Genomic DNA, 43,153 nt, shown 5'->3' on the forward strand with positions numbered 1-43,153 from the left:
CCGATGGTCTGGCCGGCCTGCGAACCCGGGCACTTGTCGTCGCAGTTGTTGACGCCGTCGCCGTCGTCGTCCAGGTCCGCGCAGCTCGGGACCGGAGCCGGCGCCGGAGCGACCGGAGCGGACGGCTCCGGACCCAGCGGGATCACCACGCCGACCGAGGCGAGGATGTCGCCGAACCAGTCTTCACCGTCGTTGTTCTCCGGGAACGGGTCGTCGTTGACCAGCTGGGCGCGGGTACCGTCGATGCCGACCGCACGGTAGGCCAGCTCGGCACGCATCTTCACGCGGCCCATGTCGCCCTGGATACCGCCGCCGAGCTTGATCGCCGCCGCACCCTCTTCCTCTTCATACGGAGAGTTCGGGTTCGGGAAGTTGTCGGTCTCGATCTCCTCGCGCTGGTAGCCCAGACCCATCAGCAGGTACGGGTTCCAGTCGCGGCCTTCCTGGATGAAGTGGCGGCGGGCGTCGAACGAGATGCCGTACTGGCTCCAGTTCAGATTCTGGTTCGCGTCCCAGTTCGGGTTCTGGTAGTTCAGCTCGCCGTCGATCGACCAGTTCGGCGTGATGAACTTGCCCAGGCCCAGGCTGACGAACGGCGCATTGCGCGTCTCGCGGTCGCTGTCCTGGAGGTTGAAACCGGCGGCACCGGTGATGTACCAGCGGTCATCGAAGTCCTGCGCATTGGCCGCCTGGGCAAGTCCCAGACCACCCAGCAGGGCGGCGCAGAGGAGTTTCTTATTCATCTGTTGCTCCTTGGTTCTAAATAAATAGTGGAAACACGCGTCTGCGAGGATCCATACCGTCTGGACGGTCACCCATGTTCGGACGCCATCGGAGCGCAGGGTAGGCGCGTCATCGTGAAAGCGATGTTAACGCGTATCTAACATTGGCAAGCTCGAAAGCCCGAAACTTAACAGGGGTTCAGACAGCTCTGGCGGCGTGCTCCGGAATCGAGTGGAAGCACCCAAAAGTCATCTCGTGACGCCCGTTCGACATCTTCTGTGCCGTCGTCCGTAGCGCCCACCATTGCATGGCTGGAACAGCACGATGCCGGCATGACGCTTGGTCGCGCCCGACCGCGGCCGCAAGCTTGCGGCATGAACAGTCATCGCCCCGCTCCGCCGTCGCCGCCCACCCGGCCGCTGCCCACGTTGTTCCTGTCGCACGGTTCGCCGTTGCTGGCGGTGCAGGACTCGCCCGCCGGCCGCTTCCTCGATGGCCTGGCCGACACCTTGCCGCGGCCGTCGGCGATCGTGGTCGCGTCGGCGCACTTCATGTCGATGCAGCCGCTGGTCGGCGGCGATCCGCGACCGCGCACCGTGCACGACTTCAACGGCTTCCCCGAGCCGCTGTACGCGATCGACTACCCCGCCCGCGGCGAGCCGGCGCTGGCCGAGCGGATCACCGGTCTGATCGCCGGTGCCGGATTGCCGGCGCGCCTGCGACCCGCGCATGGACTCGATCATGGCGTCTGGGTGCCGCTGCGGCGGATGTTTCCCGATGCCGACATTCCGGTGATACCGCTGTCGGTGATGCCGCATGCCGGCGCCGCCACCCACCTGGCGCTGGGTCGAGCGCTGGCCCCGCTGCGCGAGGAGGGCGTGCTGACGATCGGCTCCGGCGGCTTCATCCACAATCTCGGCGACCTGGATTTCGCCCGCGTCGATGCGCCGTCGCCGGGGTGGGCGCGTGAGTTCGGCGACTGGATGCGCGAGCGGCTGCGGGCACGCGACTGGCCGGCGCTGCTGGACTGGCAGTCGCGAGCGCCGCATGCGCAGCGTGCGCATCCGACCGTCGAACATCTGATGCCGTTGTTCGTCGCCCTCGGTGCCGCCGGCCCGTCGCCGACGCCACAGCCCCTGCACGCCTCGCAGGAGTACGGCTCGCTGGCGCTGGACGCCTACGCGTTTACCTGACCGTCGGCGCAGACCGGCTCGCGCTCCCACGGCGGCTCGCGACCGAGGCGTTCGAGCAGGAAGTCGACGAAGGCACGGACCCGCGGCGGCACCAACCGCCGCTGCGGCATCACTGCATGGATGCCGCCGTCGTCGTTGCCGAACTGCGGCATCACCCGGACCAGGCGGCCGGCACACAGGTCCTCATGCACGTGCCAGGTCGAATGCAGGGCGATGCCGAGACCGGCGACCGCGGCGTCGCGCAGGGCCTCGCCGAAATTGGATTCGAAGCGGCCGCGGACCCGCACCGCGATCTCGTCGCCGCCCGCGTCCCTCAGCCGCCAGACGTCCTGGCGTCCCTGGCGGCCGACCAGCAGCAGGCAATCGTGCCCGGCCAGCTCGGCCGGCGTGCGCGGTGTGCCGCGTCGGCGCAGATACTCCGGCGACGCGCACAGCAGGCGGATATTGTCGGTCAGCCTGCGCGCGACCAGCCGCGAGTCCTCGAGCTGGCCGATCCGGATCGCGAGGTCGAAGCCGGCGCTGACCAGGTCGACGACCTCGTCGGTCAGGTTCAGGCTCAGCGTCACCCGCGGGTGCAGGGCCATGAACTCGGCCAGCAACGGCGACAGGTACTGGCGCCCGAACGAGGCCGATGCGGTCACCCGCAGCATGCCGGCGACCTCGGTGCCGCCCTGGCGCAGGCCGCTGGTCAACGCCTCCAGATCCTCGACCAGGGCGCGCCCGCGCTCGGCAAGCTCCTGCCCCTCCGGGGTCGGATGCAGGCGGCGGGTGGTGCGATGGAGCAGCCGCACGCCGAGTTCGCGCTCCAACCGCTTCAGGCGTTGGCTGGCGACGGCGACCGACAGGTCCAGGCTGCGCGCGGCGGCGCTGATCGACCCCAGATCGAGCACCCGCAGGAACAGCTGGATGTCATCGACACGGTCCATTATCAACCAATGCTTGAAAGTAATTATCGATAATGGCCATTTCAGAATAATATGCAACTCCCTAGGCTGGCGACTCCTTTCCGGATCCGCCGCCATGCCGACCGCCGCCCCCACCGCCCCTTCCCGCCGCGAACGCATGCCGATCGCGTTGTACGCGCTGACCGCCGGTTCGTTCGGCATCGGCTGCGCCGAATTCGTGATCATGGGCCTGCTGCTGCAGGTCGCCGCCGACCTGCAGGTCTCGATCGCCGCCGCCGGCCTGCTGGTGTCGGGGTATGCGCTGGGCGTGTTCGTCGGCGCACCGCTGCTGACCCTGGCCACCCGGCGGATGCCGCGCAAGGCGGTGCTGCTGTCGCTGATGGTGATCTACACCGTCGGCAATGCCGCCTGCGCGCTGGCGCCGGACTACGCCAGCCTGATGGCGGCGCGGGTGCTGACCTCGCTGACCCACGGCACCTTCTTCGGAGTCGGCGCGGTGGTCGCGACCGGACTGGTACCGGCCGAGCGGCGCGCCTCGGCGATATCGATCATGTTCGCCGGGCTGACCCTGGCGACCCTGCTGGGAATGCCGGCGGGCGCCTGGCTGGGCCTGCAACTGGGCTGGCGCGCGACGTTCTGGGCGATGGTCGCGGTCGGTCTGGTCTCGCTGCTGGTGATCGCACTGTGGGTACCGCGAAGCCGCGGCGAGTCCGCCACGGTGCCGCTGCGCGAGGAGCTGGCGACGATGGCGCGTCCGCAGGTGTTGATCGGACTGGCAATGACCATGCTCGGCTTCGCCGGGGTGTTCACGGTGATCACCTACATCCAACCGATGCTGACCCGGCTGACCGGCATGCCGGAGGCGGCGGTGTCGCCGGTGCTGCTGGTGTTCGGCGGCGGCATGGTCGTCGGCAACCTGCTCGGCGGACGCTGGGCCGACCGCCGACCGACCCCGGCCCTGCTCGGCAGCCTGCTGGCCTTGGCGCTGGTGCTGGGTGCGATGAGCTTCGCGCTGCGCTCGCCGACCGCGATGACCGTCTTCGTCGGCCTGCTCGGAGTCGCCGCGTTCGCGACGGTGTCGCCGCTGCAACTGCGGGTGTTGCGCTTCGCCGAGGGCGCCGGCCAGAACCTCGCCTCAAGCTTCAACATCGCCGCGTTCAATCTCGGCAACGCCACCGGCGCCTGGCTCGGCGGCGCGGTGATCGAACACGGTCCGGGACTGGCTTCGGTGACCTGGGTCGCCGCCCTGGTGACCCTGGCCGGACTGGCGATGGCGGGCTGGAGCGTGCGCCTGGAAAGCACCGCGCGCAGCCGCGCCGCGCTCCCCGCCGATTGCGTGCCGGGACGGGCCTGACAGCGCTTCCCACCACGCCGCCACGAAACCGCCGCGCACCTTCCCTCGAACGGAGATCGACTCGACATGTCCAGCCCCACCCCCACCTGGCGCCTGCGCCTGGCCGCTCCCGTCGCCGCCCTGCTGCTGGCGATCGCCCTGCCGTTGCAGGCAGCCACGCCGGCAACACCGAGCTGGACCGCGACCTGGACCGCCAGTCCACAACCGCGCTGGGACGGCGAGTTCGCACTGCCGACGAACCTGCCGTTCCAGTTCTGGAACCAGACCGTGCGCCAGGTCGCGCGGGTCAGCATCGGCGGCGAACGCGTGCGCGTGCAGGTGTCGAACCGCTACGGCGACCGTCCGCTGCGGATCGGCGCCGCGCATCTGGCCCTGGCCGGCGAAGACGGCGCGATCGTCGCCGGCAGCGACCGCGTGCTGAGCTTCGGCGGCGAGCGCGAGGTGGTCATCCCGCCCGGCGCGCCGATGCTCAGCGACCCGGTCGACCTCGACGTCGCCGCGCTGTCGCAGGTCGCGGTCAGCCTGTACCTGCCCGAGCCCACGCCGCCGTCGACCTTCCATTGGGACGCGCGCCAGACCGCTCATGTCGGGGCCGGCGACCAGACCGGTGCGATCTCGATGGAAGCCGATGCGACCCTCACCACGCGGGTGTTCCTGTCCGCGATCGAGGTCGAGGCCGCTTCCGGCACGCGCAGCGTGGTCGCGTTCGGCGACTCGATCACCGACGGCAACATGGCCAGCATCGACGCCAACGCACGCTGGCCGGACGCGCTCGCCGAGCGTCTGGCCGGTGACGGCATCGCCGTGCTCAACGCCGGCATTTCCGGCGCGCGCGTGCTCAGCGACCGCATGGGCCAGAACGCGCTGGCACGCTTCGAGCACGACGTGCTCGCCCAGCCCGGCGTCGCCAGCGTGATCGTGCTGATGGGCATCAACGACATCGGCTGGGATGGCACGCCGCTGGCGGTCGACGACGCCCCCACCGCCGCACCCGCGCTGATCGCAGGCTATCGCCAGCTGATCGCCCGCGCCCGCGCGCGCGGCGTGCGCATCGTCGGCGCGACCCTGACCCCGTTTGCCGGCGCACTGGATGCGACGCCGATGCGCGGCTATTACAACGTCGACAAGGAGCGCATCCGTCAACAGGTCAACGCCTGGATCCGCGACAGCGGCGAGTTCGACGCGGTCGTCGACTTCGACGCCATCGTCCGCGACCCGGCGCAACCCTCGCGGATGCGCCCCGCCTACGACTCCGGCGACCACCTGCACCCGGGCGACACCGGCTACCGTGCGATGGCCGATGCGATCGACCTGCAGGCCCTGCTCGGCGACCGCTGACCCGCCGGCACGCCCCCCAACCGACACTCCCTATCGCCAGTCCGCCGCGATTCATGCATTCCGCTCGCGGACTGCCGCCGCCACCGAAGGAACCACCCATATGAAAGCCATCGCCCTGACCCGCTACCTGCCGATCGACGACCCTCAGTCATTGCAGGATGTCGACCTGCCCGCGCCGCCGGCGCCGAGCGGCCACGACATCCTGGTGCGGGTGGCCGCGGTGTCGGTCAATCCGGTCGACACCAAGGTCCGTTCGCCGAAGGCCACCGTCGAAGCCAACCCGCGCGTGCTCGGCTACGACGCCTGCGGCATCGTCGAGGCGGTCGGCGACGCGGTCTCGCGCTTCAAGCCCGGCGACCGCGTCTACTACGCCGGCGACATCGGCCGTCCCGGCAGCAACGCCGAACTGCAGCTGGTCGACTCGCGCGTGGTCGGCCATGCCCCGCGCTCGCTCGACGACGGCCAGGCGGCGGCGCTGCCGCTGGTCGCGATCACCGCCTGGGAGCTGCTGTTCCATCGCATGCCCTACGACAGCGAGAAGGGTGGCGAGGGCAAGACCCTGCTGGTGATCGCCGGCGCCGGCGGCGTCGGTTCGATCGCGATCCAGCTCGCGCGCCGCGCCGGCTTCACCGTGATCGCCACCGCCTCGCGCGAGGACACCGTCGCCTGGTGCGAGGCGATGGGCGCGCATCACGTGATCAACCATCGCCAACCGCTGGCGCCGCAGCTCAAGGCACTGGGCCTGGAGAGCGTCGACGCGGCGATCAACCTGGCCGACACCGTCGCCTACTGGGAGGTGCTCGGCGAGCTGCTGGCGCCGCAGGGCCACGTCGGCCTGATCGTCGAGCCCGACGCGCCGCTGAAGATCGGCGACCCCTACAAGCTCAAGTGCATCGGCATCCACTGGGAGATGATGTTCGCGCGGCCGCTGCTGAAGACCGCGGACATGGACGAGCAGGGCAAGCTGCTCGACCGCGTCGCCGCCCTGATCGACGCGGGCGAGCTCAAGAGCGTCCAGCGCGACACGCTGTCGCCGATCAATGCCGCCAACCTGCGCGAAGCGCACCGCCGGCTCGAATCGGGCGCGACGATCGGCAAGCTGGTCGTGGCCGGTTGGTAGGCCAGTCGTCGCGATGCCGTCGTCGTGATGCCGAGCCCGGGGGCGGACGCACTGCTACATTCCAACCTCCGGGTACGGCAGCGGGAGACCACGCGGTGAACGTCAAGGAGTTTTCCAGTCGGGTGGGCATCAGTCCGCACACCGTCCGCTACTACGAAAAGATCGGGTTGTTGCGCGATGTCCATCGCCTTGCCAACGGTCACCGCGATTTCTCCGAGAAAGACATCTCCTGGATCGGCTTCGTGCAGAGGCTGAAGGACACCGGGATGCCACTGGAGCAGATCCATCGCTACGCCGACCTCAGGGCCGAAGGCGCATCGACCCTGAGGGAGCGGCACGACCTGCTCGAACGACATGCCTCTGCGCTGGAGCAAAGCCTCGCCGAACAGCAGCGCCACCTGGACCGGCTCCGCGAGAAGATCGCGCTCTATCGGGCGGCGATGGACGGGCGCGAAACGCGCTTGACTTAGAGCCGACTCGAACCCGCAAGCTCCCGTCGAACACACCGGCAGGAGCATGGACACGTGAAGGAACCGGGCACACCCCCCGACTCTCGGGACAGGCGGCGCTTGCTGCGCACGGCAGGACTGCTGGGCGCGGTGGCCTGCGGTCAATACGCACCCGCCGGCCGCACTTCAATCCATCGGGAGACAGACATGGGCATCAACAGCGTGGGCATCGACAACGACGAGCGCTTCGAGCGAGGCTGGGAGAAGCTACGGGAAATCGACGGCGAAGCGGGCGAGCGGGTCATCGAGTCCCTGAAACACATCGCCCCCGACCTTGGCCGCTACACCATCGAATTTCCATTCGGGGACGTCTACAGCCGCCCCGGGCTGGACCTGAGGTCGCGGGAGATCGCCACCGTTGCCGCGCTGACCGCACTGGGCAACGCAGCGCCGCAACTGAAGGTGCACATCCATGGTGCGCTCAACGTGGGATGCACATCGCAGGAGATCGTCGAGGTCATCATCCAGATGGCGGTCTACGCGGGTTTCCCGGCCGCCTTGAACGGCGCGACCGCTGCCCGGGAAGTCTTCGCCGAACGCGGACTCATCGAAGCATAGGCATCCGCTGCGGCGGGAATGTCGGTCCCGGTATCGGCGCAAGTGTCGACCGGCCCCCGGTGCGGCAGGTTTCGTGCCCGGCCCGGAGATCCGTGCAATCGCCCCCGGCAGGTCCCGGGCGACTCGCGACACAGCCCCTGATCGCCCATGAGCGGATGCCATGCCCACACCGCCCGCGCCCCTGGCGTGGGCGGTGTCGCCTGAACAGGCGGTGCCGGGCCGGAAAAGTTGAAGCCGGCACGCTTTCACGGCATCGTGCGGGCTTCCGTACGCCAGCGTATCGCCATGCCAGCCAATCACCCCGCCGCGGACAGCGCACCGCACCCGCTCTACCCGCACCTGTTCGAACCGCTGGACCTGGGCTTCTGCACCCTGTCCAACCGCGTGCTGATGGGATCGATGCACACCGGCCTGGAAGACAAGAGCGCCGACTTCCCCAAGCTGGCCCGCTACTTCGGCGAACGCGCCGCCGGCGGCGTCGGCCTGATCGTGACCGGCGGCTTCTCGCCGAACCTGGTCGGCTGGCTCAAACCGTTCGGCGGCACCCTGCGCTGGCCATGGGAAGTCGGCAAACACCGCCAGGTCACCCGCGCCGTGCACGAGCACGGCAGCCGGGTCTGCCTGCAGATCCTGCACGCGGGGCGCTACGGCTATCACCCGTTGCAGGTGGCGCCATCGAAGATCAAGGCGCCGATCAATCCGTTCACCCCGCGCGCGTTGTCGGCGCGCGGCGTCGAACGCCAGATCGCGGCGTTCGTGCGCACCGCCCAGCTCGCCCGCGACGGCGGCTACGACGGCGTCGAGGTGATGGGCTCGGAAGGTTATCTGCTGAACCAGTTCACCGCGCCGCGCACCAACAAGCGCGACGACAGCTGGGGCGGCGACGCCGCTCGCCGCATGCGTTTCGCGGTCGAGATCGTGCGCCGGATCCGCGAAGCCTGCGGACCGGATTTCATCATCGTCTACCGGCTGTCGCTCCTGGACCTGGTCGACGACGGCCTGGCCTGGGACGAGGTGGTGCAGCAGGCGCAGGCGATCGAAGCCGCCGGCGCGACCCTGATCAACACCGGCATCGGCTGGCACGAGGCGCGCATCCCGACCATCGCCACCTCGGTGCCGCGCGCGGCCTTCACCGGTATCACCGCGCGCCTGAAGCCGCACGTATCGGTGCCGCTGATCACCACCAACCGCATCAACATGCCCGACGTCGCCGAAGCCGTGCTCGCCCGCGGCGACGCCGACATGGTGTCGATGGCGCGGCCGCTGCTGGCCGATCCGGCCTGGGTGAACAAGGCGCGCGCCGGACACGCGGACGACATCAACACCTGCATCGCCTGCAACCAGGCCTGCCTGGACCACGTGTTCGAGAACAAGCGCGCCAGCTGCCTGGTCAATCCGCGCGCCTGCGCCGAAACCGAGCTGAACTACACCGCCACCCGCGCGCCGCGGCGCATCGCGGTGGTCGGCGCCGGCCCGGCCGGACTGGCCTGCGCGACGGTCGCCGCCGAACGCGGCCACGCGGTGACCCTGTTCGACGGCGGCGACGAGATCGGCGGCCAGTTCAACCTCGCCAAGCGCATCCCCGGCAAGGAGGAGTTCCACGAAACGCTGCGCTACTTCCGCCGCCGCATCGAGCAGACCGGGGTCGACCTGCGTCTGCGCAACCGCGCCGACGCCGACGCACTGGCCGACTTCGATGCGGTGGTGCTGGCGACCGGTATCAAACCGCGCTTGGTCGACTTCCCCGGTGCCGACCACGCCAAGGTCGTCGGCTACCTGGACGTGCTGAGCGGCCGAGTCGAGGCCGGACCGCGGGTCGCCATCGTCGGTGCTGGCGGCATCGGCTTCGATGTCGCCGAATTCCTCGTCCACCACGGCCACTCGCCAAGCCTCGACGCCCAGGCCTGGCGCACCGAATGGGGCGTGGACATCGGCTACGAGGGCAACCGCGGCGGCCTCGCCAACGCGCGTCCGCAGCCGCCCGCGCGCGAGGTCTGGCTGTTGCAACGCAGCCCCGGCAAGCCCGGCAGGCGATTGGGCAAGACCACCGGCTGGATCCACCGCGCGACGCTGAAATCGCGCCGGGTGCAGATGCTCGGCGGGGTCGAATACCTCGGCGTAGACGACCGCGGTCTGCGCATCCGTGTCGATGGCGGCGACGAGCAGTTGCTGCCGGTGGACCAGGTGGTGGTCTGCGCCGGCCAGGAGCCGTACAAGCCGCTGGCCGCCGAGCTGGAGGGCCGCGGCATCGCGACCCACGTGATCGGTGGTGCCGACGTCGCCGCCGAACTCGACGCCAAGCGCGCGATCGCCCAGGGCAGCCGGCTGGCCGCCTCGCTGTAGGCGCAGCCGGCGACTCCCGGGCTACGCCCGGGAATCCCCAAAGTTTGCTCCGCAAACCTTGGGCCCCGCCGTTGCGCTTCCACACCCCCATTCGCGCTACGCGCGAATCGCCCCCTGACTCAGGGGGCTGGGCCACGTGCCTTCATACCGTAGGAGCGGCGTAAGCCGCGATGGGCGTTCATGGGAAAGCTTCATCGCGGCTTACGCCGCTCCTACGGGGCCCTGCCGTGATGCTGTGGATTCGCAGCCCCCCTCCCGGCGCTCCTGAGGACGCTTCGGCAACCGACTCCCTGCGCTTCGAGGCTCGCCTCCTGAACGCTCAGTCAGCAATCCCTACGTGCTCGCCGACCACATGAAACCAAATAAAAACATATAGATAGACGACAGAAGATCGACTTCCAGCCCGACTCCAACGGCTCCGTCAAGCCTCCCTTGTTCACGCAGCGTTTATCAAAGCGCCGCTACCTTGCGCCAACTTTTGCTGCCGCCCCTCTTGCGGCCACCCACACCGACCCGCGTTCTGCGGCCCGGTGTCCGGGGGCAAAGCGCGCCACAGAGCCGCCGCCCTTAGTAATGCGATTTCCGCACCCTGCCCGGTTGTCCCATCGCCGCGCTCGGAAACAACGCCATGTCGTTCAGTACCAGGAGTCAACGCCCCGCAGGGGGTGGACGCCCGAGTGCGGTCGACGCAACGAAGTTGGAGTTCACATGAAACTGGCATGGATCCTCTGGCTGGCATCGGTATTGCCGCCAAACGCCGCCGACTCGCTCTGCCTGAGCACCACGCTGTACCTGGAAGCCCGCGACCAGTCCGTGCGCGGCCAGCAGGCGGTCGCCGAGGTCGCCCTGCGCCGTCGCGACAGCGGCCTGTGGGGCGACAGCGTCTGCGAGGTCGTGACCGCCCGCAAGCAGTTCGCGCCGACCATCGTTTCGCCGAACACCCGCCTCAGCAATGTCGAGGCCTGGGGCGAAGCGGTCACCGTCGCCCTGGAGGCCGAGCGCAACTGGGCGCTGCCGGCCGGCGAGCGCCAGGAGGTCGTGCCCGGCGCGAGCCACTTCCTCGCCCACAAGATCGCCAGCCCGAGCTGGCGCAACGCCTACCAGGTCGCGCAGATCGGCGACCATACCTTCCTCAAGGTGCAGACGCTGAAGCCGCGCGGACCGAAGTCGTAAGCGCCGCGGGCGCGACGCAACGTTCCGCCGCGGGCATTGAGCGGCAATCGACGGGTCGGCGATAGTAGCCGGCCCGTTCTCGTTTCCGCCGCGGAGCGCCCGATGAAGCTTTATACCAAGCCTGGTGCCTGTTCGACCGCCGGCCACATCGCCCTGCACTGGACCGGGCAGCCGTTCGAGGTCGAGATCCTCGACAAGAACACGATGAAGGCGCCGGCCTTTCTCGCGATCAATCCGGCCGGCGCGGTACCCGCGATCGTCGACGGCGATTTCGTGCTGACCCAGAACGCCGCGATCATGGGCTATATCGCCGACACCCACCCCGAGGCCGGCCTTGCCGGCGACGGCAGCGCGCGCCAACGCGCCGAGGCCGCCCGCTGGCTGGCCTTCGTCAACTCCGACCTGCATCCGGCATTCAAGCCGCTGTTCGCGCCCGCGCAGTTCAGCGTCGATGCCGACGGCCACGACGCGGTGCGCCAGGCCGCCCACAAGCGTCTGCGCGGGCTGTTCGAGAGCGCCGACCGGCAGTTGCGGGACCGCGACTGGCTGGCCGGCTTCCGCAGCTTCGCCGACCCCTACTTCTACATCACCCTGCGCTGGGCCGGCGGCCTGAAGGTCGACCTGTCCGGGCTCGAAAACCTGTCCGCCTTCAAGCAGCGGATGGACGCCGATCCCGGGGTGCGCGCGGCACTGGAGGCCGAAGGCCTGTCCTGAGCCGTCCACGCGCCGCTGGCCGCGCACCGGGGCGAATCCGCAGCCGGCGCGCCCTCAGCGGTCGCGGTCCTTCCAGTACTGGGTCATCTCCAGATAGGTGAACGAGGCCGACCAGGTGATCAGCATCAGGCCGACCAGGGCCTCGGTACCGGTCAGCAGCCGGATCGGCCCCACCGGCACCATGTCGCCGAAGCCGACGGTGGTGTAGACCATCGCCGAGAAGTACACGGTGTCGAACAGGTTGTCGTGATGCATGCCATGGACCTCGCCGACCCCGGCGAGGTTCAGCAGCAGGTAGTAGGCCAGGCCGAACACCCAGATCTCGACCACGTGCAGCAACAGCAGCCACAGGTATACCGCGACCAGGCGACGACGGCCGGCCCCCTCGGCGTGGCGCCGGTTGTGGGCGACGATCCGGCTCAGCATCTCGTAGTGCAGCAGGATCACGATCCCGACCACGGCGATCGTGGTGCAGGCGATGATCAGGTTGGTCGGCCAGTCCTCGTACATCCCATCGCTCCGCGAGTCGAATAGCGTCAAACGAGAAAGGGCCCGGCATGCCGGGCCCCCGTCACCGTCCGTGCGCGCTCAGCGCTTGTCGATCGCCACGTACTCGCGATCCTCCGGACCGGTGTAGTTCGCACTCGGCCGGATGATCTTGCCATCCTCGCGCTGTTCGATCACGTGCGCGCTCCAGCCGGTGGTGCGGGCGATCACGAACAGCGGGGTGAACATCGGCGTCGGGATGCCCATCATGTGATAGGCGGACGCGCTGTACCAGTCGAGGTTCGGGAACATCTTCTTGGTGTCCATCATCAGGTTCTCGATGCGCTCGGACACGTCGAACAGGGTCTGGTTGCCACCGTCCTCGCACAGCTTGCGGCTGATCTCCTTGATGATCGGATTGCGCGGATCGCCGATCGTGTAGACCGGGTGGCCGAAGCCGATGATGATCTCCTTGCGCTCCATCCGCGCGCGGATGTCGGCCTCGGCCTCGTCGGCGCTGTTGTAGCGGCTGATGATGTCCATCGCCACTTCGTTGGCGCCGCCGTGCTTGGGCCCGCGCAGCGCGCCGATCGCGCCGGTGATGCACGAGTGCAGGTCCGAGCAGGTGCCGGCGATCACCCGCGCGGTGAAGGTCGAGGCGTTGAACTCATGCTCGGCGTAGAGCACCAGCGACTTGTCCAGCGACTCGGCCTGCAGCGCGCTGGGCGGTTCGCCGTGCAGCAGGTGCAGGAAGTGCGCGGCGACGCTGTCGTCGTCGGTCTCCACGTCGATGCGGCGACCGTTGCGGGTGAAGTGCCACCAGTAAAGCAGCATAGAACCGAAGCTGGCGATCAGCTTGTCGGCGATGTCGCGCGCCTCGCTGGCCGGATGGCCTTCGCGCTCGGGCAGCACCGTGCCCAGCACCGAGCAGCCGGTGCGCAGCACGTCCATCGGATGCGCGTTGGCCGGCACCAGCTCCAGCGCCTCGGCGACGATCGCGGGCAGGCCGCGCAGGCGCTTGAGCTTGGCCTTGTAGGCGTTCAACTGCGACACCGTCGGCAGCACGCCGTGGACCAGCAGGTGGGAAACCTCCTCGAAGCTGGACCGGGTCGCCAGGTCGTGGATGTCGTAGCCGCGGTAGTGCAGGTCGTTGCCGCTGCGGCCGACCGTGCACAGGGCGGTGTTGCCGGCGGCGGTGCCGCTCAGGGCGACGGACTTCTTCGGCTTGGGAGCCGCCGCTTGGGCGGTGTCGGGAGTCGCGGCCTTGGTCATCGTGGTTCTCCTGCTTGGCGAAGCTGGTGGAGGGCCTGCGGGCCGATGGACGGTGTGTTCCGCCCTATCGCCGGCTGGCCGGTGTGGGTCGACCCGGGCGTTGTCCCGGAATGACAACGCTCAGGCCTGGATGCGACCGGTGGGTCGCACCGGCTGCGGCTGCGCCACGCGCCTGCCGCAGCCGGAGGGCGGACGGACGCGCCGGCGGAGATCGATGCAGGGGGCCCGCAAGGCGGGAGTCTGTTCGCTCCGTCGGCCGACCTTCGCGCCGTGGGTTCAGAGCCTCAAGTTCAGAACCTCAAGCTCAGGACTTGCCGTCGGCGAACAGCGCGTCGAGCTTGTCCTCGTAGGCGTGATAGCCGAGGAAGTCGTACAGCTCGGCCCGCGTCTGCAAGGTGTCGATGATGTTCTTCTGCGTGCCCTCTCGACGCACGGTCTCGTAGAAGTTCAGCGCCGCCTTGTTCATCGCCCGGTAGGCGCCGCAGCAGTACAGGGCGATGTCGACGCCGGCCTCGCCAAGCTCCTCGGTGGTGAAGAACGGGGTCGATCCGAACTCGGTCAGGTTGGCCAGGATCGGCACCTTCACCGCGGCCTTGAAGCGGCGATAGTCGTCCAGCGTCTTCATCGCCTCGGGGAAGATCATGTCGGCGCCGGCTTCGACGTAGGCCACCGCGCGCTCGATCGCGCTGTCGATGCCCTCGGAAGCGGCGGCGTCGGTGCGCGCCATGATCACGAAGCCGGCGTCGGTGCGCGCATCGACCGCGGCCTTGACCCGGTCGACCATCTCGGCCTTCGGCACCACTTCCTTGCCCGGACGATGGCCGCAGCGCTTCTGCCCGACCTGGTCCTCCATGTGCACGGCGGCGACGCCGACGTTGATGAAGGACCGGACCGTGCGGGCGATGTTGAAGGCGCCGCCCCAGCCGGTGTCGATGTCGACCAGCAACGGCATGTCGGTGGCGTCGACGATGCGGCGCGCGTCGGTGAGCACGTCCTCCATGGTGCTGATGCCCAGGTCGGGCATGCCCAGCGAGTTGGCGGCGACGCCGCCTCCGGACAGGTACAGCGCCTTGTAGCCGACCCGCTTGGCCATCAGGCCGGCGTAGGCGGTGATCGCGCCCATCACCTGCAGCGGGGACTCTTCGGAGACGGCGGCGCGGAAACGCGCGCCCCGGGAATGTGCGTTGGTCATGGCATCTCCTCGTGGGTCCGCCATTCTATCCGACCCGGCCCGGTCGCCGGTCCGGCCCCGCCCCCTGACGGTCCCGCTCAGTCGCCCGGCTCAGCCGCCTGAATCCGCGCCCCGCTCCAGCGCCCGGCGCACCTCATCCAGGGCTCCGGGGTCGTCCAGGGTCGACAGATCGCCCGGATCGCGCTGCTCGGCCAGGGCCTGCAGCGAGCGGCGCAACAACTTGCCGGAACGGGTCTTCGGCAACGCGCCGACCACGTAGACCCGGGCCGGCCGCGCCACCGCGCCGAGCTGCTCGACCACCCGCGCGCGCATGCCCTCGGCCGCGGCCGCGGCGTCGCCCTCGCGCAGGGTCGCGAACACCACCGGCACCTGCCCCTTCAAGGCGTCGTGGACGCCGATCACCGCCGCCTCGGCGACGCTGGGATGGGTCGAGCAGGACTCCTCGATCTCGCGGGTGCCGAGCCGGTGTCCGGCGACGTTGATCACGTCGTCGGTGCGGCCGAGGATGAAGGTGTAGCCGTCCTCGTCGCGGATCGCCCAGTCCAGCGAGCTGTACAGCAGCTCCTTGAAATGGCTGAAATAGCTCTGCATGAAGCGCGCGTCGTCGCCCCAGACCGTGGTCAGGCAGCCCGGCGGCAGCGGTGGCTCGATCACCAGCACGCCCTTCTCGCCCGCACCGACATCGGCCCCACTGACGTCGTCGATCACCCGCAGCCGATAGCCCGGCGCCGGCAGCCCCGGCGATCCGAACTTGACCGGTTTCATGTCCAGCCCCGGCATCAGCGACAGCACCGGCCAGCCGGTCTCGGTCTGCCAGTAGTTGTCGATGATGGTCTTGCCGATGCCGTCGGTGATCCAGTGCGCGGTCGGCTCGTCCAGCGGCTCGCCGGCCAGGAACAGCCATTGCAGCTGCGACAGGTCGTGCTTCTTCAGCCAGGCCGCATCCTGCTTCTTCAACACGCGGATGCCGGTCGGCGAGGAGAACATCGTGCGCACACCGTACTTCTCGCAGATCGACCACCACACACCGGGATCGGGATTCGTCGGCAGCCCCTCGTAGAGGATCGAGGTCGCGCCGACGATCAGCGGCCCGTAGACGTTGTAGGAATGCCCGACCGCCCAGCCGACATCGGAGGTGGAGAACATCACCTGGCCGGCACGGACGTCGTAGATCGACCACATCGACAACGCCAGCGCCACCGCATAGCCGCCGACGTCGCGCTGCACGCCCTTGGGCTTGCCGGTGGTGCCGGAGGTATACAGCAGATAGCTGGGTTCGTTCGATTCCAGCCATTCCACCTCCACGCGTGCGCCGGCATGCGCGGCACGCAGTGCGTCGTAGTCGACATCGCGGCCCTCGACCCGGCTCGCGTCCGGGTCCAGTCCGCGCGACACCATCAGCACGTGCGGCGGCGGATGCTGCGCCTCGGTGCAGGCGGCATCGACCAGGGGCTTGTACGCGATCACCTTGCCGCCGCGCATGCCGGCGTCGGCGCAGATCAGCAGCTTCGGCCGCGCGTCGTCGATGCGCAGGGCCAGGTTGTGCGAGGCGAAACCGCCGAACACCACCGAGTGCACCGCGCCGATGCGCGCGCAGGCGAGCATCGCGAATACCGCCTCGGCCATGTTCGGCATGTAGATCACCACCCGGTCGCCGCGACCGACATCGAGCGACTTGAGCATCGAAGCGAACACGTTGACCTCGTCGAACAGCTCGCGATAACTGATCTCACGGGTAACGCCGGTCTCGCTGGAGATCGCCACCAGCGCCAGCTGTTCGCCACGGGCATCGAGATGACGGTCGACCGCGTTGTGGCACAGATTGGTGGTGCCGCCGGAGAACCAGCGCCGGAACGGCGGATCGCGGTAGTCGAGGATCTTCTGCGGCGGCGTGTGCCAGTCGATGGCCCGGGCCTGCTCCGCCCAGAAGCCTTCCGGATCGTCGATCGAACGCTGGTGGAACGCCTCGTAGCGCATGTCGGCAGCCTTGGAGAACGATGCCCCTAGCCTAGGCCGCCGCCGGCACGGCTTCATTCGGACTTTGGTCGATGCCACCGCGGCGGCATGCGAACGCGTCTCAGAACGGCGCGGCGCTGTCGAAGGCCACCGGCTCGCCGCTGGCCGGGTGCGCGAACGACAGCCGGCTGGCATGCAGGCACACACGCTCGGCCGCCGCCGCGCCGTACATCGTGTCGCCGACGATCGGGTGGCCGATGCTGGCCAGATGCAGGCGCAACTGGTGGCTGCGACCGGTGACCGGTTCCAGCTCGAGCCGGCTGGTGTCGCTCTCGCGGGTATCCGGCCCGCCTGCTCGGGAACCATGCCCCAGCCGCCGCCATCGGGTGAGTGCCGGCTTGCCGGTCTCGAAATCGACCTTCTGCTTGGGCCGGTTCGGCCAGTCGCAGATCAACGGCAGCGCGACCTCCCCCGCGGCCTCCTCGACGCGGCCCTCGACCACCGCGACATAGCGCTTGGATACCTGGCGCCGTTCGAACTGCTTCGCCAGCGCCCGCTGCATGTCCTTGCCCCGCGCGAACACCATCAGACCGCTGGTGACCTGGTCGAGGCGATGCACGGTCAACGCATCCGGGTAGGACGCCTGCAACCGCGACACCACGCAGTCCTGGTTCTCCGGCAACCGCCCCGGCACCGACAGCAGACCGGCCGGTTTCTCGATCACCAGCAGGTGGGCATCGGCGTGGATGACGACGATGTCGGCGCTCATCGGCTTGTGGGGCACCGGATACCACCGGATACGGCGACCCGAAACAGGACGGGGCGGCCGAAGCCGCCCCGCCGGAAATCCCGATGCCGGGAGTCCATCGTCAAAGCAGATGCGCGACGCCGGCACGCTCTTCCTCGAGCTCGGCGAGGGTCTTGTCCATCGCCGCGCGGCTGAACTCGTCGACCGGCAGGTCGGTGACGCGGACGTACTCGCCGTTCGCGCAGGTCACCGGCACGCCGTAGATCACGCCTTCGGGAATGCCGTAGCTGCCGTCGGACGGCACGCCCATCGTCACCCACTTGCCGTCGGTGCCCAGCACCCAGTCGTGGATGTGGTCGATCGCGGCATTGGCGGCCGAGGCGGCCGAGGACAGGCCGCGCGCCTCGATGATCGCGGCGCCGCGCTTGCCGACCTGCGGGATGAAGGTGTTCGCGTTCCAGTCGGCGTCGCCGATCTTGTCCTTCAGCGACTCGCCGCCGACGGTGGCGAAGCGGTAGTCCGGGTACATGGTCGGGCTGTGGTTGCCCCACACGACCATCTTCTCGATGTCGCCGACGGCGACGCCGGCCTTGCCGGCCAGCTGGCTCAGCGCGCGGTTGTGATCCAGGCGCAGCATCGCGGTGAAGTTCCTCGCGGGCAGATCCGGGGCCGACTTCATCGCGATGTAGGCGTTGGTGTTGGCCGGGTTGCCGACCACCAGCACCTTGACGTCGCGGCTGGCGACCTTGTTCAGCGCGGCGCCCTGGGCGGTGAAGATCTTGGCGTTCTCAAGCAGCAGGTCCTTGCGCTCCATGCCCGGGCCGCGCGGACGCGCGCCGACCAGCAGGGCGATGTCGGCGTCCTTGAACGCGACCTCGGCGTCGTCGGTACCGACCATGCCGGCCAGCAGCGGGAACGCGCAGTCCTCCAGCTCCATCATCACGCCCTTGAGCGCGGCCTGGGCCTTCTCCATCGGCAGCTCGAGCAGCTGCAGGATCACCGGCTGATCCTTGCCGAGCATCTCGCCGGAGGCGATGCGGAACAGCAGCGAATAGCCGATCTGGCCGGCAGCACCGGTAACGGCAACGCGGACGGGGGTTTTCATCGGTAGTTCCTTGCGTTTGACTGGGGGTGTGGCGAATCGTTCGTGCGGGCCGCGCCGACGTCAGAACACGTCGCGATAGCCCAGCGGTTCGAGCTTCTGCTGCAGGCCTTCGGTGTCGTAGCCGTAGACCACGTCCTGGCCGACCACCGTGGTCGGCACGCCGCGCGCGCGCAGGGCCCGCATCGCGCGTTGCCCGGCCTCGGTGTCGATGTCGATCACGCGATAACGGACCTCGGACAGCTCGAACGCCTTCTGCTGCTTGCGGCAGTACCCGCACCACTCGGCGGCGAGCATCACGATGCGGTCGTCGCCGGTGGCGTTGCGCGGATCATCCGGATGCAGCGCGGCCGCTTCGCGGGGCCAGAGTTTCCAGGCCCCGACGAGGACCGCGATGATGACGAGCAGCCGGAGCGGAGACATCGACGGCTCAGGCGAGCTCGGCGAAGAACTCGCGGATGCGCTCCATGCCCGGTGCCAGCTGCGGCGTCGGACAGGTGTAGCTGATGCGCATCGCGCGCGGCTCGCCGAATGCCGAACCCGGCACGCAGGCGACGCCCTTGGCCTCCAGCAGCACGCTGCAGAAGTCGACGTCGTTCTCGATCTTCTTGCCGCTCGGACCGTGGGTCTTGCCGAAGCTGCAGCTCACGTCCGGGAACACGTAGAACGCGCCCTGCGGCCGCGGGCAGACCACGCCGGGAATGCCGTTCATCACCGCCATGACCTGGTCGCGCTTGGCCTGGAACTCGGCGCAGCGGGCCTCGGGCACGTCCTGCGGACCCGACAGCGCGGCCACCGCCGCGGCGGTGGTGACCTCGGGAATATTGGTGATGTGATTGGAGTTCAGCGTCACCACGGCCTTGGCGACCGCTTCCGGGCCGGCCATGAAGCCGACCCGCCAACCCGGCATGCCGTAGGTCTTGGACAGCGAGTCGACGAAGATCACCCGCTCCTTCAGTTCCGGCCTGGAATGCACGAAGTTGTGGTAGCCGACACCGTCGAACACCATCTTGTTGTAGATGTCGTCGGTGATCACCCAGGTATCCGGGTACTTCACCAGCACCTCGGCCAGCGCGTCGATCTCCTCGCGGGTATAGACCATGCCGGTCGGGTTCGACGGGTTGTTGAACAGGAACACGCGCGGCTTCTTCGCCAGCGCCGCCTCCAGCTGCGCGGGGGTCAGCTTGTAGTCCTGCTCGGGCGGGCACGGCAGCAGCTCGACCTTGGCGTTGACGATCTCGGCGATGTCGAGATAGCTGGTCCAGTACGGCGTCGGGAAGACGATCGTGTCGCCCTCGTCGAGCAGGGCCTCGGCCAGGTTGTAGAGCAGGTGCTTGGCGCCCACGCCGCTGGCGCAGTTGACCCGGCCGTAACCGGTCAGTCCCAGCTTCCCCATGTGCTCGATGAAGGCGTCGATCATCGGGTCGGCGCCGCGGTTGCTGCCGTACTGGCCGCTGTCGTGGGACAGCGCATTGCGGGCGGCCTCGTAGACGTGCTCGCCGGGCAGGAAATTCGGCACGCCGATCGAGAAGCTGATGATGTCGCGGCCTTCGGCTTTCAGGCGCTTGGCCTTCTCGGCAATCTGCATGATCGCACTGGGCTTGGCGCGGCCGATACGGCTGGCGAGCTGGGGCATCGCGGGGGACCTCTCAGGTGGGTTGTGACGGAGGGGAGGCAGGCCGTCTGGCGGCCTGGACAAAGCCCCCTGATGGTATCACGCACACGCCAGCCGCTCTGCCCCGCGGCGGCACCCGGCGGCACACCCCGCGGCCACCGGGATCGCGCCGCGCGGACACGAAAAACCCCGGACCGACGGCCCGGGGTTCCGTTCAACGACAATGTCCGCCGCGGACGCTCAGGCGCGCGCGTTCGCGTCCAGCGTCTTGTTCCAGTCGGCCACGCGATCGGCCCTGGCCGCCAGCACCGGCTCGATGTCGCCCTCGATCTTCACCGTGCGGATCTCGTCGCCCTGCTGGATCTTGTCGACGACCTCCAGGCCCTCGACCACCTTGCCGAACACGGTGTGCTTGCCGTCCAGCCACGGGCACGCCACGTGGGTGATGAAGAACTGGCTGCCGTTGGTGCCGGGGCCGGCGTTGGCCATCGACAGCACTCCGCGCTCGTGGGGCAGGCCGTTGTCGGTCTCGTCCTCGAAACGGTAGCCGGGGCCGCCGGTGCCGGTGCCCAGCGGGCAGCCGCCCTGGACCATGAAGTCGGCGATCACGCGGTGGAAATTGAGGCCGTCGTAGAAGCCGCGGCGGACCAGGTTGACGAAGCTGGCAACGGTCAGCGGCGCCTTGTCGGCGGCGAGCTCGACGCGGATCGGGCCGCGATCGGTATCGAAAATGGCGGTCAATGACATGGATACGGCTCCTGTGAGGGGCTGGCGCGCCGCGAACGGGACGCCCGGGGGGAAAGCTCCAGAGTCCGCCAACCCGGGTCGACAAACGATGAACACCGGTTCCGCGGGCGGAATGCTGAATGCGGACCGCCTAGAATACCGCAGCCGGAACCGGAAACCGCGCATTCATATGACCATTGCCACATTTGGCGGATATAATGGTCGGCTTCCCTCCGCGAGCCTGATGCCTTCGCCGGCGTCCTTTCCGCATGTCCGCATCCAACTCCGTCGAACGCCTGCGCAATATCGCCATCGTCGCCCACGTCGATCATGGCAAGACCACCCTCGTCGACCAGCTGCTCAAGCAGTCCGGCACCCTGTCCGAGCGCACCGTCCTCGCCGAGCGGGTGATGGACAGCAACGACCAGGAAAAGGAGCGTGGCATCACGATCCTGGCCAAGAACACCGCCATCACCTGGAACGGCAACCGGATCAACATCGTCGACACCCCCGGGCACGCCGACTTCGGCGGCGAGGTCGAGCGCGTGCTGTCGATGGTCGACACCGTGCTGATCCTGGTCGACGCGATGGACGGGCCGATGCCGCAGACCCGCTTCGTGACCCAGAAGGCCTTCGCGATGGGCTTCAAGCCGATCGTGGTGGTCAACAAGATCGACCGTCCCGGCGCGCGCCCCGACTGGGTGATCGACCAGGTCTTCGACCTGTTCGACAAGCTCGGCGCGACCAATGAGCAGCTCGACTTCCCGATCGTCTACACCTCGGCGCTGAACGGCTACGCCAGCCTCGACGACAGCGTCCGCTCGGGCGACATGACCGCGCTGTACGAAGCGATCATGCAGCACGCGCCGATGCCTGAAGTGGACCCGGACGGTCCCTTCCAGATGCGCATCAGCCAGCTGGATTACAGCAACTTCGTCGGCGTGATCGGCATCGGCCGGATCCAGCGCGGCACCCTGAAGAAGAACATGCCGGTCTCGGTGATCGATCGCGAAGGCAAGAAGCGCCAGGGCAAGGTGCTGCAGGTGCTGGGCTTCCTGGGCCTGGAGCGGATCGAGCAGGACAGCGCGCAGGCCGGCGACATCGTCGCCATCTCCGGCATCCAGGAGCTGACCATCTCCGATACCGTCTGCGCCCTCGACACCCCCGAGGCGCTGCCGGCGCTGACCGTCGACGAGCCGACGATCTCGATGACCTTCCAGGTCAACAACTCGCCGTTCGCCGGCAACAAGGACCTGTCGGGCGGCAAGTTCCTGACCAGCCGCCAGATCAAGGACCGCCTCGAACGCGAGACCGTGCACAACGTCGCGCTGCGGGTCGAGCAGCTCGAGGACGCCGACAAGTTCCTGGTCTCCGGCCGCGGCGAACTGCACCTGTCGGTGCTGATCGAGAACATGCGCCGCGAGGGCTTCGAGCTGGCGGTGTCGCGCCCCGAGGTGATCATCAAGGAAATCGACGGCCAGCTGATGGAGCCGATCGAGCAGTTGGTGATCGATGTCGAGGAGATCCACCAGGGCGGCGTGATGGAGAAGCTCGGCACCCGCAAGGGCCAGCTGAAGAACATGGAGCCCGACGGCAAGGGTCGCGTGCGCCTGGAGTACATGATCCCGGCGCGCGGCCTGATCGGCTTCCAGAACGAGTTCAAGACCCTGACCCAGGGCTCGGGCCTGCTGTTCCACGTGTTCGACCATTACGGACCGAAGGAACAGGGTGCGATCGCCAAGCGCATCAACGGCGTGATGATCGCCAATGCCGCCGGCACCACCCCCGCCTACTCGCTGGGACCGCTGCAAGACCGCGGCAGGCTGTTCGCCGCCGAGGGCGACTCGGTGTACGAGGGCCAGCTGGTCGGCATCCATTCCAAGGACAACGACCTGACCGTCAATGCGATCAAGCCCAAGCCGCTGACCAACATGCGCGCTTCGGGCAAGGACGACGCCATCGCGCTGAGCCCGGCGATCAAGTTCTCGCTGGAGCAGGCCCTGGACTTCATCGAGGACGACGAGCTGGTGGAGATCACCCCGAAGGAGATCCGCCTGCGCAAGAAGTTCCTGACCGAAAGCGATCGCAAGCGGGCCTCGCGCGCGGCCTGAGCTTCCCCGCCCGGCGGCACCCTAGAATGGCAGCGTGAGCGATCTCCCGCTGCCATTTCTTTGCCTGCTGTTCGCGCTGGCCGCGGCGGTGGTGTGGCGCGCCGGCACCGTGCTCTCGCGCACCACCGATCGACTCGACGAGGCGTTCGGCTGGGGCGAGGCGATCGGCGGCATGGTGCTGCTGGCCATCGTCACCAACCTGCCGGAAATCGCGATCACCGCCAGCGCGTCGCTGCAGGGCCGCGTCGAGGTCGCGATCGGCAATCTGCTCGGCGGGGTCGCGATCCAGACCGTGGTACTGGTGGCGCTGGACTTCGCCGCGCGCCGCGAGGGCGCGCCACTGTCGGCGCTGGCCGGGTCGCCGCAGCTGAAACTGGAAGCCGCCCTGGTCGTGGCGATGCTCGGCCTGGTCCTGCTCGGGCATGTCTGGGAATCGCCGCCGCAGGTCGCCGGCCTCAGCGTGCCGGGGCTGCTGATCGTCGCCGCCTGGTTCGCCGCCCTGCTCGGCATGCGACGGTTGTCGCGGCCGCAGGCGACGCCGGCCGACGCGGCCAACGCGACACCGCCCCGGGCCCGTCCGGGGCTTCGACGCTGCCTGCTGCACTTCGCAATCGCCTCACTGGCGACCCTGGTCGCCGGCGTGGCGCTGGAGCTGAGCGGGGACGCGATCGCCGAGGACCTGGGCATGAGCGGCGCGGTGTTCGCGGCCACGATCCTGGCCGCGGCGACCGCCATCCCCGAGGTCGCCAGCGGCCTGGAGTCGATCCGCCTCAGGCGCTGGCAACTGGCGATGAGCGACATCTTCGGCGGCAACGCATTCCTGCCGGTGCTGCTGGTGCTCGCCGCGCTGCTGTCGGGGCAGGCGGTCCTGCCGCAGCTGGGCGGCAGCGATCTGTACCTGGGCGCGCTCGGCCTGCTGCTTACCCTGTGCTATCTCGCCGGCATGGCGCGACGCGACGCCCGGCGTCGACTGGGAGTCGGCGTCGACTCGCTCTGCGTACTCGCGCTCTATGCCCTGGGCATCGCCGGCCTGGCGGCGATGTCGCCCTGAGCCGAGCGCAGTTTCCCCGCGCCGGGATGGCGGACATGCCGCACACCCCGCTCCGGCGACCGTTCGCCCCGCCCGCGAACTCGCCCACAGTATCGACCGCCGACGATCGCATATGCTCGATGGCGCTTTTCGCGATCGGGGAATCGCCATGCGTCTGTATCTCCCACGGGTGTATCTGCCTCTGGCTGCGTTGCTCATCGGTCTGACCGCATGCCAGCGCGCCACGGACGATACTGGCCCGAGCACCACTGGAACGACCGCCGACCGCGGCGAGCACGCCGGTGCCGCCGGCGATGACACTCGGCCGACCGGCGACTTCGCCTTCGGCGAGGTCGGCATCGCCGAACTGCAGACCCGGATGGGCCACGGCAAGTTGACCAGCGCCACGCTGACCCAGGCCTACCTGGATCGGATCGCCGCGATCGACGATGCCGGACCGATGCTCAACGCGGTGCTGGAACTCAATCCGGAAGCGCTGGAGGAAGCCGCCGCACGCGACGCCGAGCGCGCCGCAGGCCGCATCCGCGGCCCCCTGCACGGCATCCCGGTCCTGCTCAAGGACAACATCGATGCGACCCCGATGGTCACCTCGGCCGGCTCCAACGCGCTGGCCGAGCACCGTCCGCGCAGCGATGCCTTCCTGGTCCAGCGCCTGCGCGAGGCCGGCGCGGTGATCCTGGGCAAGACCAACCTCAGCGAGTGGGCCAATTTTCGTTCGACCCGCTCCAGCTCGGGCTGGAGCGCGCGTGGCGGCCAGACCCGCAACCCCTACGTGCTCGACCGCTCGCCCTGCGGCTCCAGTTCCGGCACCGGCAGCGCGATCGCCGCCAGCCTGGCCGCGGCCGGGGTCGGCACCGAGACCGATGGCAGCATCATCTGCCCCTCGGCGGTCGCCGGGCTGGTCGGCATCAAGCCGACCGTGGGCCTGATCAGTCGCGGCGGCATCGTGCCGATCTCCAGCAGCCAGGACACCGCCGGGCCGATGGCGCGCACGGTCGCCGACGCCGCGGTGATGCTGTCGGCGATGGTCGGCCGCGACGAGGGCGACGTGCGCACCGCCGAGAGCACCGGCCGCGCCATCTTCGACTACCACGCGCGCCTCGACGCCGGCAGCCTCCTGGGCGCCAGGATCGGCGTGTTGCGCAGCGCCTCGGGTTACCACGACGGCGTGGACGCGGTGTTCGAGCGCAACCTGGAGGCACTGCGCAAGGCCGGGGCCGAGCTGGTCGACGTCGCCATCGCTACCGACGGCCAGTGGCAGGAGGCGGAGCTGGTGGTGCTGCTGCACGAGTTCAAGCACGGCGTCGGTCGCTACCTCGGCAACGGCCAGGCCCCGGTCCGCGACCTGGCCGGACTCATCGAGTACAACCGCAAACATGCCGACACCGAGATGGCCTGGTTCGGCCAGGAGCTGTTCGAGCGGGCCCAAAGCGCCGGCCCGCTGGACGACGAGGCCTACATCGAAGCGCGGATCGCGGCGCGGCGCCTCGCGGGCGCCGAGGGCATCGACGCGACCCTGGCCGAGCACCAGCTCGACGCCATCATCGCGCCGGCGGTATCGCCGGCCTGGCCGATCGACCTGGTCAACGGCGATCATTTCCTTGGCGCCGGCTACGGCGTCGCCGCGGTCGCCGGCACCCCCAGCGTGACCGTGCCGATGGGCGACGTGCACGGTTTGCCGGTCGGTATCGTGTTCATGGGGCCTGCGTGGAGCGAGGCCCGGTTGATCGGACTCGCCCACGCCTTCGAGCAGCAGACCCGCGCCCGCACCGCGCCGCGGTTCCTGCCGACCCTGCCGTTCGACGCCGGCACGGCATCGGGAGCTGGAGCGGACGCAAAGCAAACCGGCGGCTGAGCGCCGCCGGTCCACAGGTCATCGGGAAAGCCGGCCGGGAACCGCTCCCGGCACCGGCTCAGGCACTGGTCGGCGTGCCGAGCTGGGACTGCTTGCGCACGATCAGCATCGCCACTTCCAGCGCCTGCTCGTAGTTCAGGCGCGGATCGACGGTCGACTTGTAGGCACGCTCCAGGTCGCTCTCGGTCAGCTCGCGGGCACCGCCCAGGCATTCGGTCACGTCCTCGCCGGTCAGCTCCAGGTGCACGCCCCCCAGACGGGTACCGGCCGCGGCATGCAGCTCGAACGCCTGTTCCAGCTCGCTGCGGATGTTGCGGAAGCGTCGGGTCTTGTAGCCGTTGGTGGTGCTCTCGGTATTGCCGTGCATGGGATCACAGACCCACAGCACCCGGCGCCCGTCGCGACGCACCGCATCCAGCAACGCGGGCAGCTTGTCGGCGATGCCGGTCGCGCCCATGCGATGGATGAAGGTCAGCCGGCCCGGCTCGTCCTCGGGGTTGAGCAGGTCGATCGTCTTCAGCAACTGGTCCGGGGTGACCGAGGGCCCGACCTTCAATGCGATGGGATTACGCAGACCGCGGAAGTACTCGGCATGGGCGCCGTCGACCGCGGCGGTACGCATGCCGATCCACGGATAATGGGTGCTGAGGTTGAACCAGCCCCAGTGGCGCGGCACCTGCCGGGTCATCGACTCCTCGTACGGCAGCAGCAGCGCCTCGTGCGAGGTGTAGAAATCGACCCGATTGAGGTTGTGCACCTCGCTGCCGGACAAGGTCTCCATGAAGCGCACCGCATCGCCGATCGCGTTGACCATGCGGCGGTACTCATCGGCCAGCGGCGAGTGCCCAACCCAGCTCAGGTTCCAGTATTCGGGATGGTGCAGGTCGGCGAAACCGCCGTCGATCAGGGCGCGGACGAAATTCATCGTCATCGAGGAGCGCGCATGCCCCTTGATCATGCGGCGCGGATCCGGACGCCGCGCGGCCTCGCTGAACTCGGGCGCATTGACCATGTCGCCGCGGTAGCTGGGCAGGCTGACGCCGTCGACGGTCTCGGTATCGGCCGAGCGGGGCTTGGCGTACTGGCCGGCGAAGCGGCCGACCCGGACCACCGGCTTGCGCATGCCGTGGACGAGCACCAGGCTCATCTGCAGCAGCACCTTCAGTCGGTTGGAGATCACGTCCGACGAGCAGGCGTCGAAGGTCTCGGCACAGTCGCCCCCCTGCAGCAGGAAGCGCTTGCCCTCCTGGGCCTCGGCCAGCTGCTGCTTGAGCGCGAGGATCTCCCACGAGGTCACCAGCGGCGGCAACGCCCGCAACTCGCCGAGCACGCCTTCCAGCTCGGCCGCGTCCGGATAGGTCGGCAACTGCAGCGCGGTGCGGCCGCGCCAGGAATCCGGAGCCCAGTCGGTCGGGAGTTTCACGGCTTGGATATTGCGTTCGGAGCTCGACATGACAGCAGTGGTTTGTTGCATTGCGACAAGCCATCATCCGCCGTTCGGCTGGCCACTGCAACGGTTTCGTCGGCAACCGAGGCGCCCTCGCGGGCGCACGCGCCCCGGGACCGGGGCGGGATGGGTTCAGTTGCGGCGGAACGCCGCGTAGCAGGCCCAGCCGGTCAGCAGCACGAACCAGATCAGGCTCCAGGCGGGCATCGACAGCCCGAGGAAGGCCCAGTCGACATTGGCGCACTCGCCCGAGCCGGTCATCACCTTGCGGATCACGCCGGTGATCGGCATGGCTTCGAGCATGTAGTCCAGGCCGGGGCCGCAGGCCGGCACCTGGTCCGGCGGCAGGTTCTGCAAGCGCACGTGGTTGCCCGCGACCAGGATTCCCGCCAGCCCGGCCAGGCCGGCCAGCACGCCATAGACCCGGCGTCCGCCGGCGCCCGCCGGCGCATGCAGGCCACCGACCAGGAAGGCCAGCCCCAACGCCGCGAACGCGACCCGCTGGAAGATGCACAGTGGGCAGGGTTCGAGCGGGTTGACTTCGCGCAACTGGGTATAGACCGCGAAACCGATCAAGCCTGCGCAGGCGAGGAAGCCCAACAGGAAGCGGCTGCGGAACGATGCGGCGGCGAGGCGTTTTGAGCGGTTCATGCGCCACAGCTTAAGGGCTGAACGCGGCGCTGCCCATAGCCCGGATGGCACGTCACCGGGCCACTATCGGCAACAGGCTTTCCCCAAAACGCATGAGCCCCGGATAACCGGGGCTCACGATGCGATCTTTGCGGCTTCTGGCGAAGCGCGCCGCCAGGACTTACTCGACGGCTTCGGCGACCTGCGGACGGTCGACCAGCTCGACGTAGGCCATCGGCGCATTGTCGCCAGCGCGGAAACCGCACTTGAGGATGCGCAGGTAGCCGCCCGGGCGGTTGCGGTAGCGCGGGCCCAGCTCGACGAACAGGGTGCCGACCGCTTCCTTGTCGCGCAGGCGCGAGAACGCCAGGCGGCGGTTGGCGACGCCGTCGTTCTTGGCCAGGGTGATCAGCGGCTCGGCGACGCGGCGCAGCTCCTTGGCCTTGGGCAGGGTGGTCTTGATCAGACCGTGCTTGATGAGGGACGCGGCCATGTTGCGGAACATCGCGTCGCGATGGGCGCTGGTGCGGCTGAACTTGCGTCCGGATTTCTGGTGGCGCATGACGTTGGCTTCCTAGATGAATGTTGGATCGTTGGACTTCGTTGTCGCCATCCAGGCGCTGGAGCAATGGACTGCGGATGGTCCGTGCCGGTCGTTTCCGTGACCGGCCTAGCGCGGGCTTTCCGCCCGTCGGTGGAAGCAGCGGCTGCGCTTGTGGTGCAGCCGTGCTGGATCTGTTGCTGGTGCCATCCCTGGCGAGGTGTTGCCGACTCCGGAGAGTCCTGCCCGGCCGTCCCTGGCCGGGCGCCGAGCAAGGCGCGCGCCAGTGGCGCGCGATCGCCTTGCTCAGCCCATCATGCCGTGCGACGCGATCCCGGCCGGCGGCCAGTTCTCGAGCTTCATGCCGAGCGAAAGGCCGCGCTGGGCGAGGACTTCCTTGATCTCGGTCAGCGACTTCTTGCCGAGGTTCGGGGTCTTCAGCAGCTCGACCTCGGTCTTCTGGATCAGATCGCCGACGTAGTAGATGCTCTCGGCCTTCAGGCAGTTGGCCGAACGCACGGTCAGCTCCAGGTCGTCGATCGGGCGCAGCAGGATCGGGTCGACACCGCCGGTCGGCTGCTTGGCCTGGCCGCGGTCACGCTGGGTGAAGTCGCCGAACACCGACAGCTGGTCGGTCAGGATGTCGGCGGCGGTCCGCACGGCTTCCTCGGCGTCGATGGTGCCGTTGGTCTCGATGTCCAGGACCAGCTTGTCGAGATCGGTGCGCTGCTCGACGCGCGCGGCCTCGACCGCGTAGGCCACGCGGCGGACCGGGCTGAAGCTGGCGTCCAGCATCAGGCGGCCGATCGCACGGGTGTCCTCGTCGGGACGGCGGCGGGCGGCGGCCGGCTGGTAGCCGTAACCACGCTCGATCTTGAGGCGCATGTTGACCGCGGTGTCCTTGGTCAGGTGCGCGATCACGTGATCGGTGTTGATGATCTCGACGTTGTGGTCGGCCTTGATGTCAGCAGCCGTAACGACGCCGGGGCCCTGCTTGCTCAGCACCAGGGTCGCGGTCTCGCCGGTATGCATGCGGATGGCGACGTCCTTGAGGTTCAGCAGCACCTCGAGCACGTCCTCCTGCAGGCCTTCCACGGTGGTGTACTCGTGCAGCACGCCGTCGATCTCGACCTCGGTGATGGCGAAGCCGGGGATCGACGACAGCAGCACGCGGCGCAACGCGTTGCCGAGGGTGTGACCGTAGCCGCGCTCCAGCGGCTCGATCACGACCTTGGCACGGTTGCCGGTGAGTCGTTCGATCTGGGGACCGCGCGGACGCAGCACCTGATTGGCGGTAACCGTCATGTTTGGGTGTCTCCTGCGAGCCTCCGGAGGGGGACCGGAGGCACGTGAAATGGATTACTTCGAGTACAGCTCGACGATCAGCGCTTCGTTGATGTCGGACGGCAGATCGGCACGATCCGGAACCGCCTTGAACACGCCACTGAACTTCTTGCTGTCGACCTCGACCCAGGACGGGAGAAGGTCCATCTGCTGCGCCACGGTCAGCGACTCCTGCACGCGGAGCTGCTTCTGGGCACGCTCGGACAGCGCGATCGCGTCGCCGGCCTTGACCTGGTACGACGGCAGATTGACCGACTTGCCGTTGACGGTGACGCCGCGGTGGGAGACCAGCTGGCGCGCGGCCGGGCGGGTCACCGCGAAGCCCATGCGGTAGACGACGTTGTCCAGACGGGTCTCGAGGAGCTGCAGCAGGTTCTCACCCGTGTTGCCCTTCTTGGTCGAGGCCTTCTTGTAGTAATTGCGGAACTGACGCTCCAGCAGGCCGTAGATACGCTTGACCTTCTGCTTCTCGCGCAGCTGGTTGGCGTAGTCGGACAGCTTGCCGCGACGGGCGACGGGGCCGTGCTGGCCGGGCTTCTGCTCCAGCTTGCACTTGGAGTCGAGCGCACGCGCCGGCGACTTCAGACCGAGGTCGGCGCCTTCGCGACGCGAGAGCTTGCACTTGGGACCGATATAACGAGCCATGTTCTTTCAGCTCCTCAGACGCGACGCTTCTTCGGCGGACGGCACCCGTTGTGCGGGATCGGCGTCACGTCGATGATGTTGATGATCTTGTAACCGACGTTGTTCAGCGAACGAACGGCGGACTCACGACCCGGACCCGGGCCCTTGATGCGGACTTCCAGCGACTTCACGCCGTAGTCCAGCGCAGCGCGGCCGGCCTTCTCGGCGGCGACCTGCGCGGCGAACGGGGTCGACTTGCGCGAACCGCGGAAACCCGCGCCGCCGGAGGTCGCCCACGACAGCGCATTGCCCTGTCGGTCGGTGATCGTGATGATGGTGTTGTTGAACGAAGCGTGGACGTGGGCGATGCCGTCGGTGACGACGCGCTTGATCTTCTTCTTCGTCTTGGCTTGTGCCGGCTTGGCCATGGTATGGGCTCCTTACTTCCTGATGGCCTTGCGCGGACCCTTGCGGGTGCGTGCATTGGTCCGGGTACGCTGCCCGCGCAGAGGCAGGCCGCGACGGTGACGCAGGCCGCGGTAGCAGCCCAGGTCCATCAGACGCTTCAGCGACATGCCGATTTCGCGTCGCAGGTCGCCCTCGACCACGTACTTGCCGATCTCGGCGCGCAGGCGCTCGACTTCCGGCTCGGACAGGTCTCGGATCTTGGTCGACTTCTCGATGCCGGCTGCTTCGCAGACCTGGACCGAACGGGTACGACCGATGCCGTAGATGCTCTGGATACCCACCCAGACGTGCTTCTGAGGGGGCAGATTGACGCCCGCAATACGCGCCATAACGCGATCTCCAACTGGTTTGGCGGCCGGACGCGGATGCTGCCCGGCGGAGTGAATCGGAAATTATACCAAGATTCCGGCATCTCAGGAAGTCCCGCGCCCGTACAGCGACGCAGGACCCGGCATGGGGAGTGTGCCCATGCTCCGGCGACGGCCCCAGGCTGTACCGGACGGGGCGCTGTTCTGCCCTGCCCGGCCCCGCGCACTACTCTGGTGCGCGTATGGCCTGGACCCACCCGCGCCCGGAACCGCCGCGCGAGTCGCCCATCAATGTGCCCGGACGGGAATCCGGGTCGGCGCGGCACCCGATGGTGCCGCCTCGGCCGGGCCGTGGCCCCGCCGGTGGTGTTGCGGGCCACCGGACTGCCGGTGCAGTCGGGCGGCAAACCGGACCGGACGCCATCGCGTCCGGCCGGCGATCAGGCTCAGCGACCCGGCAGGCCGGTCCGCGAACCCTTCAGGTTGGCCTTCTTCAGCAGGCTCTCGTACTGGTGCGACATCAGGTGCGCCTGGATCTGCGCGATGAAGTCCATCACCACCACCACCACGATCAACAGCGACGTGCCGCCGAAGTAGAACGAGGTGTTCAGCTCCTTGCGCATGACCTCCGGCAACAGGCAGACCAGCACCAGGTAGGCCGCACCGGCCGCGGTCAGGCGGGTCAGCACACCGTCGACGTAGTCGGCGGTGGCCTTGCCCGGACGGATACCCGGGATCAGCGCGCCCGACTTCTTCAGGTTGTCGGCGGTTTCCTGCGAATTGAACACCAGCGCCGTATAGAAGAACGCAAAGCCCGCGATCATCCCGCCATACAGGATCATGTGCAGCGGCTCGCCCGGGTTCAGCCACTGGCTGACCTGGAGCAGCCACGACGAGGAGCTGCCCTGGCTGAACCAGTTGGCCGCCGTGGCCGGGAACATCACGATGCTGGAAGCGAAGATCGCCGGGATCACGCCCGCCATGTTCAGCTTCAGCGGCAGGAACGACGACTGGTTCATGTACGCGTTGCGGCCGCCCTGGCGACGGGCGTAGTTCACCGTGATCCGGCGCTGGCCACGCTCGACGAACACCACGAAGTAGGTGAAGCCCAGCACGATCGCGGCGATCAGGATCGCGGTGATCGCACTCATGTCGCCGTTGTTGATCTGCTGGAACATGCCGATGACGGCGGACGGCAGACCGGCGACGATACCGGCGAAGATGATCAGCGAGATGCCGTTGCCGACGCCGCGCTCGGTGATCTGCTCGCCCAGCCACATCAGGAACATCGTGCCGGCGGTCAACGCGACCACCGCGGTCAGGATGAAGCCCGGGCCCGGGTTGTAGACCACGGCGATGCCCTGGCTGGCGCCACCGGCCTGCAGCGCGGTCGCAATGCCCCAGGCCTGGAACACGGCCAGCGGGATCGCACCCATCCGCGACCACTGGTTGATCTTGCGCCGACCCGACTCGCCTTCCTTCTGGATGGCCTTCAGGCTCGGCACCATGTTGACCAGCAACTGGATGATGATCGAGGCCGAGATGTACGGCATCACGTTCAGCGCGAACAGGCTGAAGCGCGACAAGGCACCACCGGAGAACATGTTGAACATGTCCACGATGGTGCCTTCCTGGCTTTCCATCAGCTGGAGCATGGCGTCGGGATTGACGCCGGGCACCGGGATGTAGCAGCCGATGCGGTAGACGATCAGTGCGCCGATGACGAACAGAAGACGCTGGCGGAGCTCGGTGAACTTACCGAGCCCGCCGCCCATGCCAGCCATCGCGTTGCCGCTACGCGCCATCGGACGATTACTCCTCGACCTTGCCGCCGGCGGCCTCGACGGCTGCCTTCGCGCCAGCCGTTGCCAGCAGGCCCTTGAGCACGAACGCCTTGGTCAATTCGCCCTTCTTGACGATCTTGGCCTTCTTCGCGGTGCTCGGAACCAGCTTGGCGGCGCGCAGCTTGGCGAAATCGACCTCGCCGGCCTCCAGCTTGTCCAGCTGGTACAGCAGCACCTCGGCGGTGTCCTTGGCCATGCGCGAGCGGAAGCCGATCTTCGGCAGACGCATGTGCATCGGCATCTGGCCGCCTTCGAAGCCGGCCTTGATCTTGCCCTTGCCCGCGCGGGCGAACGAGCCCTTGTGGCCGCGGCCGGCGGTCTTGCCCAGGCCCGAGCCGATACCGCGACCGACGCGGGTGCGCTCGGTGCGTGCGCCGGGAGCCGGCTTGAGTGTATTCAGACGCATGACGATTACTCCTCCACCCGCACCAGGTAATGGACCTTGTTGATCAGGCCGCGTACCTGCGGGCTGTCCTTCAGTTCACGGACATCGTTGAGCTTGTTCAGGCCCAGCGCACGCACCGACAGGCGGTGACGCGCCTGCGAACCGCGCAGGCCCTTGACCAGACGCACCTTGACGGTGCCAGCGTTCTCGCCCTTCTTAGCCATGGCTCAGATCCTCCACCTTCTTGCCGCGCTTGGCCGCGATCTTGGCCGGCGACTGCATCTCGGCCAGGCCGCGCACGGTCGCGCGCACCAGATTGATCGGGTTGCGCGAGCCGACGGCCTTGGCCAGCACGTTCTTCACACCAACCGCTTCCAGCACGGCGCGCATCGCACCGCCGGCGATCACGCCGGTACCCTCGGAAGCCGGCTGCATGAACACGCGGGCGGCGCCGTGGCCGGACTTGACCGGGTGCCACAGGGTGCCGTTGTTCAGGTCGACGTTGACCATGCTCTTGCGCGCGTACTCCATCGACTTCTGGATCGCGACCGGCACTTCGCGCGCCTTGCCGTAACCGAAGCCAACGCGGCCCTCGCCGTCACCCACCACGGTCAGCGCGGTGAAGGTGAACTGGCGGCCGCCCTTGACGGTCTTGCTGACGCGGTTGACCGCGATCAGCTTCTCGACCATCCCATCATCGATCTCTTCGCGGTTACGGTCGCGATCACGACCCCGCGGTGCACGATCTTCTGCCATCTTTGCAATTCCTGTGTTTGAAGAAATTTGCGGCGTCGCCGCTTATCGTTGTGCAACGTTTCGGGTGTTCCGCCACGACGAGAACTCATCGCGGCGTCCGGCACGGCCCGTACCGGCGGGTGGAATGACGGCATGGGGTCGCCCCCATGCCGCTTCAAGCCTTAGAACTGCAGGCCACCTTCGCGGGCGGCATCGGCCAGGGCCTTGATGCGACCGTGGAAGCGGTAGCCGGAACGGTCGAAGGCGACCTTTTCGATACCGGCGGCCTTGGCCTTCTCGGCAATGGTGCGGCCGACCTTGGCGGCGGCGTCCATGTTGCGACCGTTCTTCAGGCCGTCCTTGACGGTGGCCTGGGTGGTCGAGGCGGCGGCCAGGACCTTGGAACCGTCGGCGGTGAAGACCTGCGCATACAGGTGCTGGCCGGTGCGCAGCACCGACAGGCGCGGCACGCCGAGCTCGCGGATGTGCGCACGGGTCGACTTGGCGCGGCGCAGACGGGCGATGTTCTTCTTCATGATCTGTTCCTCGAAAGCTGAAGACCCGGTTAGGCCTTCTTGGCTTCCTTGCGGATGATGGTTTCGTCGGAGTACTTCACACCCTTGCCCTTGTAGGGCTCCGGCGGACGGAAGCCACGGATCTTCGCCGCGACCTCACCGACGCGCTGCTTGTCGGCGCCCTGCACCACGACCTCGGTCTGGCTCGGGGTGGCGATGGTGATCCCCTCCGGAGCCGGGAACACGATCGGATGCGAATAGCCCAGCGACAGATTCAGATCCTTGCCCTGCATCGACGCACGGTAGCCGACGCCGACCAGCTCGAGCTTGCGCTCGAAGCCTTCGGAGACGCCCTTGACCATGTTGGCGACGATCGCGCGGATGGTGCCGGTGATCGCGATCTGGGCCGGATCGGCGGCCGAAAGCACGGCCTGGCCGTCCTCGATCTTGATCTCGACGCCGGCCGGCTTGGCCATCGTCAGGGTGCCCTTCGGGCCCTTGACGGCGACGCTGTCGGCCTGGATGTTCAGTTCGACGCCCTTCGGCAGGGCGATCGGCTTCTTGGCAACTCGGGACATTACGGTTCCTCCCTTAGGCCACGAAGCACAGGACTTCGCCGCCGACGCCCTGCTGGCGCGCCTGCGCATCGGTCATGATGCCCTTCGAGGTGGAGATGATGGCAACGCCCAGGCCACCGAGAACCTTCGGCAGCTCGGCCTTGCCGCGATACTGGCGCAGGCCCGAACGCGAATAGCGCTCCAGGCGATCGATCACCGGCTTGCCCTCGTAGTACTTCAGCGCGATCTCGAGCTCGGCCTTGCCGTTGCCCAGGTCGCTGACCTGGGAATCGAGAATGTAGCCCTCATCCTTCAGGACGTGGGCGATCGCGACCTTGATCTTGGACGACGGCATCTTCACCGTCGGCTTGCGGACAGCCGCCGCATTCTTGATGCGGACCAGCATGTCGGCGATGGGATCAGTCATGCTCATGGAATGTCACCTTATGAGTAGCACCGATATCCGCGGGATTGCGGCTTTTCAGCAGTGTGCTTCGTTGTGGTGCCGCCGAAGCGGCGATACCCCGCCAGGGCGGCCTGAGCCTCCCGGACGGGGCAAGCCGGCGAGTCTAGCAGAACTCGCCGGCGTTTGCGCCCCCCCCTGTTCAGCGGGAGGCGCCTGCGCGGTTACCAGCTGGCCTTGCGCAGGCCCGGCACGTCGCCCTTCATGGTGGCTTCGCGCAGCTTGTTGCGGCCCAGGCCGAACTTGCTGTAGACGCCACGCGGACGACCGGTCAGGGCGCAGCGGTTGCGCTGACGGCTCGGCGACGAGTCGCGCGGCAGCTTCTGCAGCTTGACGGCCGCCTCCAGCTTCTCCTCGTAGGAGGCATTCTCGCTGGAGATCACCTTCTTCAGTTCTTCGCGCTTGGCGGCGTACTTCGCCGCCAGCTTGGCCCGCTTGATCTCGCGGTTGACCATTGAGGTCTTGGCCATGGTGTGTGTCCTCGGATCAGTTGCGGAACGGGAAGCGGAACGCCTCGAGCAGGGCCCGGGCCTCGGCATCGGTCTTCGCGGTCGTGGTGATCGCGATGTCCATGCCGCGCAGCGCGTCGACCTGGTCGTAGTCGATCTCCGGGAAGATGATCTGCTCCTTCACGCCCATGTTGTAGTTGCCGCGACCGTCGAACGACTTGGCGGACACGCCGCGGAAGTCGCGAACGCGCGGCAGCGCAACGTTCACCAGGCGGTCGAGGAACTCGTACATCTTGGCGCGACGCAGGGTCACCTTGCAGCCGATCGGCCAGCCGTCGCGGATCTTGAACGAGGCCACCGAGACGCGGCTCTTGGTCACGATCGGCTGCTGGCCGGTGATCTTGGCCATGTCGGCGACGGCGTTCTCGAGGATCTTCTTGTTGGTGGCGGCTTCGCCGACGCCCATGTTGAGCGTGATCTTGACGAGGCGGGGCACTTCCATCGGGTTCTGGTAACCGAACTTCTCGGTCAGCGCCGGAACCACCTCTTCCTTGTAAATCTTTTCAAGCCGGGTCATTTGGGCATTCCTCAGGCGTCAACCGCCTCACCGCTGGAGCGGAACACACGCAGCTTGCGTCCATCCTCCAGCACCTTGAAACCAATGCGCTCACCCTTGCCGGAGGCCGGGTTGAACAGCATCACGTTGGAAATGTGGATCGGCGCCTCGCGCTCGATCACGCCACCGGGCTGGCCGGCCTGCGGGTTCGGCTTGGTGTGGCGCTTGACGACATTGACGTTCGAAACGACGACCTTGTCGCCGTCGACGCGGATCACGTCGCCCTTCTTGCCCTTGTCCTTGCCGGCGGTGACGATGACTTGGTCACCCTTGCGGATACGGTTCATTTCTCTATCTCCTCCGCTCAGAGCACTTCAGGCGCGAGCGAGACGATCTTCATGAACTTCTCGGAACGAAGCTCACGGGTCACCGGCCCGAAGATGCGGGTACCGATCGGCTCATGCTTGTTGTTCAGCAGCACGGCGGCGTTGCCGTCGAAGCGGATCAGCGAACCGTCCGGACGACGCACACCCTTGCGGGTACGCACGACGACGGCGTCGTAGACGTCGCCCTTCTTGACCTTGCCGCGCGGAATCGCGTCCTTGACGGTCACCTTGATGATGTCGCCGATGCCGGCGTAGCGGCGCTTGGAGCCGCCCAGCACCTTGATGCACATCACTTCTTTGGCACCGGAGTTGTCGGCCACCCCGAGGTAGCTTTGCATCTGGATCATGATTCAGCCTCCTCGGTTATTCGGCCGCGCGGGTGACGATCTGCACCACGCGCCAGTTCTTGGTCTTGGACATCGGCGCGCATTCGCTCACGCGAACGACGTCACCCTCATTGCACGCGTTGTCGGCGTCGTGGGCGTGGAGCTTGGTCGAGCGACGGATGTACTTGCCGTAGAGGGCATGCTTGACCTGGCGCTCGACGAGCACCGTGACGGTCTTGTCCATCTTGTTGCTGACCACGCGCCCCTCGACCGTGCGCAGTGCCTTCTCTGTATTGTTGTCGGTCATGGCGGGTCCTTACTTCTTCTGGCCGAGCAGCGTGTTCACGCGCGCGATCTCGCGGCGCACGCGGCGGGCCTCGTGGGTCTTGGCGAGCTGGCCGGTGGCCTTCTGCATGCGGAGGGCGAAGCTCTCCTTGTGCAGTTCGACCAGGTGGGCCTTCAGCTCGTCAGCGGATTTCTCGCGGAGTTGCTTGAGTTCCATCAGCGCACCGTCCGGGTAACGAAAGTGGTGGTGACCGACAGCTTGGCCGAGGCCAGGCGGAACGCTTCGCGTGCCACTTCCTCGCTGACGCCCTCGATCTCGTAGATCATGCGGCCGGGCTGGATCTGCGCGACCCAGTACTCGACATTGCCCTTACCGGAGCCCATTCGGACTTCGATCGGCTTCTTGGTGATCGGCTTGTCGGGGAACACGCGGATCCACATCTTGCCGCCACGCTTCACGTAACGGCTGATCGAACGGCGGGCCGCCTCGATCTGACGCGCGGTGATCTGGCCGTGCGCGGTGGCCTTCAGGCCGTACTCGCCGAAGCTGACGGCGTTGCCGTTCCAGCTCAGGCCCTCGTTACGGCCCTTGTGCACCTTGCGGTATTTGGTTCGCTTGGGTTGCAACATGGTCGTTTACCTCGATTCGCGGGGCTGGCGGGCCGGACGCGCCGGGCGGGAGGGACGCTCGCCACGGTCGCCGCGCGAGTTTTCTTCCGGCTTCTCCTGGCCGACCTGGGAGAAATCGAAGATCTCGCCCTTGTAGACCCACACCTTGATGCCGATGATGCCGTAGGTCGTCTTCGCCTCGGCGAAGCCGTAGTCGATGTCCGCACGCAGGGTGTGCAGCGGCACGCGGCCTTCGCGGTACCACTCCGAACGGGCGATTTCCGCGCCGTTGAGGCGGCCGGCGACGTTGACCTTGATGCCCAGCGCGCCCAGGCGCATCGCATTGCCGACCGCGCGCTTCATCGCGCGGCGGAACATGATGCGACGCTCCAGCTGCTGCGCGATCGACTCGGCGACCAGCTGCGCGTCGAGCTCCGGCTTGCGGACCTCGGTGACGTTGATGTGCGCCGGGACGCCCATCAGGTCGCTGACTTCCTTGCGCAGCTTCTCGATGTCCTCGCCGCGCTTGCCGATCACCACGCCCGGACGGGCGGTGTGGATCGTCACGCGGGCGTTATTGGCCGGACGCTCGATGAAGATGCGGGAGATACCGGCCTGCGCGAGCTTCTTGCGAAGCATCTCGCGGACCTTCAGATCAGACGCCAGGAACTCGGCGTACTGCTTCTTGTTGGCGAACCACTTGGAATTCCAGTCCTTGGCAATGCCCAGGCGGATGCCGGTCGGATGAACTTTATGACCCATTAGTCTGACTCCGCCTTACTTGCCGGCGCCCACAACCACAGTGATGTGGCTGGTGCGCTTGAGGATGCGGGTGCCGCGGCCCTTCGCCCGCGCCATGAAGCGCTTCAGCGTCGGACCCTCGTCCACCATGATGGTCTTGACCTTGAGCTCGTCGATGTCGGCGCCCTGGTTGTTCTCCGCGTTGGCGATAGCCGACTCGACGACCTTGCGGATCATGCCCGCGGCCTTCTTGTCGGAGAACTTCAGCAGGTTGACGGCGCGCTCGGCCGACAGGCCACGCACCTGGTCGGCGACCAGACGAGCCTTCTGCGGGGAGATGCGCGCGGTGCGCAGGATGGCTTTCGCTTCCATGGTCATCTCCTTAGCGGCTCTTCTTGTCGCCGCCGTGACCCTTGAAGGTCCGGGTCAGGGCGAACTCGCCGAGCTTGTGGCCAACCATGTTCTCGTTGACCAGCACGGGGATGTGGTTACGACCGTTGTGCACGGCGATGGTGAAACCCACCATCTCCGGCAGAACCATCGAGCGACGCGACCAGGTCTTGATCGGCTTCTTGTTGTTGCCCGCGTTCTCCACCTTCTTCATCAGGTGGTGGTCAACGAACGGGCCCTTCTTGAGTGAACGTGCCATGGCCGATTAGCTCCTGCGATCGCGCACGATGAACTGCTGGGTGCGCTTGTTCTTGCGGGTCTTGTAACCCTTGGTCGGGACGCCCCACGGCGTGACCGGGTGCGGATTGCCCTGGCCGGCCTTGGCCTCACCACCGCCGTGCGGATGGTCGACCGGGTTCATGGCCGCACCGCGAACGGTCGGGCGGACACCGCGCCAACGCTTGGCGCCGGCCTTGCCCAGCTTCTCCAGGTTGTGCTCGTCGTTGCCGACCTCGCCGATGGTGGCGCGGCACTCCGCCGGCACCTTGCGCATCTCGCCGGAGCGCAGACGCAGGGTGGCGTAGCCGTGCTCGCGAGCGACCAGCTGGACGCCGGCGCCGGCGGCGCGCGCCAGCTGGGCGCCCTTGCCGGGCTTCATCTCGATGCAGTGCACGGTCGAACCGACCGGAATGTTGGTCAGCGGCAGGGTGTTGCCGACGCGGATCGGGGCGTCACGGCCTGCGATCACCTGGTCGCCGGCCTTCAGGCCCTTCGGAGCGATGATGTAGCGACGCTCGCCATCGACGTAGCACAGCAGGGCGATGTGGGCGGTGCGGTTGGGATCGTATTCGATCCGCTCCACGCGCGCCGGAATGCCTTCCTTGTTGCGCTTGAAGTCGATGATGCGGTAGTGCTGCTTGTGGCCACCGCCGACGTGGCGGGTGGTGATGCGACCGTGATGGTTGCGGCCACCGCTCTTGTTCTTCTTCTCGACCAGCGCGGCGTGCGGCGCACCCTTGTGCAGGCCCGGCGTCACCACGCGGACGGCCGAACGACGGCCAGCCGAGGTGGGTTTGAATGTCATCAATGCCATGGGTCTATCCTCAGGCCGTGGCCATCACATCGATCGACTGGCCTTCGGCCAGCTTCACGTACGCCTTGCGCCAGTCGGCACGGCGGCCCATGCGGAAACGGAAGGCCTTGCTCTTGCCCTTCACGTTCACGACGTTGACCGCCTCTACCTTGACGTCGAACAGCTTCTCGACCGCGGCCTTGATGTCGGCCTTGGTCGCGTCCGTCGCCACTTCGAAGACGTATTGGTTGGAGACTTCCTGCAGGCGCGCGGTCTTCTCGGACACGCGCGGCGCACGAATGATGGTGTAGAGCTTGGCCTCGTTCATGCCAGCCACTCCTCGATCTTCTTGACCGCATCGGCGGTGACCACGACCGAGTCGGCGCCAACCAGCGCGACCGGATCCAGGCCCTGCACGTCACGGACTTCGACATACGGCAGGTTGCGCGCCGAGAGGTACAGGTTCTCGGTGGCTTCCTCGGTGACGATCAGCGGACGCTGACCGACTTCCAGCTCCTTCAGCTTCGCGACCAGGCTCTTGGTCTTGGCGGCGTCGACATCGAAGCTCTCGACGACCTTGATCCGGCCCTGGCGATTCAGCTCGGACAGGATCGCGGCGATCGCGGCGCGGTACATCTTGCGATTGACCTTCTGCTCGAAGCTGCGGGGCTTCGCGGCGAAGGTCACGCCACCGCCGATGAAGATCGGCGCGGTCAGCGCGCCGTGACGGGCGCCGCCGCCCTTCTGGCGCTTGGACTTCTTGGTGGTGCCGGCGACTTCGGAGCGGGTCTTCTGGGCCTTGGTGCCGGCGCGGCCGGCATTGCGGTAGGCAACGACAACCTGGTGGACCAGGTCTTCGCTGAACTCACGGCCAAAGATCGCATCGGAGACCGACAACGTCTTCTTGCTGTTGTTGATGGCGAGTTCCATCGTCATCTCTCCTTATGCCTTGCTCGTCGGACGCACGATGACGTCGCCGCCCGGCGCACCCGGCACAGCACCCTTGATGGCGATCAGGCCGCGCTCGGCGTCGACCTTCACCACTTCCAGGCCCTGCGTGGACTGCTGCACGGCGCCCATGTGGCCGGACATCTTCTTGCCCGGGAACACGCGACCCGGCGTCTGGCGCTGGCCGATCGAGCCCGGAGCGCGGTGCGACAGCGAGTTACCGTGCGTCGCGTCGCCCATGCGGAAGTTGTGGCGCTTGATGGTGCCCTGGAAGCCCTTGCCCTTGGTCACGCCCTGGACGTCGACGATCTGGCCGGCCTCGAAGATGTCGGCCTTGATCTCGCCGCCGATCTCGAAACCGCCGATCTGGTCGTCGGCCACGCGGAACTCCCACAGGCCACGGCCGGCTTCGACCTTGGCCTTGGCCAGGTGCCCGGCTTCGGGCTTGTTGATCAGCGAGGCGCGCTTGACGCCGGCGGTGACCTGCACGGCGCTGTAGCCGTCGCTGTCAACGGTCTTGATCTGGGTGATGCGGTTCGGGGTGGCCTCGATGAGGGTCACCGGCACCGACTTGCCGTCGGCGGTGAACACGCGGCTCATGCCGGCCTTGCGACCGACGATGCCCAACGAATACTTCTTCGCGGTCATGGTGGTGGCCTCAGGTCAGCTTGATCTGGACGTCGACGCCAGCCGCGAGCTCGAGCTTCATCAGCGCGTCCACGGTCTTGTCGTTGGGGTCGACGATGTCGAGCACGCGCTTGTGCGTGCGGGTCTCGTACTGGTCGCGCGCGTCCTTGTCGACGTGCGGCGAGACGAGAATGGTGTAACGCTCGATCTTGGTCGGCAGCGGGATCGGGCCGCGCACCTGCGCGCCGGTCCTCTTGGCCGTCTCGACGATCTCGCTGGCCGAGCGGTCGATCAGACGATGATCGTACGCCTTGAGCCGAATCCGGATCTTTTGGTCCGCCATGACGGAATTCCTCGGTTAAAAGAGCGACAGGCCGGCCTCTGGGTGTGCCGACCCCTTGAAAAAGCCAATACTCCGGAGCTTCACCCTCGCTCCGGAGCCTCCTGCTAGAAAAACAAGGCAGGCCGGTTGCCCGGCCCGCCCAGACGGAATACCTGAACGCGCAGCACCGCTCGAAGCCCGGAGGCCCTGAGCGGCGGACGCCGCGCGACATGTCCCTGTCTGGCGAATACGAGGTGCATCCTGCCCCTCATTTCGCTGGCTGCGTGGCGCCAAAAAGGCGGATCCACGCGGTGGTCGCGCATTCTAGCGGGTTATCCGCGGCCAACGCAAGCGCCGACCCGGGACACCCCTGCTCCGACCGTTCAGCCGGGCATCGGGCCCGACCGGCTGTCCGCACCATGGGGTGCGGACAGGCTGGGTCTTACTTGATGATCTTGGCGACGACGCCGGCGCCGACGGTGCGGCCGCCTTCGCGGATCGCGAAGCGCAGGCCTTCGTCCATCGCGACCGGGTTGA

At 67.6% G+C, this 43,153-nt stretch carries 53 protein-coding genes; 12 read left to right on the forward strand and 41 right to left on the reverse strand.

The features are described from left to right. Positions 1 to 743, reverse strand: a 743-nt coding sequence (locus tag FKV24_RS15735; protein ID WP_141483064.1) for an outer membrane beta-barrel protein, incomplete at its 3' end; no start/stop codon positions are given. 354 nt (positions 744 to 1,097) lie between these two features. On the opposite strand from FKV24_RS15735, the gene FKV24_RS15740 reads away from it, so the two are divergent. Further along, positions 1,098 to 1,916, forward strand: a complete 819-nt coding sequence (locus FKV24_RS15740) for a DODA-type extradiol aromatic ring-opening family dioxygenase (RefSeq protein ID WP_141483065.1) — start codon at positions 1,098 to 1,100, stop codon at positions 1,914 to 1,916. Here the strand turns inward: FKV24_RS15740 and FKV24_RS15745 are convergent. Further along, positions 1,901 to 2,842 carry a LysR family transcriptional regulator gene (locus tag FKV24_RS15745; protein ID WP_141483066.1) on the reverse strand — a complete coding sequence of 314 codons (942 nt, stop codon included), beginning with the start codon at positions 2,840 to 2,842 and terminating at the stop codon, positions 1,901 to 1,903. The genes FKV24_RS15740 and FKV24_RS15745 overlap by 16 nt on opposite strands. Before the next feature lie 94 nt (positions 2,843 to 2,936). Between FKV24_RS15745 and FKV24_RS15750 the strand changes: the two genes are divergently transcribed. The 8 genes from FKV24_RS15750 to FKV24_RS15785 all read left to right on the forward strand — a co-directional run bounded on the left by FKV24_RS15750 (position 2,937) and on the right by FKV24_RS15785 (position 11,930). Further along, positions 2,937 to 4,175: an MFS transporter gene (locus tag FKV24_RS15750; protein WP_211371893.1), complete on the forward strand. Its 1,239-nt coding sequence runs from the start codon at positions 2,937 to 2,939 to the stop codon at positions 4,173 to 4,175. 66 nt (positions 4,176 to 4,241) lie between these two features. Then, on the forward strand, positions 4,242 to 5,513 hold the full coding sequence (locus tag FKV24_RS15755; RefSeq protein ID WP_141483067.1) for an SGNH/GDSL hydrolase family protein: 1,272 nt from the start codon (positions 4,242 to 4,244) through the stop codon (positions 5,511 to 5,513). Positions 5,514 to 5,613: 100 nt separating this feature from the next. Next, on the forward strand, positions 5,614 to 6,633 hold the full coding sequence (locus FKV24_RS15760; RefSeq protein WP_111267036.1) for a zinc-binding alcohol dehydrogenase family protein: 1,020 nt from the start codon (positions 5,614 to 5,616) through the stop codon (positions 6,631 to 6,633). A gap of 95 nt (positions 6,634 to 6,728) precedes the next feature. After that, the gene (locus FKV24_RS15765) at positions 6,729 to 7,103 is read left to right on the forward strand and encodes a MerR family transcriptional regulator (RefSeq protein ID WP_111267037.1); all 375 of its coding nucleotides are present in this window, start codon (positions 6,729 to 6,731) and stop codon (positions 7,101 to 7,103) included. A 186-nt stretch (positions 7,104 to 7,289) separates the two neighbouring features. Next, positions 7,290 to 7,700 (forward strand): carboxymuconolactone decarboxylase family protein, encoded by a 411-nt coding sequence (locus tag FKV24_RS15770; RefSeq protein ID WP_141483068.1) that lies wholly within the window; start codon positions 7,290 to 7,292, stop codon positions 7,698 to 7,700. Positions 7,701 to 7,985: 285 nt separating this feature from the next. Beyond that, a complete protein-coding gene (locus FKV24_RS15775; protein WP_111267039.1) occupies positions 7,986 to 10,043 on the forward strand; it encodes an NADPH-dependent 2,4-dienoyl-CoA reductase in 2,058 nt (685 codons plus the stop codon). Between the two features lie 708 nt (positions 10,044 to 10,751). Further along, positions 10,752 to 11,216, forward strand: coding sequence for a cell wall hydrolase (locus FKV24_RS15780; protein ID WP_111267040.1), 465 nt, complete (start codon positions 10,752 to 10,754; stop codon positions 11,214 to 11,216). 102 nt (positions 11,217 to 11,318) lie between these two features. Then, on the forward strand, positions 11,319 to 11,930 hold the full coding sequence (locus tag FKV24_RS15785) for a glutathione S-transferase family protein (protein ID WP_141483069.1): 612 nt from the start codon (positions 11,319 to 11,321) through the stop codon (positions 11,928 to 11,930). Positions 11,931 to 11,984: 54 nt separating this feature from the next. On the opposite strand, the gene FKV24_RS15790 is transcribed toward FKV24_RS15785, so the two are convergent. The 9 genes from FKV24_RS15790 to FKV24_RS15830 all read right to left on the reverse strand — a co-directional run bounded on the left by FKV24_RS15790 (position 11,985) and on the right by FKV24_RS15830 (position 21,048). Next, positions 11,985 to 12,440 (reverse strand): potassium channel family protein, encoded by a 456-nt coding sequence (locus FKV24_RS15790; RefSeq protein ID WP_111267042.1) that lies wholly within the window; start codon positions 12,438 to 12,440, stop codon positions 11,985 to 11,987. A 78-nt stretch (positions 12,441 to 12,518) separates the two neighbouring features. Beyond that, positions 12,519 to 13,688, reverse strand: a complete 1,170-nt coding sequence (gene prpC / locus FKV24_RS15795) for a bifunctional 2-methylcitrate synthase/citrate synthase (protein ID WP_141483070.1) — start codon at positions 13,686 to 13,688, stop codon at positions 12,519 to 12,521. A gap of 304 nt (positions 13,689 to 13,992) precedes the next feature. After that, a complete protein-coding gene (prpB, locus tag FKV24_RS15800) occupies positions 13,993 to 14,880 on the reverse strand; it encodes a methylisocitrate lyase (RefSeq protein ID WP_111267044.1) in 888 nt (295 codons plus the stop codon). 90 nt (positions 14,881 to 14,970) lie between these two features. After that, positions 14,971 to 16,857 (reverse strand): propionate--CoA ligase, encoded by a 1,887-nt coding sequence (prpE, locus tag FKV24_RS15805; RefSeq protein WP_141483071.1) that lies wholly within the window; start codon positions 16,855 to 16,857, stop codon positions 14,971 to 14,973. Positions 16,858 to 16,957: 100 nt separating this feature from the next. Beyond that, a complete protein-coding gene (locus FKV24_RS15810) occupies positions 16,958 to 17,620 on the reverse strand; it encodes an RluA family pseudouridine synthase (RefSeq protein ID WP_425481663.1) in 663 nt (220 codons plus the stop codon). Positions 17,621 to 17,705: 85 nt separating this feature from the next. Next, positions 17,706 to 18,689, reverse strand: coding sequence for a malate dehydrogenase (locus FKV24_RS15815; protein WP_141483072.1), 984 nt, complete (start codon positions 18,687 to 18,689; stop codon positions 17,706 to 17,708). Positions 18,690 to 18,749: 60 nt separating this feature from the next. Further along, positions 18,750 to 19,109, reverse strand: a complete 360-nt coding sequence (locus FKV24_RS15820; RefSeq protein ID WP_111267047.1) for a glutaredoxin domain-containing protein — start codon at positions 19,107 to 19,109, stop codon at positions 18,750 to 18,752. A gap of 7 nt (positions 19,110 to 19,116) precedes the next feature. Beyond that, positions 19,117 to 20,322 carry a pyridoxal phosphate-dependent aminotransferase gene (locus tag FKV24_RS15825; RefSeq protein WP_111267048.1) on the reverse strand — a complete coding sequence of 402 codons (1,206 nt, stop codon included), beginning with the start codon at positions 20,320 to 20,322 and terminating at the stop codon, positions 19,117 to 19,119. Between the two features lie 219 nt (positions 20,323 to 20,541). Next, positions 20,542 to 21,048, reverse strand: a complete 507-nt coding sequence (locus tag FKV24_RS15830) for a peptidylprolyl isomerase (protein WP_111267049.1) — start codon at positions 21,046 to 21,048, stop codon at positions 20,542 to 20,544. A 248-nt stretch (positions 21,049 to 21,296) separates the two neighbouring features. Between FKV24_RS15830 and typA the strand changes: the two genes are divergently transcribed. The 3 genes from typA (at position 21,297) to FKV24_RS15845 (ending at position 26,044) form a co-directional block, all read left to right on the forward strand. Next, a complete protein-coding gene (gene typA / locus FKV24_RS15835) occupies positions 21,297 to 23,138 on the forward strand; it encodes a translational GTPase TypA (protein WP_111267050.1) in 1,842 nt (613 codons plus the stop codon). Positions 23,139 to 23,172: 34 nt separating this feature from the next. Beyond that, positions 23,173 to 24,189 (forward strand): sodium:calcium antiporter, encoded by a 1,017-nt coding sequence (locus FKV24_RS15840; protein WP_111267051.1) that lies wholly within the window; start codon positions 23,173 to 23,175, stop codon positions 24,187 to 24,189. Positions 24,190 to 24,337: 148 nt separating this feature from the next. Further along, complete coding sequence (locus FKV24_RS15845) at positions 24,338 to 26,044, forward strand: amidase (RefSeq protein ID WP_141483073.1); 1,707 nt, start codon at positions 24,338 to 24,340, stop codon at positions 26,042 to 26,044. A gap of 58 nt (positions 26,045 to 26,102) precedes the next feature. On the opposite strand, the gene FKV24_RS15850 is transcribed toward FKV24_RS15845, so the two are convergent. The 30 genes from FKV24_RS15850 to FKV24_RS15995 all read right to left on the reverse strand — a co-directional run. After that, positions 26,103 to 27,497 carry a class II 3-deoxy-7-phosphoheptulonate synthase gene (locus FKV24_RS15850; RefSeq protein WP_111267053.1) on the reverse strand — a complete coding sequence of 465 codons (1,395 nt, stop codon included), beginning with the start codon at positions 27,495 to 27,497 and terminating at the stop codon, positions 26,103 to 26,105. Between the two features lie 126 nt (positions 27,498 to 27,623). Continuing rightward, positions 27,624 to 28,142: a disulfide bond formation protein B gene (locus tag FKV24_RS15855; protein ID WP_111267054.1), complete on the reverse strand. Its 519-nt coding sequence runs from the start codon at positions 28,140 to 28,142 to the stop codon at positions 27,624 to 27,626. 160 nt (positions 28,143 to 28,302) lie between these two features. Beyond that, complete coding sequence (rplQ, locus tag FKV24_RS15860) at positions 28,303 to 28,683, reverse strand: 50S ribosomal protein L17 (protein WP_111267055.1); 381 nt, start codon at positions 28,681 to 28,683, stop codon at positions 28,303 to 28,305. 285 nt (positions 28,684 to 28,968) lie between these two features. Continuing rightward, positions 28,969 to 29,967, reverse strand: a complete 999-nt coding sequence (locus FKV24_RS15865; RefSeq protein ID WP_141483074.1) for a DNA-directed RNA polymerase subunit alpha — start codon at positions 29,965 to 29,967, stop codon at positions 28,969 to 28,971. 54 nt (positions 29,968 to 30,021) lie between these two features. Next, positions 30,022 to 30,651, reverse strand: a complete 630-nt coding sequence (gene rpsD, locus FKV24_RS15870; protein WP_111267057.1) for a 30S ribosomal protein S4 — start codon at positions 30,649 to 30,651, stop codon at positions 30,022 to 30,024. A 14-nt stretch (positions 30,652 to 30,665) separates the two neighbouring features. After that, complete coding sequence (gene rpsK / locus FKV24_RS15875) at positions 30,666 to 31,058, reverse strand: 30S ribosomal protein S11 (protein WP_036212595.1); 393 nt, start codon at positions 31,056 to 31,058, stop codon at positions 30,666 to 30,668. Between the two features lie 12 nt (positions 31,059 to 31,070). Then, complete coding sequence (gene rpsM / locus FKV24_RS15880; RefSeq protein ID WP_111267058.1) at positions 31,071 to 31,427, reverse strand: 30S ribosomal protein S13; 357 nt, start codon at positions 31,425 to 31,427, stop codon at positions 31,071 to 31,073. 425 nt (positions 31,428 to 31,852) lie between these two features. Further along, entirely contained in the window at positions 31,853 to 33,190 is a 1,338-nt protein-coding gene (secY, locus tag FKV24_RS15885) for a preprotein translocase subunit SecY (protein WP_407067524.1), read from the reverse strand. Positions 33,191 to 33,218: 28 nt separating this feature from the next. Continuing rightward, positions 33,219 to 33,662 (reverse strand): 50S ribosomal protein L15, encoded by a 444-nt coding sequence (rplO, locus tag FKV24_RS15890; RefSeq protein WP_170288341.1) that lies wholly within the window; start codon positions 33,660 to 33,662, stop codon positions 33,219 to 33,221. Beyond that, positions 33,662 to 33,859, reverse strand: coding sequence for a 50S ribosomal protein L30 (gene rpmD / locus FKV24_RS15895; RefSeq protein WP_111267061.1), 198 nt, complete (start codon positions 33,857 to 33,859; stop codon positions 33,662 to 33,664). Before rpmD ends, rplO begins: the two co-directional genes overlap by 1 nt. Beyond that, positions 33,852 to 34,391 (reverse strand): 30S ribosomal protein S5, encoded by a 540-nt coding sequence (gene rpsE / locus FKV24_RS15900; RefSeq protein WP_111267062.1) that lies wholly within the window; start codon positions 34,389 to 34,391, stop codon positions 33,852 to 33,854. Before rpsE ends, rpmD begins: the two co-directional genes overlap by 8 nt. A gap of 161 nt (positions 34,392 to 34,552) precedes the next feature. Continuing rightward, positions 34,553 to 34,906, reverse strand: a complete 354-nt coding sequence (gene rplR / locus FKV24_RS15905; RefSeq protein WP_111267063.1) for a 50S ribosomal protein L18 — start codon at positions 34,904 to 34,906, stop codon at positions 34,553 to 34,555. Between the two features lie 29 nt (positions 34,907 to 34,935). Then, positions 34,936 to 35,463, reverse strand: a complete 528-nt coding sequence (rplF, locus tag FKV24_RS15910) for a 50S ribosomal protein L6 (protein ID WP_141483075.1) — start codon at positions 35,461 to 35,463, stop codon at positions 34,936 to 34,938. 13 nt (positions 35,464 to 35,476) lie between these two features. Beyond that, positions 35,477 to 35,875, reverse strand: a complete 399-nt coding sequence (gene rpsH, locus FKV24_RS15915; RefSeq protein ID WP_111267065.1) for a 30S ribosomal protein S8 — start codon at positions 35,873 to 35,875, stop codon at positions 35,477 to 35,479. A 194-nt stretch (positions 35,876 to 36,069) separates the two neighbouring features. Beyond that, a complete protein-coding gene (rpsN, locus tag FKV24_RS15920; RefSeq protein WP_111267066.1) occupies positions 36,070 to 36,375 on the reverse strand; it encodes a 30S ribosomal protein S14 in 306 nt (101 codons plus the stop codon). A gap of 16 nt (positions 36,376 to 36,391) precedes the next feature. After that, positions 36,392 to 36,931, reverse strand: a complete 540-nt coding sequence (gene rplE / locus FKV24_RS15925) for a 50S ribosomal protein L5 (RefSeq protein ID WP_111267067.1) — start codon at positions 36,929 to 36,931, stop codon at positions 36,392 to 36,394. Between the two features lie 11 nt (positions 36,932 to 36,942). Beyond that, complete coding sequence (gene rplX, locus FKV24_RS15930; protein ID WP_111267068.1) at positions 36,943 to 37,257, reverse strand: 50S ribosomal protein L24; 315 nt, start codon at positions 37,255 to 37,257, stop codon at positions 36,943 to 36,945. 17 nt (positions 37,258 to 37,274) lie between these two features. Further along, the gene (gene rplN / locus FKV24_RS15935) at positions 37,275 to 37,643 is read right to left on the reverse strand and encodes a 50S ribosomal protein L14 (protein ID WP_111267069.1); all 369 of its coding nucleotides are present in this window, start codon (positions 37,641 to 37,643) and stop codon (positions 37,275 to 37,277) included. A 16-nt stretch (positions 37,644 to 37,659) separates the two neighbouring features. Further along, positions 37,660 to 37,929 (reverse strand): 30S ribosomal protein S17, encoded by a 270-nt coding sequence (rpsQ, locus tag FKV24_RS15940; RefSeq protein ID WP_111267070.1) that lies wholly within the window; start codon positions 37,927 to 37,929, stop codon positions 37,660 to 37,662. 9 nt (positions 37,930 to 37,938) lie between these two features. Then, on the reverse strand, positions 37,939 to 38,124 hold the full coding sequence (rpmC, locus tag FKV24_RS15945; RefSeq protein WP_111267071.1) for a 50S ribosomal protein L29: 186 nt from the start codon (positions 38,122 to 38,124) through the stop codon (positions 37,939 to 37,941). Continuing rightward, a complete protein-coding gene (rplP, locus tag FKV24_RS15950; protein ID WP_111267072.1) occupies positions 38,124 to 38,537 on the reverse strand; it encodes a 50S ribosomal protein L16 in 414 nt (137 codons plus the stop codon). Before rplP ends, rpmC begins: the two co-directional genes overlap by 1 nt. A 6-nt stretch (positions 38,538 to 38,543) precedes the next feature. Further along, positions 38,544 to 39,278 (reverse strand): 30S ribosomal protein S3, encoded by a 735-nt coding sequence (rpsC, locus tag FKV24_RS15955; protein WP_111267073.1) that lies wholly within the window; start codon positions 39,276 to 39,278, stop codon positions 38,544 to 38,546. A gap of 15 nt (positions 39,279 to 39,293) precedes the next feature. Continuing rightward, entirely contained in the window at positions 39,294 to 39,629 is a 336-nt protein-coding gene (gene rplV / locus FKV24_RS15960; RefSeq protein ID WP_111267074.1) for a 50S ribosomal protein L22, read from the reverse strand. A gap of 10 nt (positions 39,630 to 39,639) precedes the next feature. Then, on the reverse strand, positions 39,640 to 39,906 hold the full coding sequence (gene rpsS, locus FKV24_RS15965; RefSeq protein ID WP_111267075.1) for a 30S ribosomal protein S19: 267 nt from the start codon (positions 39,904 to 39,906) through the stop codon (positions 39,640 to 39,642). Positions 39,907 to 39,912: 6 nt separating this feature from the next. Beyond that, on the reverse strand, positions 39,913 to 40,740 hold the full coding sequence (gene rplB / locus FKV24_RS15970) for a 50S ribosomal protein L2 (RefSeq protein WP_111267076.1): 828 nt from the start codon (positions 40,738 to 40,740) through the stop codon (positions 39,913 to 39,915). 10 nt (positions 40,741 to 40,750) lie between these two features. After that, positions 40,751 to 41,047 carry a 50S ribosomal protein L23 gene (rplW, locus tag FKV24_RS15975; RefSeq protein ID WP_111267077.1) on the reverse strand — a complete coding sequence of 99 codons (297 nt, stop codon included), beginning with the start codon at positions 41,045 to 41,047 and terminating at the stop codon, positions 40,751 to 40,753. Further along, complete coding sequence (gene rplD, locus FKV24_RS15980; RefSeq protein ID WP_111267078.1) at positions 41,044 to 41,649, reverse strand: 50S ribosomal protein L4; 606 nt, start codon at positions 41,647 to 41,649, stop codon at positions 41,044 to 41,046. The genes rplW and rplD overlap by 4 nt, the downstream gene beginning before the upstream one ends. 12 nt (positions 41,650 to 41,661) lie before the next feature. After that, complete coding sequence (gene rplC, locus FKV24_RS15985) at positions 41,662 to 42,315, reverse strand: 50S ribosomal protein L3 (protein WP_111267079.1); 654 nt, start codon at positions 42,313 to 42,315, stop codon at positions 41,662 to 41,664. Positions 42,316 to 42,325: 10 nt separating this feature from the next. Then, the gene (gene rpsJ / locus FKV24_RS15990; RefSeq protein WP_027070119.1) at positions 42,326 to 42,637 is read right to left on the reverse strand and encodes a 30S ribosomal protein S10; all 312 of its coding nucleotides are present in this window, start codon (positions 42,635 to 42,637) and stop codon (positions 42,326 to 42,328) included. 421 nt (positions 42,638 to 43,058) lie between these two features. Next, positions 43,059 to 43,153: EF-Tu C-terminal domain-related protein (locus FKV24_RS15995; RefSeq protein WP_017171215.1), on the reverse strand; the 95-nt coding region annotated here is incomplete at its 5' end.

Origin of the sequence: Marilutibacter maris, assembly GCF_006546735.2 — a bacterium.
GTDB classification, from domain to species: Bacteria; Pseudomonadota; Gammaproteobacteria; order Xanthomonadales; family Xanthomonadaceae; genus Marilutibacter; species Marilutibacter maris.

Coding starts and splice junctions, on each gene's coding strand:
- FKV24_RS15740 (WP_141483065.1), top strand. CDS start 1,098: ATGAACAGTCATCGCCCCGCTCCGCCGTCGCCGCCCACCCGGCCGCTG.
- FKV24_RS15745 (WP_141483066.1), bottom strand. CDS start 2,842: ATGGACCGTGTCGATGACATCCAGCTGTTCCTGCGGGTGCTCGATCTG.
- FKV24_RS15750 (WP_211371893.1), top strand. CDS start 2,937: ATGCCGACCGCCGCCCCCACCGCCCCTTCCCGCCGCGAACGCATGCCG.
- FKV24_RS15755 (WP_141483067.1), top strand. CDS start 4,242: ATGTCCAGCCCCACCCCCACCTGGCGCCTGCGCCTGGCCGCTCCCGTC.
- FKV24_RS15760 (WP_111267036.1), top strand. CDS start 5,614: ATGAAAGCCATCGCCCTGACCCGCTACCTGCCGATCGACGACCCTCAG.
- FKV24_RS15770 (WP_141483068.1), top strand. CDS start 7,290: ATGGGCATCAACAGCGTGGGCATCGACAACGACGAGCGCTTCGAGCGA.
- FKV24_RS15775 (WP_111267039.1), top strand. CDS start 7,986: ATGCCAGCCAATCACCCCGCCGCGGACAGCGCACCGCACCCGCTCTAC.
- FKV24_RS15780 (WP_111267040.1), top strand. CDS start 10,752: ATGAAACTGGCATGGATCCTCTGGCTGGCATCGGTATTGCCGCCAAAC.
- FKV24_RS15785 (WP_141483069.1), top strand. CDS start 11,319: ATGAAGCTTTATACCAAGCCTGGTGCCTGTTCGACCGCCGGCCACATC.
- FKV24_RS15790 (WP_111267042.1), bottom strand. CDS start 12,440: ATGTACGAGGACTGGCCGACCAACCTGATCATCGCCTGCACCACGATC.
- prpC (WP_141483070.1), bottom strand. CDS start 13,688: ATGACCAAGGCCGCGACTCCCGACACCGCCCAAGCGGCGGCTCCCAAG.
- prpB (WP_111267044.1), bottom strand. CDS start 14,880: ATGACCAACGCACATTCCCGGGGCGCGCGTTTCCGCGCCGCCGTCTCC.
- prpE (WP_141483071.1), bottom strand. CDS start 16,857: ATGCGCTACGAGGCGTTCCACCAGCGTTCGATCGACGATCCGGAAGGC.
- FKV24_RS15815 (WP_141483072.1), bottom strand. CDS start 18,689: ATGAAAACCCCCGTCCGCGTTGCCGTTACCGGTGCTGCCGGCCAGATC.
- FKV24_RS15820 (WP_111267047.1), bottom strand. CDS start 19,109: ATGTCTCCGCTCCGGCTGCTCGTCATCATCGCGGTCCTCGTCGGGGCC.
- FKV24_RS15825 (WP_111267048.1), bottom strand. CDS start 20,322: ATGCCCCAGCTCGCCAGCCGTATCGGCCGCGCCAAGCCCAGTGCGATC.
- FKV24_RS15830 (WP_111267049.1), bottom strand. CDS start 21,048: ATGTCATTGACCGCCATTTTCGATACCGATCGCGGCCCGATCCGCGTC.
- typA (WP_111267050.1), top strand. CDS start 21,297: ATGTCCGCATCCAACTCCGTCGAACGCCTGCGCAATATCGCCATCGTC.
- FKV24_RS15845 (WP_141483073.1), top strand. CDS start 24,338: ATGCGTCTGTATCTCCCACGGGTGTATCTGCCTCTGGCTGCGTTGCTC.
- FKV24_RS15850 (WP_111267053.1), bottom strand. CDS start 27,497: ATGTCGAGCTCCGAACGCAATATCCAAGCCGTGAAACTCCCGACCGAC.
- FKV24_RS15855 (WP_111267054.1), bottom strand. CDS start 28,142: ATGAACCGCTCAAAACGCCTCGCCGCCGCATCGTTCCGCAGCCGCTTC.
- rplQ (WP_111267055.1), bottom strand. CDS start 28,683: ATGCGCCACCAGAAATCCGGACGCAAGTTCAGCCGCACCAGCGCCCAT.
- FKV24_RS15865 (WP_141483074.1), bottom strand. CDS start 29,967: ATGACGGTTACCGCCAATCAGGTGCTGCGTCCGCGCGGTCCCCAGATC.
- rpsD (WP_111267057.1), bottom strand. CDS start 30,651: ATGGCTCGTTATATCGGTCCCAAGTGCAAGCTCTCGCGTCGCGAAGGC.
- rpsK (WP_036212595.1), bottom strand. CDS start 31,058: ATGGCCAAGCCGGCACAAGCCAAGACGAAGAAGAAGATCAAGCGCGTC.
- rpsM (WP_111267058.1), bottom strand. CDS start 31,427: ATGGCGCGTATTGCGGGCGTCAATCTGCCCCCTCAGAAGCACGTCTGG.
- secY (WP_407067524.1), bottom strand. CDS start 33,190: ATGGCTGGCATGGGCGGCGGGCTCGGTAAGTTCACCGAGCTCCGCCAG.
- rpmD (WP_111267061.1), bottom strand. CDS start 33,859: ATGGCTAAGAAGGGCGAGAACGCTGGCACCGTCAAGGTGCGTCTGGTC.
- rpsE (WP_111267062.1), bottom strand. CDS start 34,391: ATGGCAGAAGATCGTGCACCGCGGGGTCGTGATCGCGACCGTAACCGC.
- rplR (WP_111267063.1), bottom strand. CDS start 34,906: ATGAAGAAGAACATCGCCCGTCTGCGCCGCGCCAAGTCGACCCGTGCG.
- rplF (WP_141483075.1), bottom strand. CDS start 35,463: ATGTCCCGAGTTGCCAAGAAGCCGATCGCCCTGCCGAAGGGCGTCGAA.
- rpsH (WP_111267065.1), bottom strand. CDS start 35,875: ATGAGCATGACTGATCCCATCGCCGACATGCTGGTCCGCATCAAGAAT.
- rpsN (WP_111267066.1), bottom strand. CDS start 36,375: ATGGCCAAGACCTCAATGGTCAACCGCGAGATCAAGCGGGCCAAGCTG.
- rplE (WP_111267067.1), bottom strand. CDS start 36,931: ATGACCCGGCTTGAAAAGATTTACAAGGAAGAGGTGGTTCCGGCGCTG.
- rplX (WP_111267068.1), bottom strand. CDS start 37,257: ATGAACCGTATCCGCAAGGGTGACCAAGTCATCGTCACCGCCGGCAAG.
- rplN (WP_111267069.1), bottom strand. CDS start 37,643: ATGATCCAGATGCAAAGCTACCTCGGGGTGGCCGACAACTCCGGTGCC.
- rpsQ (WP_111267070.1), bottom strand. CDS start 37,929: ATGACCGACAACAATACAGAGAAGGCACTGCGCACGGTCGAGGGGCGC.
- rpmC (WP_111267071.1), bottom strand. CDS start 38,124: ATGGAACTCAAGCAACTCCGCGAGAAATCCGCTGACGAGCTGAAGGCC.
- rplP (WP_111267072.1), bottom strand. CDS start 38,537: ATGTTGCAACCCAAGCGAACCAAATACCGCAAGGTGCACAAGGGCCGT.
- rpsC (WP_111267073.1), bottom strand. CDS start 39,278: ATGGGTCATAAAGTTCATCCGACCGGCATCCGCCTGGGCATTGCCAAG.
- rplV (WP_111267074.1), bottom strand. CDS start 39,629: ATGGAAGCGAAAGCCATCCTGCGCACCGCGCGCATCTCCCCGCAGAAG.
- rpsS (WP_111267075.1), bottom strand. CDS start 39,906: ATGGCACGTTCACTCAAGAAGGGCCCGTTCGTTGACCACCACCTGATG.
- rplB (WP_111267076.1), bottom strand. CDS start 40,740: ATGGCATTGATGACATTCAAACCCACCTCGGCTGGCCGTCGTTCGGCC.
- rplW (WP_111267077.1), bottom strand. CDS start 41,047: ATGAACGAGGCCAAGCTCTACACCATCATTCGTGCGCCGCGCGTGTCC.
- rplD (WP_111267078.1), bottom strand. CDS start 41,649: ATGGAACTCGCCATCAACAACAGCAAGAAGACGTTGTCGGTCTCCGAT.
- rplC (WP_111267079.1), bottom strand. CDS start 42,315: ATGACCGCGAAGAAGTATTCGTTGGGCATCGTCGGTCGCAAGGCCGGC.
- rpsJ (WP_027070119.1), bottom strand. CDS start 42,637: ATGGCGGACCAAAAGATCCGGATTCGGCTCAAGGCGTACGATCATCGT.